Origin of the sequence: Arthrobacter sp. zg-Y750 (assembly GCF_020907365.1) — a bacterium.
Lineage (GTDB): Bacteria > Actinomycetota > Actinomycetes > Actinomycetales > Micrococcaceae > Arthrobacter_B.
On sequence record NZ_JAJJOC010000005.1, the window covers coordinates 1 to 47,848 of the forward strand.

Consider the following 47,848-nt stretch of genomic DNA (forward strand, 5'->3'; position numbering starts at 1 on the left):
TGCTCAGGCTCCCCCCCCCCCCCCCCCCCCCCCCCCAAAACCCACCCGGGGGGGGGGGGGGGGGGGCCCCCCCCCCCCCCCCACGCCGTTCGTTTGTTGCCGTTCGTTTCTACTTGCGCTGCCGGGTCCCGGTCAGCTGACTGCAGCCACCGTGAGTCCGGTTTCGGCCACCAGGCCGTCGCCGTCCAGCCCGTCCGGCGCACGGTCCACCAGCACGGTGTCCCCGTCGCTGATCTTCCCGGCCAGAATGCCGCGGGCCAGCTTGTCACCGATTTCCCGCTGCACCAGGCGCCGCAGCGGACGGGCACCGTAGGCCGGATCGTAGCCGGTCAGCGCCAGCCACTCGCGGGCGGCGTCGGTCACTTCCAGCACCAGCCGGCGCTCGTGGAGGCGTGCCGCGAGCGCCCGGACCTGGATGTCCACGATCTTCGTCAGGTCTTCCAAGCTCAGCGGATCAAACAGGATGACGTCGTCGAGGCGGTTGAGGAACTCCGGCTTGAAGTTCGCGTTGACCATGGCCATCACCGACTCGCGTTTCTGCTCGTCGTTCATGCCCGGGTCCACCAGGAACTGGGAGCCGATGTTCGAGGTGAGGATCAGGATCACGTTGCGGAAGTCCACTGTGCGGCCCTGGCCGTCCGTCAGCCGCCCGTCGTCGAGCACCTGGAGCAGGATGTCGAAGACGTCCGGGTGGGCCTTTTCCACCTCGTCCAGCAGGATCACGGAATAAGGCCGGCGCCGGACCGCTTCGGTCAGCTGTCCGCCTTCCTCGTAGCCCACGTAGCCGGGAGGGGCACCCACCAGCCGGGACACGGCGTGCTTCTCCGAGTACTCACTCATGTCGATGCGGACCATGGCCCGTTCGTCGTCGAACAGGAAGTCCGCCAGCGCCTTGGCCAGCTCGGTCTTGCCGACGCCGGTGGGGCCCAGGAACATAAACGAACCGGTGGGCCGGTCCGGGTCACTGACGCCGGCGCGTGAGCGGCGCACCGCGTCGGACACCGCAGCCACCGCCTTCGTCTGGCCGATCAGGCGGGAACCGATGGCCTCTTCCATGTCCAGCAGCTTCTGCGATTCGCCCTGCAGCATCCGCCCGGCAGGGATGCCGGTCCACGCGGACACCACTTCGGCAATGTCATCCGCAGTGACCTCTTCGGACACCATCAGCTCCTGGGCTTCCTCCCCGTTTTTGCTCGCCTCCGCCTGCTGGGCGGCGTCGAGTTCCTTCTGCCGTGCGGGGATCTCGCCGTAGAGGATGCGCGAGGCTTCCGTGAGGTCGCCGTCGCGCTGTGCCTTTTCGGCCAGGCTGCGCAGCTCGTCTATCTTTGCCTTGAGGTCACCAACCCGGTTCAGGCCGGCCTTTTCCGCTTCCCAGCGGGCATTGAGCGCTGCCAGCTGTTCCTTCCGGTTCGCCATGTCCTCGCGCAGTACGGCAAGGCGTTCCATGGAAGCCTCGTCCGTCTCATTGGCCAGGGCCAGTTCCTCCATGGTCAACCGGTCCACCGCGCGGCGCAGCTCGTCGATTTCCTCCGGAGCGGAGTCGATTTCCATGCGCAGCCGGGAGGCTGCCTCATCCACCAGGTCAATGGCCTTGTCCGGTAGCTGGCGGCCCGTGATGTAGCGGTTGGACAAGGTGGCGGCGGCAACCAGTGCCGAGTCCGCAATGGCCACCTTGTGATGCGCCTCGTAGCGCTCCTTCAAGCCGCGCAGGATACCGATGGTGTCCGGAACGCTGGGCTCGCCTACGTAAACCTGCTGGAAACGGCGTTCCAGTGCGGCGTCCTTTTCAATGTTTTCGCGGTACTCGTCCAGGGTGGTGGCGCCGATCAGGCGCAGCTCCCCGCGGGCCAGCATGGGTTTGAGCATGTTGCCGGCGTCCATGGACCCTTCGGCGGCGCCGGCCCCCACTACCGTGTGCAGCTCGTCGATGAAGGTGACAATCTGCCCTTCGGCATTGGAGATCTCTTCCAGCACGGCCTTGAATCGTTCTTCAAATTCGCCGCGGTACTTCGCCCCGGCCACCATGGAGCCCAGGTCCAGGGACAGCAGGGTCTTGCCGTTGAGGCTTTCCGGGACGTCGCCGGCAACCATGCGCTGGGCGAGGCCTTCGACGACGGCGGTTTTGCCCACCCCCGGCTCGCCTATCAGTACCGGATTGTTCTTGGTCCGGCGGCTGAGGACCTGGATCACGCGCCGAATTTCCGCGTCCCGGCCGATAACCGGATCCAGTTTTCCGGACCGTGCCATCTCGGTCAGGTCGGTACTGAACTTTTCCAGGGCCTGGAAGGTGTTCTCCGGATCGGCGTTGGTCACTTTACGGTCTCCTCGTACGGATGGAAGCACGGCAATCAGGGCGTCATGCCCTGCGTTGTTGTCCCGCAGCACCTTGCCCGCCGGGCCGCTGTCCAGTGACAGGCCCAGCAGCAGGTGTTCGGTGGATACAAAGGCATCTCCCAGCTGCTCCGCTTCGTGCTGGGCGGCACTGATGACCTGGAGCAGGGGCCGTGAGAACTGCGGCTGGGCCACGGAGGACCCTGAAGAGGATGGCAGCTGGTGAATGGCGTTGCTGGCCGCAGCACTCACCGTGTCGACATTCACGCCGGCGGCCTTGAGCAGGGCCACGGCCACACCCTGCCGCTGGTCCATCAGGGCTTTGAGCAGGTGGGACGGTTCGATCTGCGGGTTACCGGCAGTGTTGGCGTTCATGGCCGCAGCCGAGAGCGCCTCTTGGCTCTTGTTCGTGAATTTGGTGTCCACGGATGGCTCCTCAAAACCTCAGCAATATTCAGCCTCAGTGCTGGTCATATAACAAAGTTGAGTCTAGTTAGCTCAACTTTGAAAGTAAAGTTATCCACAGCACTCTTGGGGCGCCCGTCCCAAGGCGGCGCCGGCGTCTCCTACGGGGCGCGCTCCGCCTCAAACTCGTCGGCAGCCCGGCGCCAGCTCTCGTTCCGGGCGTCGAAAAGGTCCACCAGCTCTCCTTCGATCTTCAAATCCGGCATAAGTCCCGGCGGCTTTTGCGGGATGGTGCCGCCCAGGTACTCCTCCAGCATGTCCAGGAAGAACTCCCACCCCGCCCCGCCGGTCCAGATCCCGCCGCCGGGTGCCGCGGTGGTGGCAAACCCCTTGCGGACCGAGGCGTAAAGCAGTTCTATCCGGGTCTGGCTGTCTTCGGCCGTCAGATGCAGCTCCAACTCGGCAGGGGCTGCCCCTTCCCGGATCCAGGACACGGTGAGCAGGCGGGGCGGATCACAGCGCAGGATGTCACCATGGGATCCGTCGGGCAGGCTGTAGTTTCCTCCCCTCCGCAAATCCCCCTCCGGCTGCGCCAGCCATTCAGCCACGCGGTCAGGCTCCGCCAGCGCGGACCACACCTCTCCGATGGGATGCCCGATGTCCCTGGCCATCACAACCATCAGTGCGTGGCCGGCCTGAATCTGCCGGCGGCCCAAGGACCGCTCCGTCCTTCTGAGAATCGTGTCCAAATCGGACATCCGCTCACTCCTCCGTAGAACAACCGGCACCCGATCCGGGTCCTTGCGCGGCTGTCGACGCCGCTCGGGCCGTCGGAAGGTGTCCAGTTGGAAGCGAGTTGTGTCGTTGGCCACAAGAGGGCCATTTCTCCAAAACGGTAGCAGGGAAAGCAGGCCCTGCACAGGCCGGAAAGGCTGCCCTGGCCCGGCATCCTGGGCTTGCACCTGCCATGTCCCTGTGAGCCGGGTCAAAGGAATCGAGGCACTGCGGGCATTTTGGTAGATTCGAAAATGCCTCCGGACAGCGCGTCGCGCTGCAGTCCCCCGGGTGCCCGCCCGCTCCGTTTGGCCTGCGGACGCCTAGGTGTACGCCGCGCCGCGGCCGCCTCCGCCATCCCGTGCTGCCGGAGCGCCTGAAGCTCCGTAGCAACCCAAGGATCGATCCTCAATGAGCAATCTCGCGGAAGCGGAGAAAGCGGACACCGCTGCTCCGCGGACCCGGGTTAATACAACGGTTTTCATCGGTTCGGCCGCCGGAATTCTCGCCATTGCCCTCTGGGCCATGCTGGCCTCCGGCAATGCCGATTCCGTTATCGGTTCCATGGTGGGCTGGGTTTCGGTCAACATGGGCTGGTACTACTTCCTGGTGGTCAGCCTCGTGGTGATTTTTGTCCTGGCCACGGCCCTGACCCGCGTCGGTAAGACGAAGCTCGGCCCTGACCATTCCAGGCCGCAGTTCAGCATGTTCACATGGGCCGCCATGCTGTTCGCCGCCGGCATCGGCATTGACCTGATGTTCTTCTCGGTCTCCGAGCCGGTCTCGCAGTATCTGGCCCCGCCCGCCGGCGATCCCGGCACTGCCGAAGCGGCACGCAATGCCCTGGTACTGACCCTGTTCCATTACGGCATAACCGGCTGGGCGCTGTATGCCCTGATGGGACTGGCCCTGGGCTACTTTGCCTACCGGCACAACCTGCCGCTGAGCATCCGCTCGGCCCTGTACCCGATTTTCGGCAGGAAGATCGAAGGTCCGCTTGGCCACAGCGTGGACATTGCCGCCCTGCTGGGGACCATCTTCGGCATTGCCACCTCTCTCGTGGACTGAACGTCATGTTCGGACTGCCCGAAAACCTGACGGTGCAGGTTTCCCTGATTGCCTTGTCCGTCATCATGGCCACCATTTCCACCGTCTCCGGTGTGGAGAAAGGCATCCGCCGGCTCTCCGAGCTCAATGTGGTCCTCGCCGTCGGGCTGATGCTTTTCGTCCTGGTCGCCGGCAACACCAACTTCCTGCTCGACGGCATTGTCCAGAACATCGGGGATGTCCTCAGCAACTTCCCGTCCATGACCATGGACACCATGGCCTATGACCGGCCGGATGCCTGGTTGAGTTCCTGGACCCTGTTCTTCTGGGCTTGGTGGATTGCCTGGGCACCGTTCGTCGGACTCTTCCTGGCCCGGATCTCCCGGGGCCGGACCATCCGCGAATTCGTCCTCGGCACCATGATCGTGCCGTTTGCCTTCATCCTGCTGTGGATATCCATCTTCGGGAACTCCGCGCTTGACCTGGTCATGACCGGCAACACAGCGTTCGGGGAGGTGGCAATGAACCAGCCCGAACGCGCCTTCTACGGACTGCTGGAACAGTACCCCTGGGCGCCGGCGACGGCGGCCATCGCCACCTTCACCGGCCTGCTGTTCTACGTGACCTCCGCAGACTCCGGCGCCCTGGTGATGGCCAATTTCACCTCCCACCTCAGCGATGCCGACTCCGACGGGCCGAAGTGGCTGCGGGTGTTCTGGTCAGTGGCCACCGGCCTGCTTACCCTCGCGATGCTGATGGTCGGCGGGGTGACCACGCTGCAGAACGCCACCATCATCATGGGGCTGCCGCTGTCCATCCTCCTGCTGTTCATCATGCTCGGGGTCTATAAGGCCCTGCGGGTAGAGAACACGCTGACCGACAGCTACCGGGCTTCCCTGCCGAGCATCATCGCAGGACGCGGCTTGGACGCGCGCGGCGGCCTCAGCTGGCGCCAGCGCCTCTCCCGCGTGATGACCTACCCGGGTCCGCGGCAGGCCGAACGCTTCCTGCAAACCGTCGCCCGGCCTGCCCTGCAGGAAGTCCATGACGAACTGAAGGCGCGGGGCGCCGACGTCGTACTGTGCGAAGGAGAGGTGGCTCCGTACGGCATCCACCATCTGGACCTGCAGGTGGGCATGGCGCAGGAGCGCGGCTTCAAATACCAGATCTACCCCGTGCGGTGCGATACCCCGTCCTATGCCCACAACGCGTCAGCGGAAACCAAGTATTTCCGGATGGAGGTTTTCTCCCTCGAGGGCAGCCACGGCTATGACCTCATGGGCTATAGCAAGGAACAGGTCATCACCGATGTTTTGGACCATTACGAGACCCATCTGGAGTTCCTGCACCTGAACCGCGAGGTGCCGGGCAACACCTCCATCGCCGAGGACCAGGTTCCCAAGGACAACTGGGAAACCGACTTCGCACAGTGGCGGGAATAACAACAGGCCTGCCACATCCGCAGGTTCGGGAGGGCAGGCAGGTACCCTGTCGGGATGGGGAAAAACCGCACACCCGTTTCCGTTCTCGCCGTCGCCGCTCTGGCCCTGAGCCTTGTCTCCTGTTCGGCGGACAAGCCGTCACCGGATGACGCCGCCGCTACCCTGGCCGAGGGCCTGGGCAACCTGGATGTGTCAGGATCTGCCTTTACGGCGGGAACTCCGGACCAGATCAACAAGGAGCTTCAGACCCTGCTGGCCGACATGGGGCCCCTGCGGCCGGACGTCACCGTGGCCGGTGTCGACGAAGATCCCGATGACAAGGACACCGCGTCCGCCAAGCTTGGGTATGCCTGGGACGTGAACGGGGATTCGCGGCCGGACTGGAACTATGAAAGCACTGTCCAGCTCGAACGCGGCGAGGATGATCAGTGGCTGGTCCAGTGGGCGCCGTCGGTGCTGTTCGATTCCCTGGCCGACGGCGACCGGTTGGCCCGCGCGACCGTGCCGCCTCCCGCCCGCGGCGACATCCTGGACCGGAACGGGGCGCCGTTGATGACTTCCCGTCCGGTGCTGCGGATCGGCATCAACAAGCCCGACGTCCCGGAGGGGCAGGAGGCTTCCTCCGCCGCCGCGCTGGCCGCGCTGGTGGGACTGGACCCCGAGGCCTACACCGCGCAGGTGCAGGCGTCCGGCCCGGAAGCGTTCGTGGAGGCGCTGGTGCAGCGCGCCGAGGCGGACGGACCGGCCACGGTTCAGAGCGTTGAAGCCATCCCCGGCGCCGCGGCGCTGCCGGCGCAGCGCATCCTGGCGCCCACCCGGAGCTTCGCCCGGGCATTGCTCGGCACCGTAGGCGAGGCCACCGCCGAGGCGATCGCGGAGTCCGAGGGCCGGCTTTCCGCGGGCGACCTGACCGGCCTTTCAGGACTCCAGCAGCAGTACGACGAGCAACTGCGCGGCAGCGACGGAGTGAGCATCACTGTCGAAAGCGCGAGCGGAAGCAAGGGCGTTTTCGCCACGGACGCCCTTTCCGGCACCGATGTACAGACCACCCTCGATCCCCGCCTGCAGGAGCTGGCCGAGGCAGTCCTGGAAGGCGAGCCCTCGGCGTCGGCCCTGGTCGCCATCCAGCCTTCCACGGGCGATATCCTCACCGTGGCCAACGGGCCGGGCAGCGAAGGCCAACAGACGGCCCTGCTGGGCCAGTATCCGCCCGGCTCCACGTTCAAGACTGCCTCTGCCCTGGCCATGCTGCGCAACGGCGTCACTCCGGAGTCCACGGTCCAGTGCCCGGCCGAACTCAACGTTGACGGGCGGAACTTCGCCAACGTCCCCGGCTACCCCGCCAACGCAACCGGAGACATCCCGCTGCGTACGGCATTCGCCAACTCGTGCAACACGGCCTTCCTGAACGCACGCGACACGGTTTCCCAGCAGGCCTTGGCGGATGCGGCAGCGGATCTGGGCATCGGTGTGGACGCGGCCATCGGCACGCCCGCGTTCCTGGGATCGGTTCCGGCGGAGGCCGAGGGCACCGCCCACGCAGCGTCGCTGATCGGGCAGGGCGAAGTCCTCGTTTCGCCGCTGGCCATGGCCGTGGCCGGAGCGTCCATCAGCAAGGGCGAGCGGGTGGCACCGGCGCTGGTCCGTCCCGTCGCGGGAACAGAGGGGACAGCCCCGGCCGCATCGGCGCCTGCCGACCCGTCGGCTGGGGCGAAGGCATCGGCTGCTCCGTCAGCAAGTGAATCGGCGGCCCCCGCCCCTGCTCCCAGTAAGCTCACCGCCGCGGAAGCTGCGTCCCTGCGGGAGATGATGCGCGCCGTCGTCGCCGAGGGCGGCGTACAGATGCTGCTGGACGTGCCGGGCGACCCTGTGCTGGCTAAGTCGGGGACCGCGGAGTTCGGCGGCGAGGACCCGCCCCAGACCCACGCCTGGGTACTGTCCATCCAGGGTGACCTGGCCGTCGCGGTGTTCGTGGAACAGGGCGAACGGGGTTCGACGTCGGGTGGCCCGCTGATGAAGCAGTTCCTGACCGGCGCCCGGGGCTAGTACTGCCGGGACTAGTACTGGCCCGGGCGGTACTCCCCCGGGCCGTACTGCCCCGGCACCGCCCGGCCCGAATAGCCGGGCTGGCGGTAGGCGTTGCCGGCGTACGGGGTGATTTGCCAGGTGTCCGTAGGCACAATGACCTTGCCCAGCGGCATCAGGGAAATGGGCAGCATCTTCAGGTTCGCGATGCCCAGCGGGATGCCCACAATGCTCACGAACATGGGGATGGCGGTCATCACGTGGCCGATGGCGATCCAGATGCCGGCCAGCAGCAGCCAGATGATGTTACCCACCATGCTCAGCGGTCCGGTAAAGCCGCCCCGGTCCACCACCGTGCGGCCGAACGGCCACAGCGCGTAGTTGGCAATGCGGAAGGACGCGATGCCGAACGGAATGGTCACGATCAGCAGGCAGCAGATCACACCGGCCAGCGCATACCCCAGCGCCAGCCAAATACCGCCGAACAGGAGCCAGATGACGTTGAGGATTGCGCGCATTCATCCATTGTTCTCCACCGGCCCGGGTTTAGCCACGGCACCGGCTCCAGCCACGCCCGCAGTTCCTACTTAGCCCCGCTGCCCTTCCTGTCCTACACTGGCGCCATGCCGACTTCCGGGGAAACCGCCGCAGACCAGCTCACCTCCAGCCAGTGCTGGGACTACATCCGGAAAGCCCGGTTCGGCCGGCTGGCTGTAGTCGTAGAGGGCCACCCGGAGATTTTTCCGGTGAACTTCGCCGTGGACCACGGCACCGTTGTGTTCCGGACCGCCGCCGGCACCAAGCTGTCCGGGGCGCTTTCGGGCAGTTCGGTGGCGTTTGAGATTGACGGCTATGACGACAATCTTTCCTCAGCCTGGAGCGTGGTGCTCAAAGGCACCGCTTCCCTGCTGGAGGACAACGCCGAGCTGATAGCTTCGGAGGAGCTTCCCGTTTTCCCCTGGCAGGCGGGCATTAAGAACGCCTTTGTCCGAGTCGATCCGGAGGTCACCTCCGGGCGCCGGTTCCTGATTTCCAACGCCGCCCGGCGCAATGTGCTGCGCGGCATGGGGCTGTACACCGAGTAGGTCTGCGCGCAAACAAAAAAGAGGTCCCGCATCCGGTGGATGCGGGACCTCTTTTCTCAGAACCCTTAGCGGGAGCGGCGCTCGTTGGTGGGCGGGGGGGGTGCGCCGCGGGGCCCGGCGGCCCCGGCCCGGTGGCGCGGCGGGGACCGGCGGCACGTGCCGGACGGCCCGATGCGCCGCCGGAACGCTGGCCGCTGCCGGCGCCTTCGGCACGCTGGCCGGTGGCGGGGCGGCGGTTGCGGCCTGCAGCGGTGGCAGCACCGGCGCTGGCGCGGCGTCCTTCGGTGGCACGGGCCGGACGCTGGGTGCGGCCGCCGTCACCGGCTGCAGCGCGGTCGTTGCGTTCGCTGCGTTCCGTACGCTCGGGACGTTCGGCGGAAACCCGCCCGCGTCCGCCGTTGCCGCCGCGTCCGCCGGCGCGGGGTGCACTGGTGGAACGGGCCGCGCGCTTACGCTGGGCATTGGCGCCGGTGGAACGGCCGCCGCCCTGCTGCGGCGACTTGGCTGCCAGCTGCGCGGCACGGACATGCGGTTCCACAACGGCCGCGCGTTCGCCGACGAGCTTGGCGATGGACGGGGAGTTGTGGCTGACCTTCTCGATGGAAACGTCGACGCCGGCAGCCTTCATCAGCTTCGACACCTCGCTCTTCTGCTCCGGGAGGGTCAGCGTGACCACGGTTCCGCTGGATCCGGCGCGGGCCGTACGGCCTGAACGGTGCAGGTAGGCCTTGTGTTCCGTGGGCGGATCAATGTGGACTACGAGCTCCACGTCGTCCACGTGGACGCCGCGGGCGGCGACGTCGGTGGCCACCAGGACCCGGACATCGCCGGAAGCGAACTCCGCCAGGTTCCGGTCCCGGGCATTCTGGGACAGGTTGCCGTGCAGGTCCACCGTGGGGATACCGTTGTCCGTGAGGAACTGGGCCATCTTGCGGGCGTGGTGCTTGGTGCGCATGAACATGATGCGGCGGCCCTGGCCACCGGCCAGTTCCTTGACCAGCAGCTTCTTGGCCGTCTGGTCCTGGACCAGCAGCACGTGGTGCTCCATGGTGGACACCGCTGCCTGCGGCTCATCCACGGAGTGCGTCAGCGGGTTGGACAGGTAACGGCGGACCAGCTTGTCCACACCGTTGTCCAGGGTGGCGGAGAACAGCATCCGCTGGCCCTTTTCCGGAGTGCGGTCCAGCAGGCGCTGGACAACCGGCAGGAAGCCAAGGTCGGCCATGTGGTCGGCCTCGTCCAGCACGGTGATCTCGACGGACTCAAGGCTGATGACCTTCTGCTTCATCAGGTCCTCGAGGCGGCCGGGGCAGGCAATGACAATGTCGACGCCGGCCTTCAGTGCCTTTTCCTGGCGCTGCTGGGACACGCCGCCGTAGATCACGGTGGTGTTCAGGCCCAGTTCCTTGGCCAGCGGCTCAATCACGTTGTTGATCTGTGTGGCCAGTTCGCGGGTGGGTGCCAGGACCAGGCCCAGCGGGCGGTTCGGACGGCGGCGGTAAGCTGCCTCGTTCTCGGCCAGCCGGGTGACCAGCGGCAGGGAGAAGGCGAGGGTCTTGCCGGAGCCGGTGCGCCCGCGGCCCAGGACGTCGCGGCCTTTAAGGGTGTCGGGGAGGGTTTCCACCTGGATGGGGAACGCCTCGTCGATTCCGGCGGCAGCGAGGGAGGAAACAAGTGCCTTGGGCACACCAAGGGCAGCAAAAGTGGTCATTAAAGACAGGCAACTTTCGGTAAGAGGCCCCCAACGCCGTTTGGGCCGGGGGTTCGCCGAAGAAAAGTCAGACAGTGTCTACCGCGCTAACAGGCGGGACAAAAGAAAGCGTTCATCGACGCAGGCTGGACTGCTTACACACACGGCTGCAACCTGTGGCTGCGGCCGTGGCAGGACCAACATCTCCCTACAGTTTACCGTAATACGGAAAGTTTCCTAATCGGGGCGGGCGGCAGCGGTGAAAACCGGGGCCCCGGCAGCCGATAGCATTAACGGTGATGACTACTGAACCAGCCCTGCCGCAGGCCGAGGGCACCGACCCTGACATCGACGTTGACTCCGAAACTGGCGAGGACCGGCATTTCCGCTCTCCGGTCTCCTTTGTCCGGCGCGGCTCGCGCCTCCAGGGCCGCCGCCAGCAGGCCTGGGATGAACTGTCGGACCGTTTTGTGGTGGATGTGCCGCGCGAGGAAGCCGATACCTCGGTGCATCCGGAGTACGTGTTCGACGCCGCGGCGGAGTTCGGGCGCACCGCACCCCTCGTCGTCGAAATCGGGTCTGGACTCGGTGAAGCCGTCACGCACGCCGCGGAGCAGAACCCGGACAAGGACTTCCTTGCCGTGGAGGTCTACCTGCCCGGCCTGGCACAGACCCTGCAGCGCATCGGGCAGAAGGGCCTGACCAACGTGCGTGTGGTGCAGGCCAACGCCCCCGAGGTGCTGACCAGCATGCTCCCCGCCGGATCCGTGGACGAAGTATGGGTGTTTTTCCCGGACCCCTGGCACAAGACCCGCCACCACAAGCGGCGCCTCGTCAAAGAGTCCTTCGCCGAGCTGGTGGCCCGGGTCCTGGTGCCCGGCGGCACGTGGCGGCTGGCCACGGACTGGTCCGACTACGCCGTACAGATGCGCGAAGTCCTGGACGCCTCCGAACAGTTTGAGAACCTGCATACCGGCGAGCAGGCCGGCGAACAGGGTCCGCTGACCCGGGTGCACTGTGAAGGCCTCGAGAACAAGGTGCCGGAGGACGACGTCGATGAGCGCGGCGGTTGGGCTCCCCGCTTCGAGGGCCGCACCCTCACCAGCTTCGAGAACAAGGCCCACCAGGCCGGCCGGCTCATCTTCGACCTCGCCTACCGCCGGATCTAGGCGGGCACCGCAGGATTGATCGCTGCGACCGCCGCATCGTAGCGGCCTTCGGTTTCGGCAAAACGCAGGAACTTCACGGCCTCGACAAGGATTTCGTGCGCATCGGGCTGGGCCTGAAGCAGGGCCATGACCTCATCGGCGAAAGCATCCAGCGGGAGATAGTGCTCGTTCACCGAGCCGCCGGGCATCAGTTCGGTCCGGACCGCCGGCGGCACCAGTTCAATGACCTGCACGGACGTCCCGGCAAGCTGCAGCCGGAGGCCTTCGCTAAACCGGTGGATAAAGGCCTTGGTGCCGTTGTATGTCGGAGTGTTGGCCAGCGGGGTATGGGCCAGCCCGGAGGAAACGGTCATGATCACCGCATCCGGCCGGGTTTGCAGGTGCTCGATATACGCGGCCACCAGCCGCAGCGGGCCGTTGATGTTGGTTTCCACCAGGCGCTCGGCTCCGGCGAGGAAGCTTTCGCTGCGCATGTCTTCACCGGTCATGATTCCTGCCATGGCAATCAACACGTTCAAGTCCGGGTGCCCGGCCAGCACGGTGTCGCGGGCCGCCAGGACGGAGGCCGGATCGGTGGTGTCGACGGCGACGGTGGCGAAGCCGTGTTCGGCGGCCAGCAGCTCCAGGACCTCGGTCCGCCGCCCGCCGATGATGACGGTGTTGCCGGCAGCCTGCAGGCGGACGGCGAGGGCCAGGCCAATGCCGGAGGTGGCACCGGGAATGAAAATGGTGTTTCCGTTAATGTTCATGCCCCCAGTGTTGGCCCGGCCGGCGGCGGGCGGGAGAGGAGCGTTTGTCGTAGGATTCCCGGTCCCTGTATAGAACGGCTGCGGTGGCCCATGATGGAGCCATGGACCGCCCCACACTTGCCGACTTCCTCAAATCCCGCCGGGATGCCCTGCGCCCCGACGACGTCGGGCTGTCTGCCGGGACCCGGCGCCGGGTGGCCGGGCTGCGGCGGGACGAGGTTGCGACGCTGGCCGGGATGTCCGTGGACTATTACACCCGGCTGGAGCAGGCCCGCGGCCCGCAGCCTTCGGAACAGCTGCTGGGATCGCTGGCCCGGGCCCTGCGGCTGAGCTACGACGAGCGGGATTACCTCTTCCGTTTGGCTGACCGTAATCCGCCGCCCCGCGCGTCCCTGGACCCTCATGTGGCCCCTGCCCTGCTGCGGGTCCTGGACCGGCTTGAGGATACGCCGGCGCTGATCCTTTCCGCGCTCGGGGAAACACTGGCGCAGAACAGGCTTTCCATGGCACTGCTGGGAGACCATTCCCGGCTCACCGGGCCCGCCCGGAGCAGTGTTTACCGCTGGTTTACCGATCCCGCTGAACGTGAGCTCTATCCGCCGGCTGACCGCGCACGGCAGGGCCGCGCCCAGGTTGCCGGGCTGCGGGTGGCAGTTTCCGCAAACTCGGCCCGTGCGCTGGAACTGGTTCGCCTGCTGCAGAAGCGCAGCCCTGAGTTCACCGAAATATGGAAGGACCACGCCGTGGCCACCCGGTTCGCCGACCACAAAACGCTGCTGCACCCGGAACTGGGCGAAATCGAGCTCGACTGCCAGACCCTGTACAGCGAAGACCAGAGCCAGGCCCTGCTGGTGCTGACTGCTGCCCCGCGCAGCGAGGCAGCGCAGAAGCTTGGCCTGCTGGCGGTGATCGGCCAGCAGCGGTTCGCCCCCGCCGGATAACCGGCCGCGAAGTACGCTCCTTCGGTGGTGCCCCGGCAGGGCCGGACGGCACTGCGCCTTGACCCCGGTTTGCCCTTGCAGTACCGGCGGCGGGAAACTGGTGGTACGGATGGCAGTGAGCCCTCCGCCGGCCCAGAAGGATTTTGCACCATGCCCGAACCGAGCGACGCACGCGTCGGCCTCTATATCGACTTCGACAACATTGTCATTTCGCGCTACCAGCAACTGCACGGCCGGAACGCCTTCCAGCGCGACGGGATCCGCAATTTCGACAAGACCAACCGGGATGCCGATCCCGATATTGCCGCGAAGCTCACCGCTGCCACTGTGGACTTCAATGCGATCATCGACTTCGCCGCGTCCTTCGGCACCCTGGTGGTGAACCGGGCATACGCCGACTGGTCGGTCCCCGTCAACGCCAGCTACCAGCGGCAGCTGATGTCCCGCGCGGTGGACCTCACCCAGTTGTTCACCACCACAACGCGCGGCACCAAGAACGGTGCCGACATCCGGCTTGCCGTGGACGTGGTGGAAGACCTTTTCCGGCTGCCGGACCTGACGCACATCATCATTGTGGCCGGGGATTCCGACTACATTGCCCTGGCCCAGAAGGCGAAGCGGCTGGGCCGCTTCGTGGTGGGTATCGGTGTGGCCGGTTCCACCAGCACCTCCCTGGCCGCCGCGTGCGACGAGTTCGAGGATTACGACTCCCTGCCCGGCATTGTTGCGGCTGTCGCCGCGGCACCGGGATCCGCCAAGGCCCCTGCTGCGGCAATGGACCAGACCCCCAGCAAGGCCCGCAAGCTCACCGTGGTGCCCATGTTCTCGCACACCGAAGACGCCCGTTTTGAGGAGCCGGACACCGCTGAAGACATTGACCCGCGGACCCTTGCCACCGAACTGCTTGTCCGTGCACTGAAGATCGGCCATGCCAAGGGCGACGACGAGTGGCTCAACACGGGCACGGTAAAGAACCAGATGCGGCGTATGGACCCCTCCTTCAACGAAAAGCCGCTGGGCTTCCGGTCCTTCACCGACTTCCTTTCCTCCCGCAGCGACCTGGTGGAACTGGACGACGACGGCCCGCAGCGCCTTATCCGGCTGCGGCCCGAGGCCGAAGCCCGGGAGTAGCCTGCTCCGGCGGGCTACTCCCGACGAGGACATGGACGACTGCAGGCATGTTGCCGGTCCGGCAACATGGTTTGCGGTGCAACGGTGGCCGGCGCATGCTTCAGTTATGGATTCGAACACCCCGCATCAGCCCGCCCGTCCCGCGCCGCAGCCTGCCCCTCCCCTGCCGGAACCGGCAGGCGTGGAAGAAGAGTGGGACCAGCGCTACGCGGCCAGTGAAGCCCTGTGGAGCGGGCAGCCGAACGGTGCCTTGGTCTCGGAAGCTGCTGCCCTGGCTCCGGGGCGGGTACTCGACGTCGGCTGCGGCGAAGGCGCCGACGCGCTGTGGCTGGCCGCCCGCGGCTGGGACGTGACCGCACTCGACGTTTCCTCCGTAGCCCTGGAACGGGCAGCACGGCAGGCGGAAATGCAGCGCCTGCAGATCGCCTGGGTGCACAGCGGCCTGGTCGAAGCCCAGCTCCCCGCGGCGTCCTTCGACCTGGTGTCTGCTCAGTATCCGGCATTGCTGCGCACAGCAGATCATGCCGCGGAACAGGCCTTGCTGCAGGCGGTCGCCCCCGGTGGCCTGCTCCTGGTGGTGCACCATGCCGTGGCCTCCGACGCCGGGCACAGCCACGATCTGGACCAGTATGTGCTCCCCGCAGATATTGCCGCCGCCTTGGACGGGGACTGGCGGATCGAGGTGCATGAGACCCGTCCGCGGCACGTAGCTTCCGGTGCCGGCGCCCACCACAACGAGGATGTGGTGCTTCGGGCCCGCCGGCTGCGCTGACCGCGCTAGCGCAGGCCCGGCTGCGTTGCCGGGGCTCCAAGTCCGGGGATTTGCACGCCGGCCAGGTCTTCGAGCTGGAGCCAGAGCCGCTCCGGCGATTCATCCGGGCCTGCCGTGTGCGCGTTGGGCTCCACGGCCACGGGCATTCCCCGCAGCCGCTCCTCCGGGGCGAAGTACTCTCCCCCGCGCACCGCGGGATCGGTCAGGGCGCGCACGGCGGGGTATGCCGCGGCGTCTTTCCCCTGTGCCCACGGTGTGTAGGGATTGCGCCGGTACGGTGTCGCAGCATCCCGGACACCCGCCCGTTCCGGTGTTTTGGCATCTACGCCCACCCCGGGCCGGGTGAGGACTGACGCCACCGGGAGACCCGCTGCACGCAGCCGGCGGTCGAGTTCATGGCCGAAAACCTCGGTGGCCGTCTTGGCCTTGGTATAGGCGCCAATGCCGGTCCATGGCAGGCCGCGCACGTCCTGCAGCCCGTACCGCTTGATCCCGACAAATCCCGTGGACGCATGCACCACGCGGCTCAGCCTGCCGCCGGTCTCCCCTGTGGCCGAGAGCAGGGGCAGGATGCCCGCCAGCAGACGAACGCTGGCTGCAACGTGGGTCCCCAGGAGGATCGGCAGCCCGTCACTTGTCATGGTTCGCCGGTTCATGGTCATGGCTCCACCGTTGAGGAAGATGCCGTCCAGGCGGGGCAACGCGGCAATTTTGCCTGCGGCTGCATCCACGGACGCGAAAGAACCCAGTTCGATCACCACCGCGGAGAGGGAGGCCTCCGGCACATAGTTCCGGATGGAGGCCTGGGCCGCGCCTAATTTGTCAGCCGATCGGGAGGCCAGGACAACGTGTGCCCCCGCTCCGGCCAGCTGCTCGGCGGCGAAATATCCTATACCCGCTGTGGCCCCGGTAATAACAAATGTGCGCCCCGTCTGGCTGGGAAGGGTGGCTGGGTTCCAGGTCATGATTGCCCTCTCGAATCTAAGTGGATCATCTATCCGCTTAGAACCTAGCACACGAAACGGATACTTCATCCGATTGAGTTACACTGGACCCATGCCACCGCTTCGTTCAGATGCCGCCCGCAGCCGATCACGGATCCTGGACGTGGCCCGCCGGCATGACCCCCAAGAGCTGCGGATGAATGACCTCGCCCGGGAGGCGGGCGTAGGGGTAGGGACGGTCTACCGCCATTTCCCGACCATGCGGGCACTGTTGGAGGCACTCACGGCCGACACCTTGGGCCGGATGCAGGAGATTTCCCGCCGTGCCGCAGCTGAACCGGATCCAGGCGAAGCGCTTGCCCTCTACCTCGGCGCGGCCCTCGAACTGCAACTGGAGGACGGCGGACTCCAATCCGTCCTGCTTTCCCCGGAGGATGAAACCGAGGGGGTGCGGGCAGCAAAGGAGGAGATTTTCGCTGCATTCAAAGCTGTGCTCGCCCGGGCCAAGTCCGCGGGCATTATCCGCAGCGAACTGACCCTGCCGCAGCTCTCCCACCTGGTTTGCGGGATCGAGCATGCTGTTCGTCTGGGCACCCCGGAGGACAGGAAACCCATGCTGGCCATACTGCTCGCCGGACTGCGCCCCTAAAGAGGAGTGCTACAGGGACTGGACGTATCCGTCGTCGGCGTAGTTCCGCTGCGCAGTCTTGCCTGCGGGAAGCGCGCGCAGCCGGCTGCGGCGTTCCATCAGCGAGACCAGGCCCAGCTGCTTCACGGCAGTGGCGGCCGCCGGCGGCCGCTGTCCGCGGCTGAGGGTAACGACGTCGCCGGCCAGCCCGGCCGCAAAGACCCGGCTGTGGTCCGGGTTGCGGCGCTGGACCTCATCCAGTTCCGTGGATAGTTCCACGATCCGCTGGCGCAGCCCGGTGACCTGGTTCTGCAGTTCCATGATGCGTTTGATGCCCTCCAGGGAAACGCCCTCCTGGGACAGTTTCTGGACCTCGCGCAGCAGTTCAATGTCGCGTTGGGAGTAACGGCGTGACCGGCCGGGCGCCCGGCTGGGCCGGACAATGCCGAGCCGGTCATATTGCCGGAGGGTCTGCGGATGCATTTCCGCAAGCTCAGCGGCAACGGAGATCACAAAAATAGGCGCATTAGCATCTATGCCCATTGTTCCTCCTTGACGGCTGTTGAAATAGTAACGCGGGAAGTTCGCCCTCCGGCGACCGGCACGCTATAGCCGGGCTTTGGCTGCCAGCGAGGCTCGCGGGTCCTCGCCCTTGGTCGCTTCGGCGAACGCTTCCACGGCTTCGCGGGCATCCTTGTTCAGGTGGGACGGCACGGCGACGTCTACGGTCACCAGCAGGTCGCCGTTGCCCTTGGACGTGTGGACGCCGCGGCCCTTGACCCGCAGGGTGCGCCCGGACGGCGTACCGGCGGGCACCTTCAGGCGGACGGTATCGGAGGTCAGCGTAGGCACCTCGATGGTCGCGCCCAGGGCGGCCTCGGGGAAGGTGACCGGCACATGGATTCGGATGTTGTTGTCTTCCCGGGTGAAGAAGTCGTGCGGGGTGACGTGCACAGTAACCATCAGGTCCCCGGGACCGGCCGCACCGGGCTGGCCCTTGCCCCGGACCCGGATCTTCTGCCCGTCCTTGACGCCGGCAGGCACCCGGACTTCGACTACTTCCCCGCTGGGTTCGCGCAGCCCGATGACGGTGCCGTTGATCGACCCGGCAAAGGAAATAGTGGTGCTGGCCGTGCGGTCCGCACCCTTGGTGGGCGGCGGGGCGCCGAACCCGCCGCCGCCGAACCCGCTGCCGCCGCCGAAGAGGTCGGCGAATTCGGGCGGAATGTTGCTGCCGCCGGCGTTGAACGTGGTGCGCCGGCCCCCGCGCGGGGATGCGCCCTGGCCGAACAGGCCGCCAAAGATGTCTTCAAAGCCCGCACCGCCGCCGGCGCCGCCGCCGGCACCAGCGGGGCCGCCGGCCGTGAACCTGGCACCGCTTCCCATTGCCCGGATGGCGTCGTACTGCTGGCGCTCCTCAGCGTCGGAAAGAACGGAGTAGGCCTCGGAAAGGTCCTTGAACATCCGCTCGGCGTCTGCATCATTCTGGTTCTGGTCCGGATGGTATTTCCGTGCCAGTTTCCGGTACGCCTTTTTAATGTCGGCGTCCGACGCATCCTTGGGAACACCCAGAATCTTGTAAAAGTCCTTATCGACCCAATCCTGACTAGCCAATTGGCGTCCCCTTCCTCATTTGCCGATCCCGCTCGTTTCGAGCACGGCCACCGGACCTGCTGCTGCCCCGGCTTGCTGCGGGACCTGCCTATGGAAATGTCCGGGGCCGCCTGCTGGCGGCCCCGGACGCGGTACTGCTTACTGTTCCGGAACCGAAACAATCACCTGCGCGGCACGCAGGACCCGGTCGCCGGACTTGTAGCCGGACCTCAGGATCTGCGTCACCGTATCGAACGTGACATCCGCACTCTGCTGCTGGATGAGCGCCTCGTGGATGTTCGGATCGAACTCCACCCCGGTCTCATCGATACGGGCCAGGCCGTAGGTCTTCAGCGTGTTCTCCAGCTTGGTGGCGATCGCGGCGAAGGGGCCCTCCGCCAGGTCGCCGTGCTGGCGTGCGGCGTCGATGTCATCCAGGACCGGCATCAGTGAATTCAGCACACCGATTACCGCCATTTCCCGGGCCACATCCCGGTCGCGTTCCACCCGCTTGCGGTAGTTCACGTACTCGGCCTGCAGGCGCAGCAGGTCGTTGCGCAGTTCCGCCGCCTCGGGCGAACCGGCGGCAGCAGGCTGCGCCGGCACGTCGGCGTTGTTGAGGATCTGCTCCGCCTGGGACAGTGCATCGCCCCCGGCTGCCGGGGCGGAAGCCGATGCTTCCTCCCCGGTGCCGCCGTTGGCCTGCGTCTCGTCCTGGCCGGGCGCGCCCTGGCCGCTTACCGGTTCTTCGCCTTCGGGAGTGTTCCCGTGCTCGTTACCCGCCGGCATGATTACTTCTTTTCTTCGTCGTCGACAACTTCGGCGTCCACGATGTCTTCGTCATCGTTGGCGCTGCCGGCAGCGGAACCGTCACCGGCCGCACCGGCGCCCGGGGCGCCTTCAGCACCGGCAGCGGAGGCCGAAGCGTAGATGGCTTCGCCGAGCTTGGTCTGGGAAGCCTGCAGCTTCTCAAACGCGCTCTTGACCTCGTCGTCGTTGTCCGTGCCCTCAAGGGCCTTCTTCAGCGAGTCGACGTCGCCCTTGACCTCGGTCTTGACGTCTTCGGGCAGCTTGTCGTCATTGTCGGTGAGGAGCTTGTCCACCGAGTAGGCCAGCTGCTCGGCCGAGTTGCGGACGTCGGCAGCCTCGCGGCGCTTCTTGTCCTCGGCTGCGTGCTCTTCGGCCTCGCGGACCATCCGGTCAATGTCGTCCTTGGACAGCGAGGACCCGCCGGTGATGGTCATGGACTGCTCGGCGCCGGTGCCCTTGTCCTTGGCGGACACGTGCACAATGCCGTTGGCGTCGATGTCGAAGGTGACCTCAATCTGCGGGACACCGCGCGGAGCCGGCGCAATGCCGGTCAGCTCGAAGGTGCCCAGCGGCTTGTTGTCGCGGGTGAACTCGCGTTCGCCCTGGAAGACCTGGATGGCCACGGACGGCTGGTTGTCATCCGCGGTGGTGAAGGTCTCGCTGCGCTTGGTGGGGATGGCCGTGTTGCGCTCGATCAGCTTGGTCATCACTCCGCCCTTGGTCTCGATGCCCAGGGACAGCGGGGTGACGTCGATCAGCAGCACGTCCTTGCGCTCGCCCTTCAGGACACCGGCCTGCAGTGCGGCGCCAACGGCCACAACCTCGTCCGGGTTTACGCCCTTGTTCGGTTCCTTGCCGCCGGCCAGCTGCTTCACGAGCTCGGAAACGGCGGGCATACGGGTGGAACCGCCCACGAGGATGATGTGGTCAATGTCGGCAACCTTGATGCCGGCTTCAGCGATGACGTCGTTGAACGGCTTCTTGGTGCGGTCCAGCAGGTCCTTGGTCAGGTCCTGGAACTTGGCACGGGAAAGGTGCTCGTCCAGGTGGACCGGGCCTTCGGGGGTGACCGAGAGGTACTGCAGGGAGATGTTCGTGGAGGTGGCCGAGGAGAGTTCCTTCTTGGCCTGTTCCGCGGCTTCCTTCAGGCGCTGCAGGGCGATCTTGTCCTTGGACAGGTCCGCGCCCTTGGCCTTGGCCTGGCTCAGCAGGTAATCCACAATGCGCTGGTCCCAGTCGTCGCCGCCGAGGCGGTTGTCACCGGCAGTGGCGCGGACCTGGATGGTGGAGAAATCGTCTTCGTCCTTGCCGACTTCCAGCAGGGAAACGTCGAACGTGCCGCCGCCAAGGTCGAAGACGAGAATGAGTTCGTCTTCCTTGCCCTTGTCCAGGCCGTAGGCCAGGGCAGCTGCGGTGGGCTCGTTGACAATGCGCAGCACGTTCAGGCCGGCAATCTCGCCGGCTTCCTTCGTGGCCTGGCGCTCAGCGTCGTTGAAGTAGGCCGGAACGGTGACCACGGCGTCCGTGACCTTCTCACCGAGGTAGGCCTCGGCGTCGTTCTTCAGCTTCATCAGGATGCGGGCGGAGATTTCCTGCGCGGTGTACTTCTTGCCGTCTACGTCCACGCTCCAGTCGGTGCCCATGTGGCGCTTGACGGAGGATATGGTGCGGTCAATGTTGTTGACGGCCTGGCGCTTGGCGATCTCGCCGACCAGGACCTCGCCGGACTTGGCGAACGCCACGACCGACGGCGTGGTGCGGCCGCCTTCAGCGTTGGCGATGACCGTGGGCTCGCCGCCTTCCAGGACCGAGACGACCGAGTTGGTGGTTCCGAGGTCGATACCTACTGCACGTGACATATTTGCTTCCTCTTTCCTTGGAAAAACCCGCATCTTCGTGACTTCTCCGCGGCGGTTCCCTTCCCGGACCGGGATGGCTTTCCTCCGCTGGACATCGCGTAGAGCAATTGAGCGTTCTGGACTCAACTTTACTCAGAGCTGATTCTTTGTCAACAAACTTGAGCGCATGCGGCTCAAGTTTGGGTGGAGCCCTTGCGGAACACACGGTCACGCTTTGGCTCCCTGCGGCGGGCGGAGGGCGGTAGGGTCCTGCTATGCGTCCCGAAACGTACACCCACGGCCACCACCAGAGCGTGGTGTCCGCCCACGCGGTCCGCACAGCGAAGGACTGCGCCGCGTATCTGCTGCCCGAAGTGAAGCCGGGCATAAGCATGCTCGACGTCGGCTGCGGCCCGGGCAGCATTACGGCGGACCTTGCCGAACTGGCAGCCCCCGGGCCGGTGATCGGCCTGGACGCCTCTGAGGACGTCCTGGTCCTGGGCCGCGAACTGGCCGCCGCCCGCGGCCTGGCGAATGCCTCCTTCGCCGGGGGAAACATTTATGACCTGGACTTCCCGGACGAGACCTTCGACGTGGTCCACGCCCACCAGGTGCTCCAGCACCTGGCGGATCCGGTGGCCGCCCTGCGCGAAATGCGCCGGGTCACCAAGCCCGGCGGGCTGGTGGCAGTGCGCGACGTCGATTTCCATGGCATGAGCTGGTACCCGGCGGTTCCCGAGCTGGCCGAATGGATGCAGGTCTACCAGCACATTGCCCGCGGCAACCAGGCCGAACCCGACGCCGGGCGGCACCTGCTCTCCTGGGCACTGGAGGCAGGGTTCACGGACCTGACACCCTCATCCTCCAACTGGCTGTACGCGACCGAAGACCAGCGGGCCTGGTTGGCCGCATCATGGTCCGAGCGGGTGCTGCATTCCGCCTTCGCCGAGCAGGCCTCCGAACGCGGGCTGGCGGACCGGGAGGGTTTGGAACGGCTCTCCGCCGGCTGGCAGGAATGGGCCGCAGCACCGGACGGCTGGTTCCTGATGCCCTGCGGCGAGCTGCTCGCCCGGGCCTGAGCAGGCCGGAGTTCTGCGTAGGATTTAAGGCATGTTCCGGATCCAGACCATATGCACGGGCAACATTTGCCGCTCCCCCATGGCCCAGTTTGCGCTGGCCCGCGCCTTCGGCGACGCCGCCGCGGAACGGCCGGTTGCCGGGGAAGAGCCGGCGGCAGTGGCGGTGGACTCCGCCGGACTGAGCGGCTGGGAAGCGGGCAAGCCGATGGATAAGCGGGCCGCGGCCGAACTGCGGCGCCACGGCTATCCGGATACTGGCATCACTGCCTTCCGGGCCCGCGAGTTCCAGCCGGAATGGTTCGCCGAACGTGACCTGATCCTGGCCATGGACTACGGCCATTTTATGGAACTGTCGCTGCAGGCCCCCACGCAGGCGGACCGGGCCAAGGTGATGATGCTGCGGGCCTTCGACCCGGCCCTGCAGACACCGGCCGGCCGGCCGCACCCCTCCGCGGAACTGGGCATTGCGGACCCCTGGTACGGGGACCAAAAGGACTTCGAGGAGTCCTACGCCCTCATCACGGCCGCCGTGCCGGGCGTGCTGGAGTATGTGGAACAGCTTCTGGCGAACCGGCGCGAAAGCCGCCATGACCGCTGAGCCCGCAGCTTCCACCGGAGACTCCCGCAAACCCCTGCTCATCGCCGTCGACGGTTTCTCCGGAGCCGGCAAAACGACGCTCGCCACCGAAGTGGCCGCAGCCTTGAGCCGCCGCGGAAGCGTGCGCCTGTTCCACCTCGAGGACATTTACCCCGGCTGGGACGGCCTGGAATCGGGAATGGCCTACTACCGGGAGCAGGTCCTGCGTCCGCTCGCCCGGGGGCAGGCGGCCCACTGGCAGGCCTGGGACTGGGAAGCCGGACGCCGCGGACCCTGGCGGAGCACCGAACCGGCCGACGCCGTCGTCTTCGAAGGGGTGGGCGCCGCGCACCGCGAGGCCCGCAGCATGCTGGACACCGCCGTATGGGTGGGCGGCGAGGAATCCGTCCGCCGCAGGTACGCCCTGGAGCGCGACGGCAGCACCTACGCCCCGCACTGGGAGCGCTGGGCCGCGCAGGAGCGGCGCTGGTCCGCCGACGACGACGCGTCCGCCGCCGCGGACCTGGCGGTGCGGATGGTGGGTCCGGACGCCAATGCAGCAGCGGCGCTGGCGTCGGTCCTCGGCGTGCTGGACCGCGCTGCCTGAACTGCCGGCGCTGGCGGCCGCGCGGGCTCCTTACTGCAGGGTGGCGGTCAGCCGGGCCACGTTGTCGATGTAGCGCTGCCAGAGGGGGCGGTCCACCCAGTCCTCCAGCAGCAGTTCCTTGGACAGGGCGCGGTAGGTGTCCTCGACCCGGCGCATCTGCTCCACGATGGTGCCGTCGAACATCATCATGGAGACTTCGAGGTTCAGCGAGAAAGAACGCATGTCCATGTTGGAGGAGCCCAAGACGGCCACCTCGTTGTCAATGGTGAAGTGCTTGGCGTGCAGGACCAGCGGCTTGGGGTACTGGTAGATCCGGATCCCGGCCCGGAGCAGCGCCTCGTAGTAGGAGCGCTGGGCGTGGTCCACCAGGAACTGGTCGCCCTTTTCGGAAACGAACAGTTCCACTTCCACGCCGCGCTGGGCCGCCGTCGTCACCGCGTAAAGCAGGGTGTCATCGGGCACGAAGTACGGGCTGGTGATCGAAATCCGGTCGCTGGCCGAATAGATCAGGGACGCAAACAGGCGCAGGTTGTTTTCGGTGCTGAAGCCCGGTCCGCTGGGGACCACCTGGCAGGTCACGTTGCCCGGATCGTAGGTCCATTCGTACAGGCTGAGTTCGCGTTCTAGGTTCTCATCGGTTTCGGCGTTCCAGTCGGTGGCGAAAACGACGTTGAGCTCATCCACCACCGGTCCTTCCACCCGGGCCATCAGCTCCACCCATTTGCGGCCGGAGCGGCGGTTGCGGCCCTTGTGGTAGGCAGGCTCAATGAGGTTCTGCGATCCGGTGAACGCAACGGCCCCGTCCACCACCACCAGTTTCCGGTGGTTGCGCAGGTCCGGACGGCGCCAGCGGCCCCGGAAGGGCTCCACCGGCAGCATCCGCCGCCATTGGACATCACTGTTGCGCAGTTCGCGCAGCATCTTCCGGTAGCCCTTGATCCGCAGGGTACCGATGTGGTCGAAGAGCAGCCGGACGGTGACGCCGCGGGCAGCCGCTGACTTGAGTGCCTGGAAGAACTGCCTGGTCTGGGCGTCGTAGCCCATGATGTAGAACTCCACATGCACGTAGCGAGCGGCTTTTTCCACCGCACGGGTCATCATGTCGATGGACTCCGCGTAGTCGCGCTGCAGGTCGACCTTATTGCCGTCCAGTGTAGGGAAGGACCCCAGCCGGCGGTTCAGCTCGGCGGCGTTGAGCACCCACTCCGGCCCGCCGTAATTACTGCCCTCGGCCTCAAGTTCCTTGGTGTTCTCGCGCACCGTCCGGTTGATCTCCGCCTGCCGCCGCACCCGGTGGTCCGACAGCCGGTGGTTCCCGAAGAGGGAGAAGAGGATGATGCCCGGGATGGGAAGGAAGAAGATGCACAGCAGCCACGCCATGGCCGTCGTGGGACGCCGGTTGCCGGGAACAACGCCCAACGCAATAATCCGGATACCGTAATCCACCACGGCCAGCACGGTCGCCGTCCATCCGGACAGGTCAAAACCGGTCAGAGACCACCACACGCTCAAGCTCCTCCCAGCAGCACCCTGCCCTCAGCCTATCGGTACGGGGGTCCCGGGCGTGTCCCGCGCCGCTAGGCTGGTGCCATGACTGTTCTGGTTTTCCTGGATTCCGCGTACCCCGACGGCCGCCCTGCCGATCCTGCGGTGCCGCATCTGCTCGTGAGCGACCTGGGCGTCACCCGCGGTGACGGGATTTTCGAGTCGCTGCTGGCCGTGGACGGTGTGCCCCGGAAACCGGACGCGCACCTGGACCGGCTGGCGTCCTCGGCACAGCTGCTGGACCTGCAGATCCCGGTACGCCAGGCCTGGGAGCGGGCCATCGCCACGGCATTGGCGCTGCACTTCGGGCAGGGCGCTGCCGGGCCGCAGGGCCGGGCCGCGGTGAAGCTGGTGGCCACCCGGGGCGTGGAAGGCAGCGGGACCTCCACGGCGTGGGTGCAGGTTTCCGCCGCGCCCGACGCGGCGCGGCAGCAGACCGACGGGATTAAGGTGCTGCTGCTGGACCGCGGCTATGACAGCATGGCCGCGTCCCGGGCACCCTGGCTGCTGCTGGGCGCCAAGACGCTTTCCTACGCCGTGAACATGGCCGCCCTGCGCTACGCCAAGGAACACGGGGCCGATGACGCCATTTTTACCTCCTCGGACGGCAAGGTCCTGGAGGGACCCACCTCCACGGTGGTGCTGGCCCGCGAACGGGACGGTGTCCGGACCCTGCTGACCCCCGAACGGAAGAGCGGCATCCTGGCCGGAACCACGCAGGACGCCCTCTTCAAGGCCGCCGAAGCTGCCGGCTGGGAACTGGGCTACGGCCCAATGGTTCCGGAGGACCTGTTCGCGGCCGACGGCGTGTGGCTGGCTTCCAGCATCCGGCTGCTGGTTCCGGTCCGTTCCATCGACGGCCGCGAGCTGCCTTTCTCCGAGAGCCTGAACAGCGAACTCGCGAAGCTGGCCGACACCGCACTCTGAGCACTCAGCCCCCGATGCTCAGGTCAGGATGAAGTTGAACGTGCCGGCCGCCAGCGCCGCTGCCACCGCGGCGGCTGACACGACCACTCCCGTGGCCAGCACCGCGGCGTCGATCCTGCTGAACGTTGAGGTCCGTGCCCAGGACCGGTCCCCCGCGCCAAACCCGCGGGCCTCCATGGCCACGGCCAGCCGCGTGGCCCGGCGGATGGCCTGCACCAGCAAGGCCAGTGCCTGCCCGGCGAAACCCTTCAGCCGGGCCGCCGCACCGGCATCGGGCCCCGCGCCGCGCGCGTGGCGGGCCAGCCCGATGGTCCGCCATTCCTCGACCAGCAAACCCACCAGGCGCATGGCCGCCAGTGCGCCCAGCACAAACCGGTGCGGCAGCCGCAGCTTCTGCGCCAGGGCGTCGGCCAGGTCGGTGGGATCGGTGCTGGTCAGCAGGTAGATCCCGGGCAGGGCTATGGCCAGCCCGCGCAGTCCAATGGCAATACCCGCGGCCACGGAACCGGAGGTAAAGATCAGCGGTCCCGCTGCAAGCAGCACCGCCCCGGTCTTCTCCGCCAACAGCGCCGTACCCCAGGCCCCGATCAGCGCGGCCACCAGCAGCGGCGAGATGCGCCGCAGGAGCGTACCCGCCCGGATGTGGAGCAGCGGCAGCAGGAGAAGTTCCAGGGCCAGGACGACGGCGGCGCTCACCCAGTCCACGGTGACCAGCACCGCCAGGGTCAGCAGGGCCGCAGACGCGAGCTTGGACAACGGGTTGGCGCGGGCCAGGAAAGTAACGGCGGTGCGGACGGGCGCGCCCGCGTTTTCTCCAGGCGCCGTTCCACCGGACTCCGCGGCCGAGATCTCCGCCCGGCTCACCGGAGCACCTCGGTTGCATTATCCGCGGCCGGACCTGCTGCCGGGCCCGGCACCGGCTCGGCGGCGGCGTCCCGGACCGTTCCGCCGCCCACCTGCAGGGTCCGCGCGCCCAGCGCCTGGATGAAGCCGGCGTCGTGGGTCACCGACACCACGCACCGGCCATCGTCCAGCTGGGCACGCAGCAGGGCCACCAGTTCCGCCCAGGTTCGGGCGTCCTGGCCAAACGTCGGCTCATCGAGCAGCAGGATGGACGGCGCCGTGGCGAGCATGGTTGCCACGGACAGCCGGCGCTTCTCCCCGCCGGAGAGCGTGAAGGGGTTGGCATCCAGCAGGGCGTCGAGGTGCAGCCGTTCGGCAAGCTCCCGCACCCGGGCCGCGGACTCCTTTTCCAGCCCGAGCCGGCGCGGGCCGAAGGACAGTTCGTCCAGCACGGTGTTGGTGAGGAACTGGTGCTCCGGTTCCTGGAACACGGTTCCGATCCTGCTCACCAGCTGCGCCGACGTCCACCGGTGCGGTTCGGGCGCAGCGGTGCCGGCCAGCAACGGTTCGGCGGCGATGGTTCCGCCCCGCGGCCGCAGCAAGCCGCCCACGGTCAGGGCGAGGGTGGATTTGCCGGCACCGTTGGGTCCGGTAATGCCGACGGCGGTTCCGGCGTCCAGCGCCAGGTCCGCCCCGGTGACCACGGCAGGTCCGCGGCCCGTCCGGGCGGCAGCCAGCCCGCGGGCCGCCAGCAGCCGGTTCCCGCCGGCAACCGGGGCCCACGCACCGCCGGGAATCTCCGGCCGGGCGCCCGGAAGCCAAACCCCGGCTGCGGCCAGGGTTTTCCGGTGCACCGGATCCCCCAGCACCTGCTCCGGTGATCCGTCGGCCAGGACGCCGCCGCCGGCAGCCAGTACCACCACGCGGTCCACCACGTCCGCCCAGACCTCCACGCGGTGCTCCACCACAATGACGGTGGCGCCGGTGCGGTCCAGCACCCGCACCACGGCGTCGCGGATTTCCGCCACGCCCGCCGGGTCCAGGTTGGCGGTGGGTTCGTCCAGCAGCAGCAGTCCGGGTTCCATCGCCATCACGGAGGCCAGGGCCAGCCGCTGCTTCTGCCCGCCGGAGAGAGCGGAAGTGGAACTCTCCAGCGGCACGTCCAGTCCGACGTCGGCCAGTGCGGCCCGCACCCGGGGCCAGATCTCCCCGGCCGGGACCGCAAGGTTCTCGGCGCCGAAGGCAACTTCATCCCCCACACGGGACAGCACGGTCTGCGCATCGGGATCCTGCAGCACCAGTCCGGTCCGGCCGCGGGCTGCGGGATCCGCCGGATGGACACCGTCCACTGAGATCCTGCCCTGTTCCTCCCCACCGGTATCCGGTCCCAGCACGCCCGCGAGGGAATGCAGGAGTGTGGATTTTCCGGCGCCGGAGGCCCCGAGCAGCAGCACCCGCTCCCCCGGTGCTACCGACAGGTCCAGTCCGGACACAGCCGCACCGGCCCTGCCCCCGTGCCGCCAGCCCCAGCCTTGGGCGGTAACGGCGGCGGGACTGCTGCGCCGCGCGACGGCGGAAGGCAGCACCCGGGGTGCGGCCGCGCCGGGAGCCCGGCGGCGGGCGTTCAAAAACCGCACCGCTATGCCTTGCCTGTCCGTCCGGACGCGAAGGGTGCCAGAGCGCCGGTCCGTGCCAATGCCCGGACCGCCAGCCAGGACAGTCCGCCGGCCAGGACCGCACCGGAGAACGCAGTGAGCAGGACATACAACAGCTTCCACTGAGCTGCCCACTCCACGTTGTACAGAACGTTTTCACTCAGTCCCAGGAACAGGCCCGAACCCAGCCCGGCCAGCAATGCCACGGGCAGGGAGAAGCGGCGGTAGAGGAACAGCAGGAACACCAGCTCGGCACCGAGGCCCTGCAGGAAGCCGGAGAGCAGCACGGATAGGCCGAACTGGGTGCCCAGCACACCGGACACGGCCGAGGCCAGCACTTCGCAGTAGATCGCGGCCCCCGGCTTGCGGATGATTAGCCCGCCCAGCACACCGGCAATAAGCCAGCCGCCGGTATAGAGGCCGGCCAGCGGCGGGAACGCGGCGGTCAGCGCACTGATCCCGGCGTAGCCGAGGGACCAGGCCCAGAAAATGACGCCCACGGCCACGGCCACTACGGACGCAACAACAATGTCCACCACGCGCCATGTGCGTGCCGGCGCTGCGGGCTTGGCTGCGGACGGTGCCGCAGCAGAAGTAAAGCGGTTCATGAATATCCTCCTGATAGCAGGAGGGGAGGGTAGTGGCGCGCCGGCAATGCCGGTGCCGTTCCTGCCGTGCCCCGGCGGGTGCCGTGACGTGGCGGGAATTCCCTGAGCTCTCGACTCCCTTCGCCGGTACTAACCGGATCAGGTTCGAGGGTCTGCGGATGTCCGCACTCTCAGCGCCTTGTCTCCGCTGCCCGAAGGCCGTGCGGAGGGGGCGCTCCCCTGTCGTGTGTTTGCGGTACCACTCTACACACGCGTGCCCGCTCCCCGCAGGGGTACCGAACGGATACCGTAGGGTTAGGAAAAACGCCCGAAGCTAGGAGTACCCATGAACCTGATCCTCAAACTGCTCGGAACCGGAGCCAGTATCCTGTCCGGAATCGTGGCCGCCAAGGTACTGGATTTCGTCTGGACCAAGGCCACGGGCAACGAGCCGCCCAAGGACGCCGAGGGCAGCCTGGAAAACAGCCTCCGCGCTGCCGTGGCTTTCGCCGTGGTGTCCGGCGCCGTCAGCTCGGTCATCCGGGTCCTGACCAACCGCGGCACGCAGCGGGCCATCCAGCGCTACCAGAAGACCCCTGAGGTCGTCTGACCCGGCCTTCCGGCCCAAGCACCGCCTGCGGCGCTCAGCCCTCGGGATTCTTTCCCGGGTGCTGGGCGCCGCTGCTTAACCCGGCCTCGCGTTCGCGGCCGGCCAGCAGTTCGTCGTCGTCCAGTTCCCCGGTGTAGGCCGGTTCCTCCTCGCCGGGATCGTCGTCCACGCGCGGGTCCTCGTTTTCGTCCTCGAGCGCCTCCGCCTCAGCGTCCTGGAGCAATCGCTGGGCGCGCTCGACGACGTCGTCCAGTTCGTCGATCACGAGCAGTTCCGGCCGCAGGTGCTTGGTGCGGTACCCGGCCCGGCCCACCATGTGCGCGGAAACAGGTGCCGTCAGCAGCATAAAGATCCATGCGACGGCCAGGACCGGCAGCAGTTTCCAGCTGCGGAACTCCACGGCCATGGCCAGCAGGAAAAGCAGCAGGCCGAGGACCTGCGGCTTGGACGCAGCGTGCATGCGGCTGAGCAGGTCGGGGAAGCGGATCAGGCCGATGGCCGCCGCCAGGGACATCAGTGCCCCGCCGAACATCAGGACAGCGACAATCGCGTCGTACACGGTTTCGTCCATGGCCCTACCGCCTGTCCGTCACGAAGCGCGCAACCGTTACCGACCCGATGAAACCGACCAGGGAAATGGCGACCAGCAAGGCCAGGTAGTCCAAGTTGCGGTAGACGATCATGTCCACGGCCAGGGCGCCGCCCACAATGGCCAGCAGCACGTCCGAGGCAAGCACCCGGTCCAGGATCGACGGCCCGCGGGCAATCCGGTAAATCGCCCCCGCGCCGGCCACGGCCAGCATGAGGCTCACCACCACCACGGCAACGTTCATCATGCCTTGCCTCCAATCTTCCGCTGACGGGTTTCATCACTCTCGGCGCGCAGGGCAGCCAGTTCCTCTTTGGTGCCCATGGTCCGGATCAGCCACGCCTCGGCCTGCAGGACGTCGGCGCGCACCTTCTCCGCCTGCTCAGCCGTGGACACGTCCAGCGCGTGCAGGTACAGGGTGGAGGTGGAACGGTCGACGTCGACAATCAGCGAGCCGGGAATCAGGGACAGTGCGTGGCCCGTGGCCGTGACCAGCAAGTCCGACCGGCTGCGCAGCTTCACCCCGATCACGCCGTTGCGGATCCGCGGGCCGCGGACAACCGCCAGCCAGAGCACATGGAAACTGGCCTGCACCAGTTTGTAGAAGAACCGGCCGGCAAAGACGAGGCCGTAGAACAGGTTGAACCGGCCGCTGAGCTCCACCGGCGGCAGGTAAAAGATATTCGCCACGATAAACGCGATCACCGTGCCGAAGAGCAGGTTGCCGGCACTGAAATCCTGCCAGAGGGCACCCCACAGGAACACCAGCCAGATCAGCAGCGGCAGTTCCTGCAGCAGCGGGATACGGGACCGGTTGCGCATGCGCGCTTCCTTCGTCATTGGTCAGCCGCTCCTTCCCCGAGTACCGCTTCGATGTACGGAGTACGTTCCAGCAGGTCCCGGGCGGCACCGTCGCTGAGCGAGAACAGCGGCCCGGCGAGCACGGTCAGGCTGACGCCCAGGGCAACCAGGCCCACGGTGGGATACACCATGGTGCGCGGCAGCAGGTCCACCGAGTCCCGGTGGGCGAACCGGCCCGTGGTGTGTTCGCTGACGTCCTGCGACTTGCGCAGGCTGGCACCGTCCGGCCCGACGGCCAGCAGGATCGGATCCGGATGGACGGCGTCTTCCGGGGTCCGCCAGAAGGCGCGGTTCCATACCCGGGCCATCACCAGCAGCGTCAGCAGGCTGGTGGCGGCGCTCGCGGCTACCAGGACGTAGGCCAGCGGGGTGCCCAGCTCGACGCCGGCCTGCATCAGGCCCAGCTTCCCCAGGAACCCGGAGAACGGCGGAATGCCGGCCAGGTTGATTGCCGGGATGAAATACAGCACGGCGAGCAGCGGGGAGAGCTTCGCCAGCCCGCCGAGGCGGTCCATGTTGGCCGTCCCGCCCCGGCGTTCAATCAGGCCCGTGACCAGGAACAGCGAGGTCTGCACGGTGATGTGGTGCACCACGTAGAACACAGCGGAGCCGATGCCGACCACGGATGCGACTGCCAGGCCGAACACCATGTAGCCGATGTGGCTGACCAGGGTGAAGGAGAGCATACGTTTGATGTCCGTCTGGGCCAGGGCACCGAGGATACCCACGAGCATGGTCAGCCCGGCCACCACCATCAGCAGCGTATTTATCCGGTCTCCCGGGAACAGCAGGGTCTCTGTCCGCACCATGGCGTAGACGCCCACCTTCGTCAACAGGCCGGCGAACACGGCCGTCACCGGTGCCGGGGCGGTGGGATAGGAGTCGGGCAGCCAGAAGGACAGCGGGAAGACGGCGGCCTTGATGCCGAACGCCACCAGCAGCATCAGGTGCAGCATCAGCTGCGTCGCCGGATCCAGCTCCCCCAGCTTCAAGGCCAGATCCGCCATGTTCACCGTGCCGGTGGCCGCGTAGATCATGGCAATGGCGATCAGGAACAGCAGCGAGGACACCACGCTGACCACCACGTAGGTGACTCCGGCCCGGATGCGCGGCGTGGTGCCGCCCAGGGTCATCAGCACATAGCTGGCCGTCAGCAGGATCTCGAAACCGACATAGAGGTTGAACAGGTCCCCGGCCAGGAAGGCGTTGGAGACGCCGGCCACCAGGATCAGGTAGGTCGGGTGGAAGATCGAAATAGGGCCGTCTTCATCGCCGTCGGCCATACCCTGGCCGGCGGCGTAAATGAGCACAGCGAGGCTGATGGCCGAGGAGACCACCAGCATCAGGGCGGAGAACTGGTCCACCACCATCGTGATTCCGAACGGCGGCAGCCAGCCGCCGAGGTTAACCGCCACGGCACCGGTGTTCCAGACCGAGAGCAGCAGAATCACTTCCAGTGCCAGCGTCACGGACAGGATGCTGACGCTGACCACCCGCTGGGAACGCTGGTGCCGGATCAGGATGAAGGCCAGGGCGGCGCCGAGGAGCGGCAGCACGACGGCCAGGGGCGCGAGGCTTGCTGTAGTCATCGGTTCACCTCCGGGTCCTTCTCTGCGTTGCCGCGTTGGGACCCGGGAGCCTCTTCAGCTTCTTCGGGCGGGGTGAATTCCGTGGTGTCCTCCGGTACATCGGCGTCGTCTTCCGCGTCGAAGCTGCTCTGGCTGGCGACGCGGCGGTCCTCAATGTCGTCCTGGACCTCGTCCTGGCGGCCCAGCACCCAGGACCGGTAAATGATCCCGAGCATAAAGGCCGTCACGGAGAACGAAATGACAATCGAGGTGAGGATGAACGCCTGCGGCAGCGGGTCATTGTAGGCATCTGCGGCCAGGTCCTTGTTGAACATGGGAGCCAACCCTGCCGGGCCGCCGGTTGCCAGCAGCAGGATGTTCGTTGCATTGGTCAGCATGGCCAGGCCAAGCACCACCCGGGTCAGGCTCCGTTCAAGCAGCAGGTAGATGCCGCAGGCGTACAGGGCACCCATCACCAGCAGAAGGGTTATATTCACGGTCACCGGGCCACCTCTTCCTCTTCGGGCCGGGATCCCGTGCCGGGAACACCGTCGAGCCGCTGGCCAAGGTCAATGATCTGCGGTTCCTCCACTATGTCTTCGTCTTCGTCGTCGTCGCCCTCGCTGCGTTCATCGATTTCCGAACCCAGGCTGCGGAGGACATCAAGCACCAGGCCCACCACCACCAGGTACACGCCTATGTCGAAAATCGTGGAGGTGACGAACTTGACCTCCCCAAACACCGGCCAGGAGAACTTGAGGATGGCGCTCTGCAGGACCTGCCCGCCGAAGAACAGGGGCGTGGCAGCGGACAGGGCCGCCAGGCCCAGGCCTCCGCCCAGCAGGGCTCCGGCGCTCACGGGGCTCGCCTCGGCCAACTCGAACCGTCCGCCGGCGAGGTACCGGATGGTCAGCGCCAGCCCGGCCATGAGCCCGCCGGCGAAGCCGCCGCCGGGGGCGTTGTGGCCTGCTATCAGGAGGTAGACCGAGAAGAGGATGACCGAGTGGAACAGCAGCCGGGTAATCACCTCGAAGATGATGGAGCGGCGTTCCGGGGCCAGTGTCCGGCCGGCCACCAGCCAGGCATCCCGTCCCACGCTGGAGAATTTGCGGGCCAGGGCCAAGGTTGCCTGCCGGCGCCCGGTGGAGGCGAACTGCTCCCGGCCGCGGTCCACGGAACCGGAGGCCACGCCCTCGGCGCGGCGGCGCTTATCGCCGCGTCCGCGGACGAAAATCAGGGACGCCAGACCGGTGGCGGCGATGGCCAGGACGGAAATCTCGCCAAAGGTGTCCCAGGCACGGATATCCACGAGGGTCACATTGACAATATTGGATCCGCCGCCGCCCTCGTACGCCAGCTGCGGGAAATCCAGGGAGATGGGGGTGGCCACCCGCGACGCCATGGCTGACATCGCGAAGACAATCATGGAGGCACCGAACGCAATGCCCAGCAGGGCCCGCAGGAAACGGTGCCGTTTGGGCTCGCGCTTCCACAGCCGGGCCGGCAGGGACCGCAGGGCCAGCACAAAGGCCACCAGCACAATTGTCTCCACCAGCATCTGGGTCAGCGCCAGGTCCGGGGCCCCCTGGAGGGCGAAAATAAGGGCAATGCCGTAGCCGCTCACCGACACCATCAGCACCGCCAGGAAACGCTTGCTGGCGCGCGCTGCGGCTACCGCACCGATGATGACGGCAGCACCAATCACGGCCTGCAGCGGGTTGTCGAACCAGCGGAAGCTCTCGGGCATGGGCGCGGAGCGGAGGATGAGCGCCGAAAGGGGCGTGAGGATCGCCATGATGAGGATGACGAACAGGTAGAAGGTGAGCGAACCGCGCTGCGTGCGGCCCGTGACCCAGACGGCGACGTCGTCCAGCACACCGATGGCGCCGCGGTAGGAGCGCTCAGCGTCAATCGGGGAGGCAACGTCCCGCTGGAAGGACTCCATTTGCCGGCGCAGCAGGAACAGCGCTGTACCGGTGGCCAGGGTCAGCACGGTCAGTCCCAGTGCCGGGGTCAGCCCGTGCCACAGGGCCAGGTGGGTCGGTTTCCCGTCCGCCGGGAAGAGCCCGGCATAGGAGGACACCACCGAATCCAGCGGGGCCGGCCACAGTCCGAAGACCACGGTGGCGGCGGCCAGCACTGCGGGAGCCCCCAGGAAGGACCAGGGCACGGCCTTGAACGGGGTGGCAGCACAGCCGTTCTTGACGGCGAACGCGCCCCACACAAAGCGGGCGCTGTAGGCGAAGGTCAGGATGGAGCCGGCGACAATGCCGGCCAGCAGCAGCCAGGCCGCAAAGCTGCCCTGCTGTTCGCCGTAGTGCACGAAGGTTTCGTAGATGGATTCTTTCGCCACGTAGCCCAGCAGCGGCGGCACACCCGCCATGGACGCGGCACCGATCACGGCGACTACGCCCAGCTTCGGTGCGGCCCGGAAAATTCCGGAGAGCTTGCGGATGTCGCGGGTGCCGGCCTTGTGGTCGATGATCCCGACCACCAGGAACAGCGTGGCCTTGAAGAAGCCGTGGGCCAGCAGCATGCCCATCCCGGCGACGGCTGCTTCCCGGCTGCCCAGGCCAACCACCAGGGTCAGGAAACCGAGCTGGCTCACAGTGCCGTAGGCGAGGATCAGCTTGATGTCGTACTGCCGCAGGGCACGCCAGCCGCCCAGCAGCATGGTGGCCAGGCCCAGCACCAGCACTATGGGGTGCCAGAACGCGGTTTCGGAGAAGCCGGGAGCAAGCCGGGCGGTCAGGTAGATGCCGGCCTTCACCATGGCGGCGGCATGCAGGTAGGCACTGACCGGAGTGGGTGCGGCCATCGCGGCGGGCAGCCAGAAGTGGAAGGGCAGCAGGGCTGACTTGGACACGGCGCCCACCAGCATCAGGGCGACGGCGACGTTGACCAGCATGCCCGAGCCCACCAGTTCCGGTGCCTGCGCCATGATCTCGGAGATCCGGTAGGTATGCGCGGCGGAGCCGAGCATGATCATGCCAACCAGCATGGCCAGGCCGCCGAAGGTGGTGACGATCAGGGCCTGCAGCGCTGCCCGGCGGGCGGAGAGGCGCTGGGCCGCGTACCCGATGAGCAGATAGGACAGGATGGTGGTCAGTTCCCAGAAAATGAACAGCAGGATCAGGTCATCTGCCGTCACGAGGCCAAACATGGCTGCGGCAAAGGCCAGCAGCTGGGCCCCGAAGGATCCCATCTTCGGATCACTGGGGCGGAAGTACCGGGCGCAGTAGAAAAGGACCAGCGCACCTACCCCGAGGATCAGGATGGAGAGCACAGCTGACAGCGTGTCCATCCGGAAGGCCAGTTCCACCTGCAGGTCCGGAATCCAGGGGATGGTCACGGACGGCGGGGCGTTGGGGGCTCCCGAGGCGAGCGTCTGGTTGGCGCCGGTGTACTGCGGGAACGTGGCCATCAGCCAGGCGAACGCAGCCGCGGGGAAGGCGGCAAGCACGTAGAACGCCGACCGGCCAGCCTTCCGGAAAAATATGGGCGCAACCAGTGCCACCGTAAACATAACGGTGAGCACAAAAAGCACTATGATCTCCCGGACTCTCTCGTCGATTGTGCAGCGCTAAAGGCTGTAGTGATCGCTGTAGTTATCAAGGGGGCGGTCAAGGTCGTACATACATTCTACCCATGGCATACACATCCCTTCCTATTCGGGTACGCCGGCGCTACACCCAGCAGCCGCACGGCGGCGTGGAATGCCGGGGAAAATGCCGGTTGCCGTTAGGCTCTGCGCATGAGTGTCAGAACACATAAAGAGCCCGCGGGGGCGGCGCCCGCTTCCAAAGCCGCCCGGTGGAAGCAGGTAGCGGCATGGGCCGCCTGGGACTGGGGCTCGGCGTCCTTCAATGCGGTGATGACCACTTTTGTCTTCACCGTCTACCTGACCTCCAATGCCTTCGGGGACACGGATGACAACTCCGCGGTGCTCGGCGCAGCGCTGGCCGTTGCCGGCGTCGCGGTCGCGCTGCTGGCACCCATTACCGGACAACGGTCCGACGCCGGCGGCCGGCGCCGCACCTGGCTCACCGTCAACACGCTGCTGACCTGCGTGCTGATGGCGGCGTGCTGGCTGGTGCTGCCCTCCCCCGATTACCTGATCCTCGGCGTGGTCCTGATTGCAGTGGCCAACCTCTTCTTCGAATTCGCCGGCGTGAACTACAACGCCATGCTGAGCCAGGTGTCCACTCCCGCCTCAGTAGGCAAAGTCAGCGGGCTCGGCTGGGCCATGGGATACGTGGGCGGCATCGCCGCGTTGGCCCTGGTGCTGGTGGGCTTTGTCCAGCCGGAGGTCGGCTGGTTCGGCGTCACCTCGGAGAACGGCCTGAACCTGCGCTCCGTAGCCCTGTTCTCCGCGGTATGGTTCCTGCTCTTCGCGCTTCCGCTGATGTTCGCGGTTCCGGAGGTTCCGCGGCAGGACGCCGTGGCGCGGATCGGTTTCCTGGCCTCCTACAAGCTCCTGTTCCGGCGCATCAAGGCCCTGTACAAGACCGACCGGCACACTATTTACTTCCTGCTGGCCAGCGCCGTCTTCCGTGACGGACTCGCTGCCGTGTTCACCTTCGGCGGCGTGATCGCTGCGGGAACATTCGGCTGGGAGCTCTCCGAGGTGATCATGTTCGCCATCTTCGGCAACGTAATTGCCGCCGTCGGATCCGTGATCGGCGGTTTCCTCGATGACCGGGCCGGACCCAAGCCGGTAATCATCGGGGCCCTCATCGGGCTGATCCTGGCCGGCACCGCCGTTGTGGTGCTGGGACCGGGGAACCAGGACATGCTGGGGCTGCAGTGGAGCGGGGACACCACGTTCTGGATCTTCGGCCTGCTGCTGTGCCTGTTCGTAGGCCCCGCACAGGCTGCCTCACGTGCGTTCCTGGCACGGCTGGCACCTGTTGGCAAGGAAGGGGAACTCTTCGGGCTCTACGCCACCACCGGACGGGCCGTCAGTTTCCTGGCCCCCACCCTGTTCTCCGCCTGCATCGTGATCTTCGGTGCTCAGCGCTACGGCATCATCGGCATCGTGGCCGTGCTGCTGCTGGGACTGCTGGTCCTGCTTCCGGTCCGCTCCCCCGGCCCCCGCACCCGGTCCGGAGACCGGGCGGGGCAGGCAGGCTAGGAAGCGGCGGCTTCCGCCGCGGCGCCGTCGGTTCCACCGACGTCGGTGCGGTGGAAGTTGAGGTGGCTGCGCGACGCCGTCGGGCCGCGCTGGCCCTGGTAGCGGTTGCCGTACCGGCCGGAGCCGTAGGCGTACTCAGCCGGGGAGCTGAGGCGGAAGAAGCACAGCTGGCCAATCTTGGACCCGGGCCACAGCTTGATCGGCAGGGTGGCCATGTTGGAGAGCTCCAGCGTCACGTGGCCGGAGAAGCCCGGGTCGATGAAGCCGGCGGTCGAGTGCGTGAGCAGCCCCAGCCGGCCCAGGGAGGACTTGCCTTCCAGGCGGGCGGCAATGTCGTCCGGCAGGGTCACCTGTTCATAGGTGGAACCCAACACGAATTCGCCCGGATGCAGGATAAAGGGCTCGTCCGGGTCAACTTCCACCAGCCGGGTCAGCTCAGACTGGTCCAGCGAGGGGTCGATGTGGGCGTACTTGTGGTTGTCGAACAGCCGGAAGAAGCGGTCGATGCGCACATCAACGCTGGAAGGCTGGACCATCGCGGGGTCATACGGGTCCAGGGCAATCCGGTTCTCGGCAATCTCGGCTCGGATATCGCGGTCAGAAATCAGCACTCTTCAAAAATAGCGCATGCCCCTAGCGGCCGATTTCAGTGCGCACCGCGTACAGCTCGGGGAAGAACGTCAGTTCCAACGCCCGGCGCAGGAAGCCGGCACCGCTGGAACCGCCCGTGCCCCGCTTCATGCCGATGGTCCGCTCCACGGTCTTGAGGTGTCGGAAACGCCACAGCTGGAAGTTGTCCTCCAAGTCCACCAGTTCCTCGCAGGCCTCGTAGATGTCCCAGTTCGCTTCGTGGTTCTCATATACGTACTTGAAGATCTCCAGCAGTGATTCGTTGTAGACGTGGGCCTTGCGGACGTCCCGGTCCAGCAGCGCCGGGTCCACGGCGTAGCCCCGGCGGTGCAGGCAGCGGATGAACTCGTCATAGATGCTGGTCTGGGTCAGCAGCCCTGACAGCAGCGCCTGTGCTTCCGGATCTGCCTGGAAGACGGCGATCATGGCCTCGTTTTTGTTGCCCAGCAGGAACTCCACGGCCCGGTACTGGTAGGACTGGAACCCGCTGGAAGCACCCAGGTCGCCGCGGAACTGCGCGTATTCGGACGGGGTCAGGGTGGCCAGCACCGACCACTGCTCGGTCAGCGAGCGCTGGATGTGCTTGATCCGGGCAATTCCCTTCATGGCCGAGCGCAGGTCATCCTCCTGCAGCCGCGTCCGGACGGCCAGCAGTTCGTGCAGGACCAGCTTCAGCCACAGCTCCGAGGTTTGGTGCTGGATGATGAACAGCATCTCGTCATGGTGCTCCGGCCGGCTCACCGGGTGCTGGGCCGAGAGCAGCTGGCCCAGGGCGAGGTAGGACCCGTAGCTCATCTTGTCGCTGAAATCGCGTTCAATGCCGGGCTCGAGGCTGCGGGTGTTCTCATTGCGTTCCATGCCCACCACGGTAACCGGCGGATATGCCAGACTTGGGTTTTTGCCCCCCGATCTTCCCAAGGAGTTTCCATGGAACCGGACAACACCCCAGAAATCCCGGCGATGCCGCTTGCCCATGAGGATGCCCCGGCCCCCGGCGCAGCACTGGAAGAGGCCATCACCGCTGGCCGTGAAGGACGGCTCAGCAACCGTGAAGTAATGTCCGTCATCTGGACCTCCGAGCTGCTCAGCGTGGGACGCCTGGCCAAGGAGGACGACCCGGCCACCTTCCAGGCCGTGGTCCTTAAAGCCCCGGACGCGGAGTACTCGGTGGCAGCAACCTTCACGTCCGCCGACCGGATTCCGCAGCAGCTGCGCGAAGCGGCTCCCGTGGTGGTGAAGGCCAGTGGCGAGGCGACCATCCGCAGCATCGCCCCGGGATACGGCATGTCGGTCAACCCCGGCCATGAGGTGGGACTGGAAATCGGTCCGGACGTTGTTGCGTCCCTGGTCGCAGCGTCCGAACTGGCTGATGAAGATGCAGACGGTTCGGATCGGCAGGCGTCAGCGGAGGGCTAAATCCGGGCCGGACGGACCCGAATTAGGCGGATTGGGTTGCGTTACGGCCATTTGATGGTCATTTTGCGGTACTAGCCCTTGCAGTGTCGGTGGTGGAGCCTACGCTTGGGAACCTCACAACAGATGGAGGGCTGTACCGTGACCAAGCCGAGCGTTACTCATTCGATCTGTTCCATCGTTCCGCCCTATATGCTCAAGCGCCTCGCTGCGGCCGACGACCCTGCCCGGGCGACGGCGGCCGCGGCGGCACGCCGCACCCTCACCGCCGAATCAAATATCGCTGCGGTCCGCTCTATCCCGCACCAGGTACCGGCCCGGGGAGCGGGAACAGCCTTCGCCCCTTCACTGCGCCGCAGCGTTGCAGACGCCCTCGGCTTGGAGGAACTGCCCGGTACCGTGGTGCGCTCCGAGGGACAGCCGCCCACCTCCGATCCGGCGGTGGATGAAACCTATGACGGGCTGGGCGCCACCTACCGTCTCTTCAACGACGCCTTCGGCCACTCCTCCCTTGACGGCGCGGGCCGCTCGCTGGAGGCAACCGTCCACTACGGACACGACTACGACAACGCCTTCTGGGACGGTTCCCGGATGGTGCTCGGCGACGGAGACGGCGAGGTATTCCAGCGCTTCAGCAAATCCCTCACCGTTATCGGGCACGAGCTGACGCACGGACTGATCCAGTACACCGCCCAGCTCACCTACCAGGACCAGGCGGGCGCCCTGAACGAATCCGTGGCAGATGTCTTCGGTGTCCTGGTGGAGCAGAAACTGCTGGGCCAGGAAGCGGCCGAAGCCAGCTGGCTGGTGGGTGCAGGACTGTTTACCGAGCAGGTGGGCGGACAGGCACTGCGGTCCCTCAAGGCTCCGGGCACTGCCTACGACGACGACGTGCTCGGCAAGGACCCGCAGCCGGGGACCATGGACGGCTATGTATCCACCACGGCCGATAACGGCGGAGTGCATGTCAATTCCGGCATCCCCAACCACGCTTTCTACCTGGTTGCTGCGGCACTTGGCGGGTACGCCTGGGAGCGTGCCGGCCAGATCTGGTTCGACACCATTACGGAGCGGAATTTCCCGCCGGACGCCACTTTCGCGGTCTTCGCCGGAGCCACGATTACCGCTGCCGAAAAACGGTACGGGGCCGGAGCCGAAGAAACTTCTGCTGTGCAGGCCGCATGGAAAGAGGTTAACGTCATGGTATGAGACTGGTTGTAGTGCGCAGCGGCGGCTTCGCGGGCATGCAGCGCACCTGGAGCACGCAGGTCACCCCTGAAGAGGCGCAGGAACGCTGGCTGCCCCTCCTGCAGGACCCGCCCGAAGCCGTGGACGGTGAACCGGACCGCTTCATTTATGAAATCTCGGTGGGTCCGGAGGCCGTCACGATTCCCGAGCGCGAGGTCAAGGGCCGGTGGCGTGAACTCGTTGAGCGGGCCCGCAGCGGCGGTCCGGACGACTCCGCTGCTGCGCAGGCTTCAGCGCAGGACACCGGCCCCGCACGCGAGGCGTGAGAGCCCCGCACTGCGAATTCGGCAACCGTGCGGTTCCATGTAGAGTTAGGGACTGCACCGGATTCTTCCGGGCGCTGCGGGCGTAGCTCAATGGTAGAGCGCTAGCTTCCCAAGCTTGATACGCGGGTTCGATTCCCGTCGCCCGCTCCCTTTGGGTCCGTTCCGTTCCCTGCCTGTGAGCCCCCGTCAACCCCGGGGCTCGAAGTCCGCCGCAATCGGCGTAGACTTGTCCGCGATGAACCGGAAAATGTTTAAGTCCAAGATCCACCGCGCTACGGTGACCCATGCCGACCTGCATTACGTGGGTTCGGTGACGGTCGACCTCGACCTGCTCGAAGCAGCGGACATCCTGCCCGGCGAACTGGTCTCGATTGTCGACGTCACCAACGGTGCCCGCCTGGAGACCTACACCATTGCAGGCGAGCGGGGCTCCGGCGTGCTGGGCATCAACGGTGCCGCCGCCCACCTGGTGAACGTGGGCGACACCGTCATCCTGATTACCTACGCCGACATGACCACCGAAGAAGCCCGCAGCTTCGTGCCCACCGTGGTCCACGTGAATTCCGCCAACCGCATCCTGGAGCTGGGCACGGATCCGGCCGAAGCAGTCACCGAGGGCACCGAGCGTCCGCCGCTCGCCCTGGACAACAGCCAGCTCACGGGCGACAACGTGAGCTCCGCCGCCCAAGCGGGATAACAGCTTCGGGTGCTGGGGGTACTCACCGGATTCGCCGTTGTATGGATCATCATCCTTACCGGCTATGCCATCGGCCGGCTCAAGGTACTGGGCGACAACGCCCAGACCGTCCTGAGCCGGCTCGCGTTTTTTGTCGCCTCCCCCGCACTGCTGCTCACCACGCTCAGTGACGCGGACCTGCCCACGGTTTTCTCCCTGCCGCTGCTGGTGGCTGCCGCCAGCGCCCTGGCCACCGGCGGACTGTACGTCCTCGCCACCCGCTGGTGGCTGCGCCGGCCGCTGCCGGAAACCCTGGTGTCAGCCATGTCCTCGTCCCTGGTCAACGCGGCGAACCTCGGACTTCCAATTTGTGTTTATGTCCTTGGCGACGCCGCCTACATTGCCCCGGTGCTGATTTTCCAGCTGGCCTTCTTCACCCCGTTTTTCCTGATGATGCTTGATTCCGCCACCAGCGGGCGGCGCACCTCGGTGGCAGTCTTCGCCGGGCAGGTGATCCGCAACCCGATTGTGGTGGGCTCGCTTATCGGCCTGTTCCTGGCCGCCACCGGCCTTCGGCTGCCGGAAATCATCCACGAGCCGGTGGCCCTGATCGCCGGCGCAGCGGTGCCGGCCATGCTGCTGGCCTTTGGCCTGTCCCTGGTGGGCTCGCGTCCGCTGGATGCCGGCGGTGGGCGGCGTGCCGACGTGATCCTCGCTTCGGGCTTCAAGCTGCTGCTGCAGCCGATGCTGGCCTACCTGCTGGCCCGCTTTGCCCTCGGCATGGAAGGCCACCTGCTCTTCGCCGTCGTCGTTACGGCAGCCCTGCCCACGGCCCAAAACGTCTTTGTGGCCGCCTCGCGGTATGGCGAGGGGGTGCTGGTCGCGAAGGACACCGTCCTGCTTACCACCGTCGCTTCCCTGCCCGTCCTGGTGCTGGCCGCTGCCCTCCTGACCTGAGGTTCTACGCGCTTTGGCACGTTTCTTTGTGGCGTAAATTACTATCTAGGCCTATGGTCAAAGCACTTGCTGCTTAGTGTTTGCTGGGAGTCACTCCTAGAGTTCGTTTGCAAGTCACAGCCACGCGGGCCGTACTGCAGCCCGCGCCTACAACGAGGTGGAGGCACAGTACCGATGCCAAAGGATGCAAGACACTGGGGGCGCACCCGGAAAGGGGCCCGGGCCGCTGTCGGCGTTGCCTTGGCACTCGGCGCGACCCTCCTGACCGGCTGCGGCACCGATGAGGGCGCAGCACCCACTCTGACCTGGTACATCAACCCGGATGCCGGCGGCCAGGCGGAGCTGGCCAAGCAATGCACCGAAGCATCCGGCGGTGCCTACACGATTGAAACGTCCCTCCTGCCCAACGATGCTGCGTCCCAGCGGGAGCAGCTGGCCCGGCGCCTGGCCGCCGGCGACAAGAGCATGGACATCATGAGCCTTGATCCGCCCAACGTGCCCGAGTACGCGGAACCGGGCTACCTTGCCCCGGTGCCCGCCGACGTCGCCGAGCGCACCACCCAGGGCGTTCTTGAAGGCGCCCTCGCGGGCGCAAAGTGGAAGGACGAAGTGGTGGCCGTGCCGTTCTGGGCCAACACGCAGATCCTCTGGTACCGCAAGTCGGTCGCTCAAGCTGCGGGGCTGGACATGAGCAAGCCGGTGACCTGGGACCAGATCATCGAGGCCGCCAAGAGCCAGGACAAGTACATCGGCGTCCAGGGCGCCCGTGCCGAATCAATGACGGTCTGGGTCAACGCACTGGTGGAATCGGCCGGCGGCACCATCGTGGAGAACCCGGACGCCCCGGCCGATGAACTCAAGCTCGGCCTGGACACCGAAGCGGGCAAGCAGGCAGCAGAGGTGGTCTCCACCATCGGCAAGGAGGGCCTCGGCGGGCCCGGGCTGCCCACCCAGACGGAAAACACGTCCATGATCCAGTTCCAGGGTGACCAGGGGTCCTTTATGGTCAACTACCCCTTCGTCTGGCCGGCCACCAACGCGTCGGTGGAAGAAGGGGCCCTGCCGGACACGCTGATCGACGACATTGGCTGGACCCTGTATCCGGCCATGACGGAAGGCGAAGAAACCGCGCCTCCGCTGGGCGGCATCAATCTGGGTGTGGGCTCGAACAGCCAGCACCCTGACCTTGCCTACCAGGCCATTGAATGCATCGTCTCCCCGGAGAACCAGGCCCAGTACTTCGCCACCAACGGCAATCCGCCGTCCAATGAAGACGCCTACAACGACCCCTCGGTTACGGAAACCTTCCCGATGGCTCCCACCATCAGGGATTCCCTGGAGCTGGCTAAGCCACGTCCTCAGACCCCGTACTACAACGAAATCTCCACCGGCATCCAGCAGACCTGGACACCGCCGAGCGACGTAAACCCGGATTCCACACCGGCCACCAGCCAGGAGTTCATCATCGAGGTCCTTAGAGGGGAGAAACTGCTGTGAGCACTTCCGTCGAAGCAGCCCGGGAAGCCCCGGCACCTACCCGTCCCGTCAAGCAGCCCCTCAGCGACAGGGCCAAAGCCGAACGCCGGCTGGGCCTGTGGCTTGCCGGGCCCGCGTTCGTCATCATGCTGGCCGTCACGGCCTACCCCATCCTGCTGGCCCTGTGGGAATCGCTGTTCAAGTACCGCCTGACCGCGCCTGCCGACCGTGAGTTCGTGGGGCTGGGCAATTACGCCACCATCCTTTCGGACGGCCTGTTCTGGCGGGACCTCGGCGTCACCGTCCTGATCACGGTCATCACCGTGGTTGTGGAACTGATCCTCGGCTTTGCCCTGGCCCTGGTCATGAACAGCGCCCTGAAGGCCGTCCGCGGCTGGCTGCGGACCGCCATCCTGGTGCCGTACGGCATCATCACCGTGGTCTCCGCCTTTGCCTGGTTCTACGCCTTCGACATCAACTCGGGCTACATCAACAGCTGGTTCAGCTGGGTGCCGGGCATCGACGCGGACCTGAACTGGTTCGCCGACACCTGGACGGCGCTGTTCGTCATCATGGCATCGGAAATCTGGAAGACCACACCGTTCATTTCACTGCTCCTGCTGGCCGGCCTGGCGCAGGTGCCCGGAGAACTGACCGAAGCGGCCGAAGTGGACGGCGCAACCTGGTGGCAGCGCATGTCCAAGGTCATCATCCCCAACATGAAGGCCGCCATCATGGTGGCGGTCCTGTTCCGGGCACTGGACGCGTTCCGCATTTTCGACAACGTCTACATCATGACCAACGGCGCCTACGGCACCGAGGTGCTCTCGCTGTTGGCCTACCGGACCTCCATCACACGCCTGGAGATCGGCATGGGTTCGGCAGTATCGGTCCTGCTGTTCGTCTGCGTGATCATCATCTGCTTCATCGCCATCAAACTGTTCAAGGTGGACCTTACCGGTGCACGAGGGGGTAACTAGTGAAATCCTCACCAACCAAGCGGCGGTGGATCTGGGGCATCATCTCGGTGCTGGTCATCCTGTACGCGCTCTTCCCCGTCGCCTCCATCTTTGCGACCTCGTTCAAGCTGCCGAGCGACCTGACCTCCGGGACGTTCCTGCCCAACACCTGGTCAACCACCAACTACGAGCAGATCCTGGTCGGCGACGCGCAGGGCCTGTTCCTGAGTGCCCTGCGCAACTCCATCGGCATCTGCCTCATTGCCACGTTCGTCGCCGTCATCCTGGCCACCCTGTGCGCGTACGCCATTGCCAGGCTGGATTTCCCCGGCAAGCGCCTCGTGCTGACCACGGCACTGGGCGTATCCATTTTCCCGGTGATCTCCATCGTGACCCCGCTGTTCAACCTGTGGCGCAACATCGGCCTCTACGACACCTGGCTCGGGCTGATCATTCCCTATCTGTCCCTGACCCTGCCGATCTCCATCTGGACCCTGGCAGCGTTCTTCCGGCAGATCCCGTGGGAACTGGAACAGGCCGCCCAGGTGGACGGTGCCACCACGTGGCAGGCGTTCCGCAAGGCCATCGTGCCGCTTGCGGCGCCCGGCGTCTTTACGACGGCGATCATCGCGTTCTTCATTGCGTGGAACGACTTCGTGTACGGCATTTCGCTGACCTCCACCGAAGCAGCCCGGCCGGTTCCCGCCGCCCTGGCGTTCTTCACCGGCGCTTCCCAGTTCGAGGAGCCCACAGGAGCCATTTCGGCGGCGGCCATCATCGTCACCATTCCCGTAGTTGTCCTGGTGCTTGCGTTCCAGCGCCAAATCGTCTCCGGCCTAACCCAGGGCGCCGTCAAGGGCTAGTCCCTTCGGCACCCGGATGAAAGAAAAGGATCCCAACCATGGCATCTATTACCCTTAACCACCTCGTCAAGAAGTACGGCGACGGTTTCCCGGCCGTCAACGACGTCAGCCTGGATATCGCCGACGGCGAGTTCGTCATCCTTGTGGGCCCGTCCGGCTGCGGCAAGTCCACCCTGCTGCGCATGATCGTGGGCTTGGAAGACATTACCTCCGGCGACCTGCTGATCAACGGCCAGCGCGTCAACGACAAGGCGCCGCGGGACCGCAACCTGGCCATGGTCTTCCAGAACTATGCCCTGTACCCGCACCTGACCGTGTACGAAAACATTGCGTTCCCGCTGCGCCTGAACAAGGGCAAGTACAACGACGAGCAGGTGAAGAAGCTCGTCACCGATGCCGCCGCCACCCTGGAACTGACCGAGCACCTGGACCGCAAGCCGGCCAACCTCTCCGGCGGGCAACGGCAGCGGGTGGCGATGGGACGGGCCATTGTCCGCCAGGCCGATGCCTTCCTGTTCGACGAGCCGCTTTCCAACCTGGACGCGAAACTGCGCGGCCAGATGCGCTCGGAGATCTCCCAGATGCAGCGCCGGCTGGGCGTAACCAGCATCTATGTGACCCACGACCAGACCGAGGCCATGACCCTCGGGGACCGGGTGGCCGTGCTGAAGAAGGGCATCCTGCAGCAGGTGGCATCCCCGCGGGAACTCTACGAACAGCCCATCAACCTCTTTGTGGCCGGGTTCATCGGCTCCCCTTCCATGAACTTCCTGCCCGCCACGCTGGAGAACGGGGTGCTGCGCACCGCCGTCGGCGATATCCGTATTCCGGAAGAGAAGGCAGCCAAGGCAGCAGGCAAGAAGGTTGTCCTGGTCGGTATCCGCCCGGAGTTCTTCGAGGATGCGTCGCTTGTGGAGGGACACAAACTGGAGCACGGTTCCACCTTCACCGCGCCCATCACGCACACTGAGTGGCTGGGCAATGAGCAGTACGGGTACATCCACTTCGATCCCACGCCCGAGGTTCGTGAACTGCTGGACGCCCTGGCGCGGGACATGGACGCCGACGAGCTCCGGCCGCAGGTGGTGGTCACCCTCGACGCCGCCAGTAGGATCCGCGGCGGCCGCGACGCCGAACTGTGGCTGGACACCCGCAAGGTACATCTCTTCGATCCCGAGACGGGCGATAACCTCACCCGGGATGCCGCCGCCGGTGCGGAGCTGACCGAGGAAGCCAACGCCGCCCGTGCCGAGGAGATTGCCGCAGCACGCGAGGACGTTCCCGCCGCGTCCTAACCTCCCGCGGGGGGGGGGGGGGGGGGGGGGGGGGGGGGGGGGGGGGGGGGGGGGGGGGGGGGGGGGGGGGGGGGGGGGGGGGGGGGGGGGGGGGGGGGGGGGGGGGGGG

General features: G+C 66.4%; 42 protein-coding genes, 1 tRNA gene, 3 pseudogenes and 1 riboswitch. Of the genes and pseudogenes, 24 read left to right on the forward strand and 22 right to left on the reverse strand.

The genetic code is table 11. The features are described from left to right. Nucleotides 1–132: 132 nt before the first annotated feature. Both clpB and LOC57_RS02700 read right to left on the reverse strand, forming a co-directional pair. A complete protein-coding gene (clpB, locus tag LOC57_RS02695; RefSeq protein WP_227911747.1) occupies nucleotides 133–2,757 on the reverse strand; it encodes an ATP-dependent chaperone ClpB in 2,625 nt (874 codons plus the stop codon). Nucleotides 2,758–2,897: 140 nt separating this feature from the next. Further along, entirely contained in the window at nucleotides 2,898–3,494 is a 597-nt protein-coding gene (locus LOC57_RS02700; protein ID WP_227911748.1) for an SRPBCC domain-containing protein, read from the reverse strand. Nucleotides 3,495–3,921: 427 nt separating this feature from the next. Between LOC57_RS02700 and betT the strand changes: the two are divergent. After that, nucleotides 3,922–5,999, forward strand: a pseudogene (betT, locus tag LOC57_RS02705) (choline BCCT transporter BetT). A gap of 54 nt (nucleotides 6,000–6,053) precedes the next feature. After that, entirely contained in the window at nucleotides 6,054–8,045 is a 1,992-nt protein-coding gene (locus tag LOC57_RS02710; RefSeq protein ID WP_229957921.1) for a penicillin-binding transpeptidase domain-containing protein, read from the forward strand. Nucleotides 8,046–8,146: 101 nt separating this feature from the next. On the opposite strand, the pseudogene LOC57_RS02715 reads toward LOC57_RS02710, so the two are convergent. Continuing rightward, a pseudogene (locus tag LOC57_RS02715) lies at nucleotides 8,147–8,542 on the reverse strand (YccF domain-containing protein); the annotation flags it as partial. Between the two features lie 105 nt (nucleotides 8,543–8,647). On the opposite strand from LOC57_RS02715, the gene LOC57_RS02720 reads away from it, so the two are divergent. Next, on the forward strand, nucleotides 8,648–9,109 hold the full coding sequence (locus tag LOC57_RS02720; protein ID WP_229957923.1) for a pyridoxamine 5'-phosphate oxidase family protein: 462 nt from the start codon (nucleotides 8,648–8,650) through the stop codon (nucleotides 9,107–9,109). Here the strand turns inward: LOC57_RS02720 and LOC57_RS02725 are convergent. After that, nucleotides 9,030–10,820: a DEAD/DEAH box helicase gene (locus tag LOC57_RS02725; RefSeq protein ID WP_229957925.1), complete on the reverse strand. Its 1,791-nt coding sequence runs from the start codon at nucleotides 10,818–10,820 to the stop codon at nucleotides 9,030–9,032. The two genes, LOC57_RS02720 and LOC57_RS02725, sit on opposite strands and share 80 nt — an antisense overlap. Before the next feature lie 278 nt (nucleotides 10,821–11,098). On the opposite strand from LOC57_RS02725, the gene trmB reads away from it, so the two are divergent. Beyond that, nucleotides 11,099–11,968: a tRNA (guanosine(46)-N7)-methyltransferase TrmB gene (trmB, locus tag LOC57_RS02730; protein WP_229957927.1), complete on the forward strand. Its 870-nt coding sequence runs from the start codon at nucleotides 11,099–11,101 to the stop codon at nucleotides 11,966–11,968. Here trmB and LOC57_RS02735 read toward each other — a convergent pair. After that, complete coding sequence (locus LOC57_RS02735) at nucleotides 11,965–12,717, reverse strand: SDR family oxidoreductase (RefSeq protein WP_229957929.1); 753 nt, start codon at nucleotides 12,715–12,717, stop codon at nucleotides 11,965–11,967. The two genes, trmB and LOC57_RS02735, sit on opposite strands and share 4 nt — an antisense overlap. Before the next feature lie 101 nt (nucleotides 12,718–12,818). Between LOC57_RS02735 and LOC57_RS02740 the strand changes: the two genes are divergently transcribed. From LOC57_RS02740 to LOC57_RS02750, 3 genes are all read left to right on the forward strand, one after another. Continuing rightward, on the forward strand, nucleotides 12,819–13,658 hold the full coding sequence (locus LOC57_RS02740) for a helix-turn-helix transcriptional regulator (protein WP_229957930.1): 840 nt from the start codon (nucleotides 12,819–12,821) through the stop codon (nucleotides 13,656–13,658). Between the two features lie 150 nt (nucleotides 13,659–13,808). Next, complete coding sequence (locus LOC57_RS02745) at nucleotides 13,809–14,789, forward strand: NYN domain-containing protein (RefSeq protein ID WP_227911757.1); 981 nt, start codon at nucleotides 13,809–13,811, stop codon at nucleotides 14,787–14,789. Nucleotides 14,790–14,895: 106 nt separating this feature from the next. Further along, nucleotides 14,896–15,561: a class I SAM-dependent methyltransferase gene (locus LOC57_RS02750; protein WP_229957932.1), complete on the forward strand. Its 666-nt coding sequence runs from the start codon at nucleotides 14,896–14,898 to the stop codon at nucleotides 15,559–15,561. Between the two features lie 5 nt (nucleotides 15,562–15,566). Here LOC57_RS02750 and LOC57_RS02755 read toward each other — a convergent pair whose 3' ends face one another. Beyond that, complete coding sequence (locus tag LOC57_RS02755) at nucleotides 15,567–16,526, reverse strand: SDR family NAD(P)-dependent oxidoreductase (protein ID WP_227911759.1); 960 nt, start codon at nucleotides 16,524–16,526, stop codon at nucleotides 15,567–15,569. A gap of 91 nt (nucleotides 16,527–16,617) precedes the next feature. Between LOC57_RS02755 and LOC57_RS02760 the strand changes: the two genes are divergently transcribed. After that, nucleotides 16,618–17,154, forward strand: coding sequence for a TetR/AcrR family transcriptional regulator (locus LOC57_RS02760; protein ID WP_227911760.1), 537 nt, complete (start codon nucleotides 16,618–16,620; stop codon nucleotides 17,152–17,154). A 9-nt stretch (nucleotides 17,155–17,163) separates the two neighbouring features. On the opposite strand, the gene LOC57_RS02765 is transcribed toward LOC57_RS02760, so the two are convergent. The 4 genes from LOC57_RS02765 to dnaK all read right to left on the reverse strand — a co-directional run bounded on the left by LOC57_RS02765 (nucleotide 17,164) and on the right by dnaK (nucleotide 21,395). Then, entirely contained in the window at nucleotides 17,164–17,676 is a 513-nt protein-coding gene (locus LOC57_RS02765) for a heat shock protein transcriptional repressor HspR (protein WP_227911761.1), read from the reverse strand. 63 nt (nucleotides 17,677–17,739) lie between these two features. Beyond that, complete coding sequence (locus tag LOC57_RS02770; RefSeq protein WP_229957934.1) at nucleotides 17,740–18,747, reverse strand: DnaJ C-terminal domain-containing protein; 1,008 nt, start codon at nucleotides 18,745–18,747, stop codon at nucleotides 17,740–17,742. A 138-nt stretch (nucleotides 18,748–18,885) separates the two neighbouring features. Beyond that, nucleotides 18,886–19,515 (reverse strand): nucleotide exchange factor GrpE, encoded by a 630-nt coding sequence (locus LOC57_RS02775; protein ID WP_229957937.1) that lies wholly within the window; start codon nucleotides 19,513–19,515, stop codon nucleotides 18,886–18,888. Nucleotides 19,516–19,517: 2 nt separating this feature from the next. Beyond that, nucleotides 19,518–21,395: a molecular chaperone DnaK gene (dnaK, locus tag LOC57_RS02780; protein WP_227925456.1), complete on the reverse strand. Its 1,878-nt coding sequence runs from the start codon at nucleotides 21,393–21,395 to the stop codon at nucleotides 19,518–19,520. Nucleotides 21,396–21,649: 254 nt separating this feature from the next. On the opposite strand from dnaK, the gene LOC57_RS02785 reads away from it, so the two are divergent. Genes LOC57_RS02785 through LOC57_RS02795 form a run of 3 tightly spaced genes read left to right on the forward strand, consistent with a single transcriptional unit; the run spans nucleotide 21,650 to nucleotide 23,637 of the window. Continuing rightward, nucleotides 21,650–22,453, forward strand: coding sequence for a class I SAM-dependent methyltransferase (locus tag LOC57_RS02785; protein WP_229957939.1), 804 nt, complete (start codon nucleotides 21,650–21,652; stop codon nucleotides 22,451–22,453). Nucleotides 22,454–22,484: 31 nt separating this feature from the next. After that, nucleotides 22,485–23,051 (forward strand): low molecular weight protein-tyrosine-phosphatase, encoded by a 567-nt coding sequence (locus tag LOC57_RS02790; RefSeq protein WP_229957941.1) that lies wholly within the window; start codon nucleotides 22,485–22,487, stop codon nucleotides 23,049–23,051. Next, the gene (locus tag LOC57_RS02795; RefSeq protein ID WP_229957943.1) at nucleotides 23,041–23,637 is read left to right on the forward strand and encodes a hypothetical protein; all 597 of its coding nucleotides are present in this window, start codon (nucleotides 23,041–23,043) and stop codon (nucleotides 23,635–23,637) included. The genes LOC57_RS02790 and LOC57_RS02795 overlap by 11 nt, the downstream gene beginning before the upstream one ends. Before the next feature lie 30 nt (nucleotides 23,638–23,667). On the opposite strand, the gene cls is transcribed toward LOC57_RS02795, so the two are convergent. Next, the gene (gene cls, locus LOC57_RS02800; protein WP_442860142.1) at nucleotides 23,668–25,143 is read right to left on the reverse strand and encodes a cardiolipin synthase; all 1,476 of its coding nucleotides are present in this window, start codon (nucleotides 25,141–25,143) and stop codon (nucleotides 23,668–23,670) included. An 84-nt stretch (nucleotides 25,144–25,227) separates the two neighbouring features. Between cls and LOC57_RS02805 the strand changes: the two genes are divergently transcribed. Then, a complete protein-coding gene (locus LOC57_RS02805; RefSeq protein ID WP_227911768.1) occupies nucleotides 25,228–26,109 on the forward strand; it encodes an aminodeoxychorismate lyase in 882 nt (293 codons plus the stop codon). Nucleotides 26,110–26,127: 18 nt separating this feature from the next. Here LOC57_RS02805 and LOC57_RS02810 read toward each other — a convergent pair whose 3' ends face one another. The 3 genes from LOC57_RS02810 to LOC57_RS02820 all read right to left on the reverse strand — a co-directional run bounded on the left by LOC57_RS02810 (nucleotide 26,128) and on the right by LOC57_RS02820 (nucleotide 29,215). After that, nucleotides 26,128–26,883, reverse strand: coding sequence for an energy-coupling factor transporter transmembrane component T family protein (locus LOC57_RS02810; RefSeq protein ID WP_229957948.1), 756 nt, complete (start codon nucleotides 26,881–26,883; stop codon nucleotides 26,128–26,130). An 86-nt stretch (nucleotides 26,884–26,969) separates the two neighbouring features. Continuing rightward, on the reverse strand, nucleotides 26,970–28,535 hold the full coding sequence (locus LOC57_RS02815) for an ABC transporter ATP-binding protein (RefSeq protein ID WP_231700474.1): 1,566 nt from the start codon (nucleotides 28,533–28,535) through the stop codon (nucleotides 26,970–26,972). Nucleotides 28,536–28,591: 56 nt separating this feature from the next. Beyond that, nucleotides 28,592–29,215 (reverse strand): ECF transporter S component, encoded by a 624-nt coding sequence (locus LOC57_RS02820; RefSeq protein WP_227925465.1) that lies wholly within the window; start codon nucleotides 29,213–29,215, stop codon nucleotides 28,592–28,594. Between the two features lie 98 nt (nucleotides 29,216–29,313). After that, nucleotides 29,314–29,446, reverse strand: a riboswitch (TPP riboswitch). A gap of 94 nt (nucleotides 29,447–29,540) precedes the next feature. Between LOC57_RS02820 and LOC57_RS02825 the strand changes: the two genes are divergently transcribed. Continuing rightward, complete coding sequence (locus LOC57_RS02825; protein WP_227925467.1) at nucleotides 29,541–29,804, forward strand: DUF4235 domain-containing protein; 264 nt, start codon at nucleotides 29,541–29,543, stop codon at nucleotides 29,802–29,804. Between the two features lie 229 nt (nucleotides 29,805–30,033). Here LOC57_RS02825 and mnhG read toward each other — a convergent pair. From mnhG to LOC57_RS02855, 6 genes and pseudogenes are all read right to left on the reverse strand, one after another. Beyond that, a pseudogene (gene mnhG / locus LOC57_RS02830) lies at nucleotides 30,034–30,375 on the reverse strand (monovalent cation/H(+) antiporter subunit G); the annotation flags it as partial. 4 nt (nucleotides 30,376–30,379) lie between these two features. Next, nucleotides 30,380–30,640: a monovalent cation/H+ antiporter complex subunit F gene (locus LOC57_RS02835; RefSeq protein ID WP_227911771.1), complete on the reverse strand. Its 261-nt coding sequence runs from the start codon at nucleotides 30,638–30,640 to the stop codon at nucleotides 30,380–30,382. Further along, entirely contained in the window at nucleotides 30,637–31,233 is a 597-nt protein-coding gene (locus LOC57_RS02840; protein WP_229957945.1) for a Na+/H+ antiporter subunit E, read from the reverse strand. Before LOC57_RS02840 ends, LOC57_RS02835 begins: the two co-directional genes overlap by 4 nt. Then, nucleotides 31,230–32,843, reverse strand: coding sequence for a Na+/H+ antiporter subunit D (locus LOC57_RS02845; RefSeq protein WP_227911773.1), 1,614 nt, complete (start codon nucleotides 32,841–32,843; stop codon nucleotides 31,230–31,232). The genes LOC57_RS02840 and LOC57_RS02845 overlap by 4 nt, the downstream gene beginning before the upstream one ends. Then, nucleotides 32,840–33,325, reverse strand: coding sequence for a Na(+)/H(+) antiporter subunit C (locus LOC57_RS02850; protein WP_227911774.1), 486 nt, complete (start codon nucleotides 33,323–33,325; stop codon nucleotides 32,840–32,842). Before LOC57_RS02850 ends, LOC57_RS02845 begins: the two co-directional genes overlap by 4 nt. Next, entirely contained in the window at nucleotides 33,322–36,369 is a 3,048-nt protein-coding gene (locus LOC57_RS02855; protein WP_229957947.1) for a Na+/H+ antiporter subunit A, read from the reverse strand. Before LOC57_RS02855 ends, LOC57_RS02850 begins: the two co-directional genes overlap by 4 nt. A 207-nt stretch (nucleotides 36,370–36,576) precedes the next feature. On the opposite strand from LOC57_RS02855, the gene LOC57_RS02860 reads away from it, so the two are divergent. After that, entirely contained in the window at nucleotides 36,577–37,956 is a 1,380-nt protein-coding gene (locus LOC57_RS02860; RefSeq protein ID WP_227911776.1) for an MFS transporter, read from the forward strand. Here the strand turns inward: LOC57_RS02860 and dcd are convergent. Both dcd and LOC57_RS02870 read right to left on the reverse strand, forming a co-directional pair. Then, entirely contained in the window at nucleotides 37,953–38,567 is a 615-nt protein-coding gene (gene dcd / locus LOC57_RS02865; RefSeq protein WP_227911777.1) for a dCTP deaminase, read from the reverse strand. The genes LOC57_RS02860 and dcd overlap by 4 nt on opposite strands. 22 nt (nucleotides 38,568–38,589) lie before the next feature. Continuing rightward, nucleotides 38,590–39,444, reverse strand: a complete 855-nt coding sequence (locus LOC57_RS02870; protein ID WP_227911778.1) for a tryptophan 2,3-dioxygenase — start codon at nucleotides 39,442–39,444, stop codon at nucleotides 38,590–38,592. A gap of 69 nt (nucleotides 39,445–39,513) precedes the next feature. Between LOC57_RS02870 and LOC57_RS02875 the strand changes: the two genes are divergently transcribed. The 10 genes from LOC57_RS02875 (at nucleotide 39,514) to LOC57_RS02920 (ending at nucleotide 47,739) form a co-directional block, all read left to right on the forward strand. Beyond that, complete coding sequence (locus LOC57_RS02875) at nucleotides 39,514–40,002, forward strand: SseB family protein (protein ID WP_227911779.1); 489 nt, start codon at nucleotides 39,514–39,516, stop codon at nucleotides 40,000–40,002. Between the two features lie 189 nt (nucleotides 40,003–40,191). Beyond that, on the forward strand, nucleotides 40,192–41,208 hold the full coding sequence (locus LOC57_RS02880; RefSeq protein WP_227912400.1) for a M4 family metallopeptidase: 1,017 nt from the start codon (nucleotides 40,192–40,194) through the stop codon (nucleotides 41,206–41,208). Next, nucleotides 41,205–41,513, forward strand: coding sequence for a protealysin inhibitor emfourin (locus LOC57_RS02885; RefSeq protein WP_227911780.1), 309 nt, complete (start codon nucleotides 41,205–41,207; stop codon nucleotides 41,511–41,513). The genes LOC57_RS02880 and LOC57_RS02885 overlap by 4 nt, the downstream gene beginning before the upstream one ends. A 76-nt stretch (nucleotides 41,514–41,589) precedes the next feature. Continuing rightward, a tRNA-Gly gene (locus tag LOC57_RS02890) sits at nucleotides 41,590–41,660 on the forward strand. 88 nt (nucleotides 41,661–41,748) lie between these two features. Then, entirely contained in the window at nucleotides 41,749–42,210 is a 462-nt protein-coding gene (gene panD / locus LOC57_RS02895) for an aspartate 1-decarboxylase (protein WP_227911781.1), read from the forward strand. Between the two features lie 9 nt (nucleotides 42,211–42,219). Beyond that, nucleotides 42,220–43,146 carry an AEC family transporter gene (locus tag LOC57_RS02900; protein WP_227911782.1) on the forward strand — a complete coding sequence of 309 codons (927 nt, stop codon included), beginning with the start codon at nucleotides 42,220–42,222 and terminating at the stop codon, nucleotides 43,144–43,146. A 174-nt stretch (nucleotides 43,147–43,320) separates the two neighbouring features. Continuing rightward, nucleotides 43,321–44,643 carry an extracellular solute-binding protein gene (locus LOC57_RS02905; protein ID WP_227911783.1) on the forward strand — a complete coding sequence of 441 codons (1,323 nt, stop codon included), beginning with the start codon at nucleotides 43,321–43,323 and terminating at the stop codon, nucleotides 44,641–44,643. Continuing rightward, entirely contained in the window at nucleotides 44,640–45,602 is a 963-nt protein-coding gene (locus tag LOC57_RS02910; RefSeq protein ID WP_227911784.1) for a carbohydrate ABC transporter permease, read from the forward strand. The genes LOC57_RS02905 and LOC57_RS02910 overlap by 4 nt, the downstream gene beginning before the upstream one ends. Further along, nucleotides 45,602–46,444 (forward strand): carbohydrate ABC transporter permease, encoded by an 843-nt coding sequence (locus LOC57_RS02915; protein ID WP_227911785.1) that lies wholly within the window; start codon nucleotides 45,602–45,604, stop codon nucleotides 46,442–46,444. Before LOC57_RS02910 ends, LOC57_RS02915 begins: the two co-directional genes overlap by 1 nt. Nucleotides 46,445–46,482: 38 nt before the next feature. Continuing rightward, nucleotides 46,483–47,739 carry an ABC transporter ATP-binding protein gene (locus LOC57_RS02920; RefSeq protein WP_227911786.1) on the forward strand — a complete coding sequence of 419 codons (1,257 nt, stop codon included), beginning with the start codon at nucleotides 46,483–46,485 and terminating at the stop codon, nucleotides 47,737–47,739. Nucleotides 47,740–47,848: the final 109 nt, after the last annotated feature.

Excerpts from the sequence above, each read along its gene's own strand:
- LOC57_RS02745 (WP_227911757.1), top strand. The coding sequence starts at position 13,809 with ATGCCCGAACCGAGCGACGCACGCGTCGGCCTCTATATCGACTTCGAC.
- LOC57_RS02785 (WP_229957939.1), top strand. The coding sequence starts at position 21,650 with ATGCGTCCCGAAACGTACACCCACGGCCACCACCAGAGCGTGGTGTCC.
- LOC57_RS02775 (WP_229957937.1), bottom strand. The coding sequence starts at position 19,515 with ATGCCGGCGGGTAACGAGCACGGGAACACTCCCGAAGGCGAAGAACCG.
- LOC57_RS02725 (WP_229957925.1), bottom strand. The coding sequence starts at position 10,820 with ATGACCACTTTTGCTGCCCTTGGTGTGCCCAAGGCACTTGTTTCCTCC.
- LOC57_RS02760 (WP_227911760.1), top strand. The coding sequence starts at position 16,618 with ATGCCACCGCTTCGTTCAGATGCCGCCCGCAGCCGATCACGGATCCTG.
- LOC57_RS02875 (WP_227911779.1), top strand. The coding sequence starts at position 39,514 with ATGGAACCGGACAACACCCCAGAAATCCCGGCGATGCCGCTTGCCCAT.
- LOC57_RS02845 (WP_227911773.1), bottom strand. The coding sequence starts at position 32,843 with ATGACTACAGCAAGCCTCGCGCCCCTGGCCGTCGTGCTGCCGCTCCTC.
- LOC57_RS02720 (WP_229957923.1), top strand. The coding sequence starts at position 8,648 with ATGCCGACTTCCGGGGAAACCGCCGCAGACCAGCTCACCTCCAGCCAG.
- LOC57_RS02700 (WP_227911748.1), bottom strand. The coding sequence starts at position 3,494 with ATGTCCGATTTGGACACGATTCTCAGAAGGACGGAGCGGTCCTTGGGC.
- LOC57_RS02905 (WP_227911783.1), top strand. The coding sequence starts at position 43,321 with ATGCCAAAGGATGCAAGACACTGGGGGCGCACCCGGAAAGGGGCCCGG.
- LOC57_RS02795 (WP_229957943.1), top strand. The coding sequence starts at position 23,041 with ATGACCGCTGAGCCCGCAGCTTCCACCGGAGACTCCCGCAAACCCCTG.
- LOC57_RS02790 (WP_229957941.1), top strand. The coding sequence starts at position 22,485 with ATGTTCCGGATCCAGACCATATGCACGGGCAACATTTGCCGCTCCCCC.
- LOC57_RS02860 (WP_227911776.1), top strand. The coding sequence starts at position 36,577 with ATGAGTGTCAGAACACATAAAGAGCCCGCGGGGGCGGCGCCCGCTTCC.
- LOC57_RS02735 (WP_229957929.1), bottom strand. The coding sequence starts at position 12,717 with ATGAACATTAACGGAAACACCATTTTCATTCCCGGTGCCACCTCCGGC.
- LOC57_RS02820 (WP_227925465.1), bottom strand. The coding sequence starts at position 29,215 with ATGAACCGCTTTACTTCTGCTGCGGCACCGTCCGCAGCCAAGCCCGCA.
- LOC57_RS02765 (WP_227911761.1), bottom strand. The coding sequence starts at position 17,676 with ATGGGCATAGATGCTAATGCGCCTATTTTTGTGATCTCCGTTGCCGCT.
- LOC57_RS02740 (WP_229957930.1), top strand. The coding sequence starts at position 12,819 with ATGGACCGCCCCACACTTGCCGACTTCCTCAAATCCCGCCGGGATGCC.
- LOC57_RS02710 (WP_229957921.1), top strand. The coding sequence starts at position 6,054 with ATGGGGAAAAACCGCACACCCGTTTCCGTTCTCGCCGTCGCCGCTCTG.
- LOC57_RS02840 (WP_229957945.1), bottom strand. The coding sequence starts at position 31,233 with ATGACGAAGGAAGCGCGCATGCGCAACCGGTCCCGTATCCCGCTGCTG.
- LOC57_RS02805 (WP_227911768.1), top strand. The coding sequence starts at position 25,228 with ATGACTGTTCTGGTTTTCCTGGATTCCGCGTACCCCGACGGCCGCCCT.
- LOC57_RS02870 (WP_227911778.1), bottom strand. The coding sequence starts at position 39,444 with ATGGAACGCAATGAGAACACCCGCAGCCTCGAGCCCGGCATTGAACGC.
- LOC57_RS02920 (WP_227911786.1), top strand. The coding sequence starts at position 46,483 with ATGGCATCTATTACCCTTAACCACCTCGTCAAGAAGTACGGCGACGGT.
- LOC57_RS02825 (WP_227925467.1), top strand. The coding sequence starts at position 29,541 with ATGAACCTGATCCTCAAACTGCTCGGAACCGGAGCCAGTATCCTGTCC.
- LOC57_RS02885 (WP_227911780.1), top strand. The coding sequence starts at position 41,205 with ATGAGACTGGTTGTAGTGCGCAGCGGCGGCTTCGCGGGCATGCAGCGC.
- LOC57_RS02835 (WP_227911771.1), bottom strand. The coding sequence starts at position 30,640 with ATGATGAACGTTGCCGTGGTGGTGGTGAGCCTCATGCTGGCCGTGGCC.
- LOC57_RS02750 (WP_229957932.1), top strand. The coding sequence starts at position 14,896 with ATGGATTCGAACACCCCGCATCAGCCCGCCCGTCCCGCGCCGCAGCCT.
- trmB (WP_229957927.1), top strand. The coding sequence starts at position 11,099 with ATGACTACTGAACCAGCCCTGCCGCAGGCCGAGGGCACCGACCCTGAC.
- panD (WP_227911781.1), top strand. The coding sequence starts at position 41,749 with ATGAACCGGAAAATGTTTAAGTCCAAGATCCACCGCGCTACGGTGACC.
- LOC57_RS02880 (WP_227912400.1), top strand. The coding sequence starts at position 40,192 with ATGCTCAAGCGCCTCGCTGCGGCCGACGACCCTGCCCGGGCGACGGCG.
- dnaK (WP_227925456.1), bottom strand. The coding sequence starts at position 21,395 with ATGTCACGTGCAGTAGGTATCGACCTCGGAACCACCAACTCGGTCGTC.
- LOC57_RS02755 (WP_227911759.1), bottom strand. The coding sequence starts at position 16,526 with ATGACCTGGAACCCAGCCACCCTTCCCAGCCAGACGGGGCGCACATTT.